At 67.7% G+C, this 54727-nt stretch carries 59 protein-coding genes and 1 pseudogene (1 of these 60 cut by a window edge); 35 read left to right on the top strand and 25 right to left on the bottom strand.

Annotated features, from left to right (window positions below; all coding sequences use genetic code 11):
- Nucleotides 1-236: 236 nt before the first annotated feature.
- The 3 genes from hda to V3B30_RS10845 are packed head-to-tail and all read right to left on the bottom strand — an operon-like array spanning nt 237 to nt 3249.
- A complete protein-coding gene (gene hda, locus V3B30_RS10835; RefSeq protein WP_100471525.1) occupies nt 237-944 on the bottom strand; it encodes a DnaA regulatory inactivator Hda in 708 nt (235 codons plus the stop codon).
- Complete coding sequence (locus V3B30_RS10840; protein WP_100471524.1) at nt 944-2113, bottom strand: AI-2E family transporter; 1170 nt, start codon at nt 2111-2113, stop codon at nt 944-946. Before V3B30_RS10840 ends, hda begins: the two co-directional genes overlap by 1 nt.
- Nucleotides 2110-3249: a DUF2066 domain-containing protein gene (locus V3B30_RS10845; protein WP_100471523.1), complete on the bottom strand. Its 1140-nt coding sequence runs from the start codon at nt 3247-3249 to the stop codon at nt 2110-2112. Before V3B30_RS10845 ends, V3B30_RS10840 begins: the two co-directional genes overlap by 4 nt.
- Before the next feature lie 99 nt (nt 3250-3348).
- Between V3B30_RS10845 and purM the strand changes: the two genes are divergently transcribed.
- The 7 genes from purM to V3B30_RS10880 all read left to right on the top strand — a co-directional run bounded on the left by purM (nt 3349) and on the right by V3B30_RS10880 (nt 8268).
- On the top strand, nt 3349-4407 hold the full coding sequence (purM, locus tag V3B30_RS10850; protein WP_100471522.1) for a phosphoribosylformylglycinamidine cyclo-ligase: 1059 nt from the start codon (nt 3349-3351) through the stop codon (nt 4405-4407).
- Nucleotides 4408-4428: 21 nt separating this feature from the next.
- Complete coding sequence (locus V3B30_RS10855) at nt 4429-4917, top strand: hypothetical protein (RefSeq protein WP_262083248.1); 489 nt, start codon at nt 4429-4431, stop codon at nt 4915-4917.
- Nucleotides 4914-5336 (top strand): hypothetical protein, encoded by a 423-nt coding sequence (locus tag V3B30_RS10860; protein WP_100471520.1) that lies wholly within the window; start codon nt 4914-4916, stop codon nt 5334-5336. Before V3B30_RS10855 ends, V3B30_RS10860 begins: the two co-directional genes overlap by 4 nt.
- 40 nt (nt 5337-5376) lie before the next feature.
- On the top strand, nt 5377-6036 hold the full coding sequence (locus V3B30_RS10865; protein WP_100471519.1) for a DUF2238 domain-containing protein: 660 nt from the start codon (nt 5377-5379) through the stop codon (nt 6034-6036).
- Nucleotides 6033-6692 carry a phosphoribosylglycinamide formyltransferase gene (gene purN / locus V3B30_RS10870; protein ID WP_262083247.1) on the top strand — a complete coding sequence of 220 codons (660 nt, stop codon included), beginning with the start codon at nt 6033-6035 and terminating at the stop codon, nt 6690-6692. The genes V3B30_RS10865 and purN overlap by 4 nt, the downstream gene beginning before the upstream one ends.
- 68 nt (nt 6693-6760) lie before the next feature.
- Nucleotides 6761-7582, top strand: a complete 822-nt coding sequence (locus V3B30_RS10875) for a DUF3108 domain-containing protein (RefSeq protein ID WP_262083246.1) — start codon at nt 6761-6763, stop codon at nt 7580-7582.
- A gap of 2 nt (nt 7583-7584) precedes the next feature.
- The gene (locus V3B30_RS10880; protein WP_100471516.1) at nt 7585-8268 is read left to right on the top strand and encodes a DUF3108 domain-containing protein; all 684 of its coding nucleotides are present in this window, start codon (nt 7585-7587) and stop codon (nt 8266-8268) included.
- 79 nt (nt 8269-8347) lie between these two features.
- On the opposite strand, the gene V3B30_RS10885 is transcribed toward V3B30_RS10880, so the two are convergent.
- From V3B30_RS10885 to V3B30_RS10895, 3 genes are read right to left on the bottom strand one after another with little or no spacing between them, the layout of a single operon-like run.
- Entirely contained in the window at nt 8348-8674 is a 327-nt protein-coding gene (locus tag V3B30_RS10885; RefSeq protein WP_100471515.1) for a hypothetical protein, read from the bottom strand.
- The gene (gene murA, locus V3B30_RS10890; protein ID WP_014646237.1) at nt 8671-9942 is read right to left on the bottom strand and encodes a UDP-N-acetylglucosamine 1-carboxyvinyltransferase; all 1272 of its coding nucleotides are present in this window, start codon (nt 9940-9942) and stop codon (nt 8671-8673) included. Before murA ends, V3B30_RS10885 begins: the two co-directional genes overlap by 4 nt.
- A gap of 21 nt (nt 9943-9963) precedes the next feature.
- Nucleotides 9964-10194, bottom strand: coding sequence for a BolA family protein (locus V3B30_RS10895; protein ID WP_005408396.1), 231 nt, complete (start codon nt 10192-10194; stop codon nt 9964-9966).
- 54 nt (nt 10195-10248) lie between these two features.
- Here V3B30_RS10895 and V3B30_RS10900 point away from each other — a divergent pair, with 54 nt between their 5' ends.
- The 16 genes from V3B30_RS10900 to V3B30_RS10975 all read left to right on the top strand — a co-directional run bounded on the left by V3B30_RS10900 (nt 10249) and on the right by V3B30_RS10975 (nt 23409).
- On the top strand, nt 10249-11250 hold the full coding sequence (locus V3B30_RS10900) for a KpsF/GutQ family sugar-phosphate isomerase (RefSeq protein WP_100471513.1): 1002 nt from the start codon (nt 10249-10251) through the stop codon (nt 11248-11250).
- A gap of 67 nt (nt 11251-11317) precedes the next feature.
- The gene (locus tag V3B30_RS10905; RefSeq protein ID WP_100471512.1) at nt 11318-11866 is read left to right on the top strand and encodes an HAD hydrolase family protein; all 549 of its coding nucleotides are present in this window, start codon (nt 11318-11320) and stop codon (nt 11864-11866) included.
- A complete protein-coding gene (lptC, locus tag V3B30_RS10910) occupies nt 11863-12438 on the top strand; it encodes an LPS export ABC transporter periplasmic protein LptC (RefSeq protein ID WP_100471511.1) in 576 nt (191 codons plus the stop codon). The genes V3B30_RS10905 and lptC overlap by 4 nt, the downstream gene beginning before the upstream one ends.
- A gap of 101 nt (nt 12439-12539) precedes the next feature.
- Entirely contained in the window at nt 12540-13106 is a 567-nt protein-coding gene (gene lptA, locus V3B30_RS10915; protein ID WP_100471510.1) for a lipopolysaccharide transport periplasmic protein LptA, read from the top strand.
- Complete coding sequence (lptB, locus tag V3B30_RS10920) at nt 13106-13825, top strand: LPS export ABC transporter ATP-binding protein (RefSeq protein WP_005415558.1); 720 nt, start codon at nt 13106-13108, stop codon at nt 13823-13825. Before lptA ends, lptB begins: the two co-directional genes overlap by 1 nt.
- Before the next feature lie 40 nt (nt 13826-13865).
- The gene (locus V3B30_RS10925) at nt 13866-15287 is read left to right on the top strand and encodes an RNA polymerase factor sigma-54 (RefSeq protein WP_262083245.1); all 1422 of its coding nucleotides are present in this window, start codon (nt 13866-13868) and stop codon (nt 15285-15287) included.
- A 58-nt stretch (nt 15288-15345) separates the two neighbouring features.
- Complete coding sequence (gene raiA / locus V3B30_RS10930; protein WP_005415556.1) at nt 15346-15663, top strand: ribosome-associated translation inhibitor RaiA; 318 nt, start codon at nt 15346-15348, stop codon at nt 15661-15663.
- Nucleotides 15664-15684: 21 nt separating this feature from the next.
- Entirely contained in the window at nt 15685-16137 is a 453-nt protein-coding gene (locus tag V3B30_RS10935; protein ID WP_100471508.1) for a PTS sugar transporter subunit IIA, read from the top strand.
- Complete coding sequence (gene hprK / locus V3B30_RS10940) at nt 16134-17084, top strand: HPr(Ser) kinase/phosphatase (protein ID WP_005408388.1); 951 nt, start codon at nt 16134-16136, stop codon at nt 17082-17084. The genes V3B30_RS10935 and hprK overlap by 4 nt, the downstream gene beginning before the upstream one ends.
- Before the next feature lie 26 nt (nt 17085-17110).
- Entirely contained in the window at nt 17111-17995 is an 885-nt protein-coding gene (gene rapZ, locus V3B30_RS10945; RefSeq protein WP_262083244.1) for an RNase adapter RapZ, read from the top strand.
- A gap of 296 nt (nt 17996-18291) precedes the next feature.
- Nucleotides 18292-18684, top strand: a complete 393-nt coding sequence (locus tag V3B30_RS10950; protein ID WP_014036239.1) for a PTS fructose subfamily transporter subunit IIA — start codon at nt 18292-18294, stop codon at nt 18682-18684.
- Nucleotides 18677-18946 (top strand): HPr family phosphocarrier protein, encoded by a 270-nt coding sequence (locus V3B30_RS10955; RefSeq protein WP_005408385.1) that lies wholly within the window; start codon nt 18677-18679, stop codon nt 18944-18946. The genes V3B30_RS10950 and V3B30_RS10955 overlap by 8 nt, the downstream gene beginning before the upstream one ends.
- A gap of 2 nt (nt 18947-18948) precedes the next feature.
- The gene (gene ptsP, locus V3B30_RS10960) at nt 18949-20718 is read left to right on the top strand and encodes a phosphoenolpyruvate--protein phosphotransferase (RefSeq protein ID WP_262083243.1); all 1770 of its coding nucleotides are present in this window, start codon (nt 18949-18951) and stop codon (nt 20716-20718) included.
- A 111-nt stretch (nt 20719-20829) separates the two neighbouring features.
- Nucleotides 20830-22191, top strand: a complete 1362-nt coding sequence (gene mgtE, locus V3B30_RS10965) for a magnesium transporter (RefSeq protein WP_008266103.1) — start codon at nt 20830-20832, stop codon at nt 22189-22191.
- Nucleotides 22192-22253: 62 nt separating this feature from the next.
- Nucleotides 22254-22520: a hypothetical protein gene (locus V3B30_RS10970; protein WP_100471505.1), complete on the top strand. Its 267-nt coding sequence runs from the start codon at nt 22254-22256 to the stop codon at nt 22518-22520.
- A 70-nt stretch (nt 22521-22590) separates the two neighbouring features.
- Nucleotides 22591-23409 (top strand): prolyl oligopeptidase family serine peptidase, encoded by an 819-nt coding sequence (locus tag V3B30_RS10975; RefSeq protein WP_262083242.1) that lies wholly within the window; start codon nt 22591-22593, stop codon nt 23407-23409.
- A gap of 87 nt (nt 23410-23496) precedes the next feature.
- On the opposite strand, the gene V3B30_RS10980 is transcribed toward V3B30_RS10975, so the two are convergent.
- From V3B30_RS10980 to V3B30_RS10995, 4 genes are all read right to left on the bottom strand, one after another.
- Nucleotides 23497-23988, bottom strand: a complete 492-nt coding sequence (locus V3B30_RS10980; RefSeq protein ID WP_262083253.1) for a transposase — start codon at nt 23986-23988, stop codon at nt 23497-23499.
- A 224-nt stretch (nt 23989-24212) separates the two neighbouring features.
- Nucleotides 24213-25163 carry an aspartate carbamoyltransferase catalytic subunit gene (locus V3B30_RS10985; RefSeq protein WP_262083241.1) on the bottom strand — a complete coding sequence of 317 codons (951 nt, stop codon included), beginning with the start codon at nt 25161-25163 and terminating at the stop codon, nt 24213-24215.
- A gap of 16 nt (nt 25164-25179) precedes the next feature.
- Complete coding sequence (ruvX, locus tag V3B30_RS10990) at nt 25180-25674, bottom strand: Holliday junction resolvase RuvX (RefSeq protein ID WP_087921744.1); 495 nt, start codon at nt 25672-25674, stop codon at nt 25180-25182.
- Nucleotides 25667-26233, bottom strand: a complete 567-nt coding sequence (locus V3B30_RS10995; RefSeq protein WP_087921743.1) for a YqgE/AlgH family protein — start codon at nt 26231-26233, stop codon at nt 25667-25669. The genes ruvX and V3B30_RS10995 overlap by 8 nt, the downstream gene beginning before the upstream one ends.
- A gap of 91 nt (nt 26234-26324) precedes the next feature.
- On the opposite strand from V3B30_RS10995, the gene V3B30_RS11000 reads away from it, so the two are divergent.
- Nucleotides 26325-28112, top strand: a complete 1788-nt coding sequence (locus V3B30_RS11000; RefSeq protein ID WP_262083240.1) for a DUF4153 domain-containing protein — start codon at nt 26325-26327, stop codon at nt 28110-28112.
- Entirely contained in the window at nt 28109-28651 is a 543-nt protein-coding gene (locus V3B30_RS11005; protein ID WP_262083239.1) for a DNA-3-methyladenine glycosylase I, read from the top strand. Before V3B30_RS11000 ends, V3B30_RS11005 begins: the two co-directional genes overlap by 4 nt.
- A 158-nt stretch (nt 28652-28809) precedes the next feature.
- On the opposite strand, the gene V3B30_RS11010 is transcribed toward V3B30_RS11005, so the two are convergent.
- The 3 genes from V3B30_RS11010 to V3B30_RS11020 all read right to left on the bottom strand — a co-directional run bounded on the left by V3B30_RS11010 (nt 28810) and on the right by V3B30_RS11020 (nt 30365).
- Complete coding sequence (locus tag V3B30_RS11010; protein ID WP_100471500.1) at nt 28810-29517, bottom strand: YitT family protein; 708 nt, start codon at nt 29515-29517, stop codon at nt 28810-28812.
- A gap of 93 nt (nt 29518-29610) precedes the next feature.
- The gene (locus tag V3B30_RS11015) at nt 29611-30060 is read right to left on the bottom strand and encodes a GNAT family N-acetyltransferase (protein ID WP_262083238.1); all 450 of its coding nucleotides are present in this window, start codon (nt 30058-30060) and stop codon (nt 29611-29613) included.
- A gap of 95 nt (nt 30061-30155) precedes the next feature.
- Nucleotides 30156-30365 carry a DUF4287 domain-containing protein gene (locus tag V3B30_RS11020; protein ID WP_154352064.1) on the bottom strand — a complete coding sequence of 70 codons (210 nt, stop codon included), beginning with the start codon at nt 30363-30365 and terminating at the stop codon, nt 30156-30158.
- 93 nt (nt 30366-30458) lie between these two features.
- Between V3B30_RS11020 and V3B30_RS11025 the strand changes: the two genes are divergently transcribed.
- Nucleotides 30459-31355, top strand: a complete 897-nt coding sequence (locus tag V3B30_RS11025) for a LysR family transcriptional regulator (protein WP_100471497.1) — start codon at nt 30459-30461, stop codon at nt 31353-31355.
- 104 nt (nt 31356-31459) lie between these two features.
- On the opposite strand, the gene V3B30_RS11030 is transcribed toward V3B30_RS11025, so the two are convergent.
- From V3B30_RS11030 to V3B30_RS11045, 4 genes are all read right to left on the bottom strand, one after another.
- Nucleotides 31460-32443 (bottom strand): aldo/keto reductase, encoded by a 984-nt coding sequence (locus V3B30_RS11030; RefSeq protein ID WP_262083237.1) that lies wholly within the window; start codon nt 32441-32443, stop codon nt 31460-31462.
- Nucleotides 32444-32554: 111 nt separating this feature from the next.
- On the bottom strand, nt 32555-33283 hold the full coding sequence (locus tag V3B30_RS11035) for a hypothetical protein (protein WP_262083236.1): 729 nt from the start codon (nt 33281-33283) through the stop codon (nt 32555-32557).
- A 35-nt stretch (nt 33284-33318) separates the two neighbouring features.
- Nucleotides 33319-34461, bottom strand: coding sequence for a PilT/PilU family type 4a pilus ATPase (locus V3B30_RS11040; protein ID WP_005408369.1), 1143 nt, complete (start codon nt 34459-34461; stop codon nt 33319-33321).
- A 99-nt stretch (nt 34462-34560) separates the two neighbouring features.
- On the bottom strand, nt 34561-35598 hold the full coding sequence (locus tag V3B30_RS11045; RefSeq protein ID WP_004147099.1) for a type IV pilus twitching motility protein PilT: 1038 nt from the start codon (nt 35596-35598) through the stop codon (nt 34561-34563).
- A gap of 87 nt (nt 35599-35685) precedes the next feature.
- Here V3B30_RS11045 and V3B30_RS11050 point away from each other — a divergent pair, with 87 nt between their 5' ends.
- Complete coding sequence (locus V3B30_RS11050) at nt 35686-36363, top strand: YggS family pyridoxal phosphate-dependent enzyme (RefSeq protein ID WP_088024863.1); 678 nt, start codon at nt 35686-35688, stop codon at nt 36361-36363.
- An 18-nt stretch (nt 36364-36381) separates the two neighbouring features.
- Nucleotides 36382-37203, top strand: a complete 822-nt coding sequence (gene proC, locus V3B30_RS11055; RefSeq protein ID WP_262083235.1) for a pyrroline-5-carboxylate reductase — start codon at nt 36382-36384, stop codon at nt 37201-37203.
- Between the two features lie 59 nt (nt 37204-37262).
- Here the strand turns inward: proC and V3B30_RS11060 are convergent, their stop codons facing one another.
- Nucleotides 37263-38138, bottom strand: a complete 876-nt coding sequence (locus tag V3B30_RS11060; protein WP_262083234.1) for a LysR family transcriptional regulator — start codon at nt 38136-38138, stop codon at nt 37263-37265.
- A 99-nt stretch (nt 38139-38237) separates the two neighbouring features.
- Here V3B30_RS11060 and V3B30_RS11065 point away from each other — a divergent pair, with 99 nt between their 5' ends.
- The gene (locus V3B30_RS11065; protein WP_262083233.1) at nt 38238-38840 is read left to right on the top strand and encodes a short chain dehydrogenase; all 603 of its coding nucleotides are present in this window, start codon (nt 38238-38240) and stop codon (nt 38838-38840) included.
- Between the two features lie 66 nt (nt 38841-38906).
- Here V3B30_RS11065 and soxR read toward each other — a convergent pair whose 3' ends face one another.
- On the bottom strand, nt 38907-39341 hold the full coding sequence (gene soxR, locus V3B30_RS11070; RefSeq protein ID WP_088024856.1) for a redox-sensitive transcriptional activator SoxR: 435 nt from the start codon (nt 39339-39341) through the stop codon (nt 38907-38909).
- 29 nt (nt 39342-39370) lie between these two features.
- On the opposite strand from soxR, the gene V3B30_RS11075 reads away from it, so the two are divergent.
- The gene (locus V3B30_RS11075) at nt 39371-40792 is read left to right on the top strand and encodes an MFS transporter (RefSeq protein WP_262083232.1); all 1422 of its coding nucleotides are present in this window, start codon (nt 39371-39373) and stop codon (nt 40790-40792) included.
- A gap of 48 nt (nt 40793-40840) precedes the next feature.
- On the opposite strand, the gene V3B30_RS11080 is transcribed toward V3B30_RS11075, so the two are convergent.
- Both V3B30_RS11080 and V3B30_RS11085 read right to left on the bottom strand, forming a co-directional pair.
- On the bottom strand, nt 40841-42883 hold the full coding sequence (locus V3B30_RS11080; protein WP_262083231.1) for an alpha/beta hydrolase: 2043 nt from the start codon (nt 42881-42883) through the stop codon (nt 40841-40843).
- The gene (locus V3B30_RS11085; protein WP_262083252.1) at nt 42883-43857 is read right to left on the bottom strand and encodes a DUF4105 domain-containing protein; all 975 of its coding nucleotides are present in this window, start codon (nt 43855-43857) and stop codon (nt 42883-42885) included. Before V3B30_RS11085 ends, V3B30_RS11080 begins: the two co-directional genes overlap by 1 nt.
- A gap of 171 nt (nt 43858-44028) precedes the next feature.
- Here V3B30_RS11085 and V3B30_RS11090 point away from each other — a divergent pair, with 171 nt between their 5' ends.
- The gene (locus V3B30_RS11090) at nt 44029-44433 is read left to right on the top strand and encodes a GFA family protein (RefSeq protein WP_100471489.1); all 405 of its coding nucleotides are present in this window, start codon (nt 44029-44031) and stop codon (nt 44431-44433) included.
- A 270-nt stretch (nt 44434-44703) separates the two neighbouring features.
- Here the strand turns inward: V3B30_RS11090 and V3B30_RS11095 are convergent, their stop codons facing one another.
- A complete protein-coding gene (locus V3B30_RS11095) occupies nt 44704-47805 on the bottom strand; it encodes an efflux RND transporter permease subunit (protein ID WP_262083230.1) in 3102 nt (1033 codons plus the stop codon).
- A 4-nt stretch (nt 47806-47809) separates the two neighbouring features.
- Complete coding sequence (locus V3B30_RS11100) at nt 47810-48988, bottom strand: efflux RND transporter periplasmic adaptor subunit (protein ID WP_262083229.1); 1179 nt, start codon at nt 48986-48988, stop codon at nt 47810-47812.
- 152 nt (nt 48989-49140) lie between these two features.
- On the opposite strand from V3B30_RS11100, the gene V3B30_RS11105 reads away from it, so the two are divergent.
- The 4 genes and pseudogenes from V3B30_RS11105 to V3B30_RS11120 form a co-directional block, all read left to right on the top strand.
- Nucleotides 49141-49824: a response regulator transcription factor gene (locus tag V3B30_RS11105; protein WP_262083228.1), complete on the top strand. Its 684-nt coding sequence runs from the start codon at nt 49141-49143 to the stop codon at nt 49822-49824.
- A complete protein-coding gene (locus V3B30_RS11110; protein ID WP_262083227.1) occupies nt 49802-51187 on the top strand; it encodes an ATP-binding protein in 1386 nt (461 codons plus the stop codon). Before V3B30_RS11105 ends, V3B30_RS11110 begins: the two co-directional genes overlap by 23 nt.
- 99 nt (nt 51188-51286) lie before the next feature.
- Entirely contained in the window at nt 51287-53380 is a 2094-nt protein-coding gene (locus V3B30_RS11115; protein ID WP_329809651.1) for a TonB-dependent siderophore receptor, read from the top strand.
- Nucleotides 53381-53411: 31 nt separating this feature from the next.
- Nucleotides 53412-53543 (top strand): annotated as a pseudogene (locus tag V3B30_RS11120) (LysR family transcriptional regulator); the annotation flags it as partial.
- Between the two features lie 13 nt (nt 53544-53556).
- On the opposite strand, the gene V3B30_RS11125 reads toward V3B30_RS11120, so the two are convergent.
- The gene (locus V3B30_RS11125) at nt 53557-54435 is read right to left on the bottom strand and encodes a LysR substrate-binding domain-containing protein (protein WP_262083225.1); all 879 of its coding nucleotides are present in this window, start codon (nt 54433-54435) and stop codon (nt 53557-53559) included.
- A gap of 38 nt (nt 54436-54473) precedes the next feature.
- Nucleotides 54474-54727, bottom strand: partial view of an SDR family NAD(P)-dependent oxidoreductase gene (locus V3B30_RS11130; protein ID WP_262083224.1) — the final stretch only. Its footprint extends 628 nt past the window's final position; the window shows 254 of its 882 coding nt (coding positions 629-882); its start codon lies beyond the right edge, outside the window; its stop codon occupies nt 54474-54476.

Here is a 54727-nt window from a genome sequence, read left to right on the forward strand (position 1 = left end):
AGGGGGGGGGGGGGGGGGGGGGGGGGGGGGGGGGGGGGGGGGGGGGGGGGGGGGCGGGGGGGGGGGGGGGGGGGCCCGCCCCCCCCCCCCCCCCCGCCCCCCCCCGCCCCCCCCCCCCCCCCCCCCCCCCCCCCCCCCCCACCCCGCCATCCCACGGATAGCCCGCTTTTGACGTTGACGTTGACGTTGCCCTGGCTTCGGCGGGTACAGGGCGCAGCCTGCAAAGAAACCCATCCTCAGTAACGGGGCCGGCCTTCTTCCAGCACCTGGCGCAGGAACGGCACGGTGATCCGCCGCTTCGCCGCCAGCGACTCACGATCCAGCCAGTCCAGCAGGGTGATCAACCCACCCAGTTCACGACCGGTGTGCGACAGCAGCCACTCGATGGCCGCCTCGTCGATCGCCAGGCCGCGGCGCAGCGCGCGCTCGCGCAGCACTGCTGCTCGCCCTTCCTCATCCAGTGGCTGCAGCTGCACGCGCACGCACTGGCCCAGCCGCGAGCGCAGGTCCGGCAGCACCAGGCCCAGTTCGCCCGGCGCCTTCTGTGCCGTGTAGAGCACGGTCACGCCCGCAGCGCGCGCCCGGTTGTGGAAATCGAACAGCGCGATTTCGTCCTCGCGGTTGCCGGCGACCTCGTCCAGGCCGTCCAGCGCCACCAGTTCGCGCGCTTCCAGCCCGTCCAGCGCCGCGCGCACCCGGCCGGCGGCACTGGCCAGCGGCACGTAGGTTGGCAGTCGCCCGGCCTGCTCGGCGCTGGAGCACATCGCCAGCGCCTGGTGGGTCTTGCCCGTGCCCGCCGCACCTTCCAGGTAGACCCAATCGTGGCTGGCGCCGACCGCGATCGCGCGCAACTGCGCCAGCGCGCCGTCCGGCGCGCCGATGAAGGTTTCCAGGCGCTGGTCCCGCGGATAATGCAGGGCCAGCGGCAGTTGCGGCACACCCATCACTTCAGGTCGGGGCCCTTGTCGTCCGGAACGATGATATGGGGAGCGTCGACCACGCCATCAAGCACGATCGCCGGCTTTTCGCCCACGTACAGCTCGCTCTGGCGGTAACGCTGGTGGGCATAGCGCAGCAGCACGTTGGTCACCGCCGCCACCGGCAGCGCCAGCAGCATGCCGAGGAAGCCGAACAGCTGGCCGCCGGCCATCACCGCAAAGATCACCGCTACCGGGTGCAGGCCGATCTTGTCGCCAACGATGCGCGGGGTCAGCACGTAGCTTTCCAGCAGCTGGCCCACGGTGAACACCACGCCGACCAGCAGCAGCAACTTCAGGTCGAAGCCCTGCGCCTGCACCAGCGCGGCCACGATGGCCATCAGGATGCCGGTGGTCGCGCCCAGGTACGGGATGAAGCTGATCAAGCCGGCAATCAGGCCGATCAGCAGGCCCAGCTTGAGGCCGACCAGCGACAGGCCGCCGGCGTAGATCACGCCCAGCGCCAGCATCACCAGGAACTGGCCGCGGATGAACGCCCCCAGCACCTCGTTGGACTCGCGTGCCAGCGCGCTGATGGTGCCGATCTGGTTGCGCGGGATTACCGACGCGACCCGCTCGACCAGCTTGTCCCAGTCGCGCAGGAAGTAGAACGCCAGGATCGGCAGCAGCAGGATGTTGACCACCCAGGTCACCATCGCAAAGCCCGAGCGCGAGACGTAGCCCATGAACGTGGTGGCGAAGCCGCCGGCCTGCTGCCAGTGGCTGCGCACCCATTCGATCAGGCGGTCCGGATCCAGCCACTGCATCACTTCCAGGCCGGTCTTCTGCTCGAACCAGGGAATGCCCTTTTCCATCAGCCACGCCTGTGCCTGCGGCGCGACCGCAATCAGGGTGGTGATCTGGCGCTCGATCATCGGCACCAGCACCAGCAGCAGCGCCACGATCACCAGCACCATCGCCGCGAACACCAGCACCACGCCGGTCATGCGCGAGCGGCCGGTGGCCTCGATGCGGTCCACCAGCGGATCGCCCAGCCAGGCCAGCGCCAGCGCCAGCACGAACGGGGTCAGGATCGGCGCCAGCAGCCACACCACCCAGCCGATCAGGCCGGCGAACAGGATGTACTTCAGGCGGCGCAGGAACTGCGCGATTTCCGCTTCCGGGGTCAGGTTCATCGCAGGCGGTACTCGTTGCTGACCGGCGCAGCGACCGGGGCACCGGTGGTGTCGTCGATCGGCGTCGGCAGAGCCGGCAGCGGTGCGCTCGGCACCAGCACGCCGTTGTCGCCCAGCATGCGATTGAAGCCGGCCAGGCCGGTGGTCATCTCCAGGCTCAGTTCAAGCTGGCCGGCCGAAGCGTGCAGCGGGGTGACGTTGCGCACCACCGGCACCTCACGCAGGCCGGCGGCCAGGCGCAGGTAGTCGTCGGCACTGTTGATGCCGGTGACCACCACCCGGTAGGTCCCGGCCTGGCCGACGGCGGCGCCGGCCTTGGCATAGCGCTTGACCAGCGCATCGGCGGCACCATCGGCACCGGCCGCCATCGCGCGCATGGCGTTGGCGTCCTTGCTGGTCCACTTGTTCAGCTCACGACCGTTGTCGACGAACACCCAGTCCGCCTGCCAGCCGCCATTGGCGCGGTACAGCTTGCCGATCAGCTGCATCGGCGGCGAGTAGCGGGAGGAGGCGCGGGCCACGGCGGCGCTGTCCTGGCGCCAGATGGCACCGGCCAGTGCCTGTTCGGCGGCGCCACCGCTGGGCAGGCCCAGCTTGTAGCCGCGCTCGATGGCGCGGTTCAGCAACGGACGGGCGGCATTGGCCTGCTGCACGCTGACCAGGCGCGGGCCACTGCCGTCGTCGACGGCCAGCCACAGCACCGGCTTCGGTCGCGGCTGCGGCCACAGCGGCAGGCCCAGCGCCGATACCAGCGAATCGACGTCGTCCTCGCGGAAACGGGCCACCAGCAGGGTGCGGAAGCTCGGTGCGCCGCTGGCGCCCACGCTCTGGTCCTGCTTGTAGTCGTAGCTGGCCACGTAGTCCTTGGCATTGCGCAGCGCTTGTACCACGCCGGGGCGTGACATCACGTTGCGGTCGCCGGACAGCTTGCCCAGCACCACGCTCAGGGCACGGGCCAGGGCACCGTTGCGATCGGCTTCGGCCTGGCTGTTGACGGGCACTTCGGCCTCGTAGGCACCCGAGGCGGTGGCAACATCTCCCTCGGTGCGCAGGCCGCTCTGGGCCATCGTGGCCATCGGCAGGCTCAGTGCAAGGAGCAGGGTCAGAATCAGGCTGCGGCGCATCAGGACATCCATTGGCTCGACGAATCCGGGGGAATTGTTGCCCGAATACGGCCTTTGCGCCAATGCGGCCTGTTAAAATCGCTCGTTCAACCCCTGCCAGCGCCGACGCCCGTGACCAACACCCCGTCTTCCGCCCCCTCCCCCCTCACCTACCGTGACGCGGGTGTCGACATCGACGCCGGCAACGAGCTGGTCGAGCGGATCAAGCCCCTGGTCAAGCGCAGCTTCCGCCCGGAAGTGATGGGCGGCCTGGGCGGTTTCGGCGCCCTGTTCGACCTGTCCAACAAGTACCGCGAGCCGGTGCTGGTGTCGGGTACCGATGGCGTGGGTACCAAGCTGAAGCTGGCCCATCAGCTGAACCGCCACGATACGATCGGCATCGACCTGGTCGCCATGTGCGTGAACGACGTGCTGGTGCAGGGCGCCGAGCCGCTGTTCTTCCTGGATTACTTCGCCACCGGCAAGCTGGACATCGACACCGCCGCGGCGGTCGTGGGCGGCATCGCCAACGGCTGCACCGAGGCCGGCTGCGCGCTGATCGGCGGCGAAACCGCTGAAATGCCCGACATGTACGCCCCGGGCGAGTACGACCTGGCCGGCTTCACGGTCGCTGCGGTCGAGAAGAGCGAGCTGAAGGACGGCGCCAGCGTGGCCGCCGGCGACGTGCTGATCGGCATTGCCTCGTCCGGTCCGCATTCCAATGGCTACTCGCTGGTGCGCCGCATCTACGACCGTGCCGGCCGCCCGGCCGAGCTGGAACTGGAAGGCGGCGTGAAGCTGGTCGATGCGCTGATGGCACCGACCCGCCTGTACGTGAAGCCGATCCTGTCGCTGCTGAAGTCGCACGGCGAAGCCATCCACGGCATGGCCCACATCACCGGTGGCGGCCTGACCGAGAACATCATCCGCGTAGTGCCAGACGGCCTCGGCCTGGACATCCAGGCCTCGTCCTGGACCCTGCCGCCGGTGTTCCAGTGGCTGCAGAAGGAAGGCGCCGTGGCCGACAGCGAGATGTGGCGTACCTTCAACTGCGGCATCGGCTTCGTGCTGATCGTGGCAGCGGACCAGGTCGCCGCGGTGAGCGAGGCGGTCAAGGCACAAGGCCTGGAACACTGGACCATCGGCCAGGTGGTCACCGCTGAAGGCGCCGAGCGCGTCCACATCGGCTGAACCCGGCCCCGAGGAGCCCGCATGGACGCAACGCCCCCCCTGACACCCGCCCCCGTGCCGCCGCCAACGACGGTGGCACCGGCGTTCAGCAGCCAGGATGCTGACCATCTGCGCATGCTGTCGATTGCGCACTACGTGGTCGGTGGCCTGATCGCGCTGTTCTCGATGATCTTCATCGTCCACATCGTGCTGGGCATCACCGCCCTCAACGGCAATCTGCCGATGAATTCCGGCGGCCAACCCTCGTCGCCGGCCGAACAGCGCCTGTTCGGCTGGATGTTCACCCTCATCGGCTGCGTCATCGTGTTCGGTGGCGTGACCCTGGGCGCGTTCGTCGCCTATGCCGGCCGCTGCCTGGCGCGCCGCCGCCGCTACCTGCTGTGCCTGATCATGGCTGGCCTGGCCTGCCTGTTCACGCCGATCGGTACCGTGCTGGGGGTGTTCAGCCTGATCACGCTGCTGCGCCCGCAGGTCAAGGCCGCGTTCGACACCGCCGGTACCGCGGCATGACGAGCCCGGGCACGCCTCCGCCGCTGCCGCAGCAGTCGCTTGCGCAGCTGCAGCTGGCCAGCCACCTGCAGACGCTGAAGGTGCTGTTCTACGCGCTGGCGGTTTTCCACTGGGTAGCTGCGCTGGCCTTCCTCGGTTTCATCGGCCTGGTCGCCAGCTCGCGCGGGCTGGACGATGGCGCAGTGCTGGCCACGGTGTACGGCGCCGTTTCAGTGCTGGCTGCCGTGCTGGGCTTCGTGCAGCTGCACACCGCGCGCCTGCTGTCGCGTCGCACCGGGCTGGCCTGGTGCCAGCGCACGGCCTGGCTGGCGGTGCTGGCCGGCCCGTTGGGCATGGCCCTGACCGCCTATGCCTGGGTGTTCCTGTCCAAGCCCGACATGGCCGTGCTGTTTGACCGCGGCGACCACCTCAGTGTCTGAGCCTGCAGGCAGACGACCGCCCCCTTCTGATCGACCCGACATGTCCTCGCCTGCCATCGCCGCCCCCGTTGCTGCCAGCACTCATCGCTTTTCACTACCGAAGAAGCTGGCCTTCGCCGCCGTGCTGGCGGTGTTCGCGATCAGCTGGATCCACCCGCTGTGGCCCACCGAACAGGCCCTGCACAGCACCCTGACCGTGATCGGCCTGGCCGCATTGCTGTGGATCGACCGCCGCGGCTGGATGGGCAACGGCGCCTTCATCGCGATCTGCGGCTTCATCGCGCTGCATTGCGTGGCGGCGCGCTGGCTGTACTCGAACGTGCCTTACGACGCGTGGGCGCAGGCGCTGACCGGCTGGTCGCCCAATGCGGCGTTCGGCTGGCAGCGCAATCATTTCGACCGCCTCATCCACTTCCTGTTCGGCGTCTGTTTCACGCCGGCACTGCTGCAGCTGGCACGCCATGCGTGGCCGGCGCTGCGCCGCGGCCAGGCCTTCAGCCTGGCGGTGATGACGGTGATGTGCGCCAGCCTGGTCTACGAGTGGTTCGAGTGGGCCATCGCGCTTGCCCTGTCGCCGGATGCCGCCGAGGCCTACAACGGGCAGCAGGGCGACATGTGGGATGCACACGCCGACATGCTGATGGCCACCGTGGGCAGCCTGCTGACCTGGCCGCTGGTCCGCCGGAGTACCCAGCAATGACCGCGCCCACCCGCATTGCCGTGCTTGCCTCCGGCCGCGGCAGCAACCTGCAGGCCATCCTCGATGCCATCGCCGACGGCCGCCTGCCCGCCGAGGTGGTCGGCGTGTTCTCCGACCGCCCGTCCGCCGCCGCGCTGCAGCGGGTCGGCGCCAGCCTGCGCTGGGCGCATGCACCGAAAGAATTCGATGACCGCGCCGCCTACGAGCAGGCCTTGGGCGATGCACTGGCCGCGGTCGCGCCGGATTTGATCGTCTGCGCCGGCTACATGCGCATTCTCGGCGCCGCCTTCGTGCAGCGCTTCAATGGCCGGCTGGTCAACATCCACCCCTCCCTGCTACCGCTGCACAAGGGGCTGGACACGCATGCGCGGGCGCTGCACGCCGGCGATGCGGAGCATGGGGCCAGCGTGCACCTGGTGGTGCCCGAGCTGGATGCCGGCGCCGTGCTGGCCCAGGCGCGGGTGCCGGTACTGCCCGGCGATGACGCGAACAGCCTGGCTGCACGCGTGCTGGCGGTGGAGCACCCCCTGCTGATCGCCACCCTGCAGCTGCTGTGCGCCGGCCGCCTGGCTGAACGGGAGGGCCAGCCGCAACTGGATGGTCACCCCCTGTTTAGCCCACTGGTCCTAGATTCCGCCGGGAACCTGAACCGGTAACGCCCACGCACACGCCCCGCTGACTGCGGGGCTGGCATCCTGCCCCCCTCCTGCAGCTCCTGTCCTCCATGAAGACCACGACCCTGCTGTCCACTTCATTGCTGCTGTCGCTTGCCGTGCTTCCCGGCGTGGGTTGGGGCCAGGCACAGGCGCCCGCCGCCCCGCCGGCGCCGGTGCCAGCGGTGCAGCCGCCGGCCGAAACGACGGCCCCGGCCCTGCCGGCATTGGCGTGGGAGCCGCCGCCGCTGCAGCCGTTCAGCGCTACCTACCAGGCCTTCTACAAGGGCAAGGAAGCGGGCGATGCCAGCATGCAGGTCACCCACACCGGCGGCAGCCAGTGGCGGGTGGACATGCAGGTGGTCGGCCGCCGCGGCTTCGCCAGCGTGCTGGGCCTGAACATCGAACAGAGCACGGTGTTCGAAGAGCGCGGTGGCACCTATGCACCGCTCAGCCAGAGCACGGTGCGCAAGGGCCTGTTCCTCGGCAAGAAGGCGGTCGGCACGTACAACTGGCAGGCCGGCACCGCGCAGTGGAGCGGCGACGTCAAGAAGGAACGCGCGCAGCCGATCCCGCTGCAGGCGGGCGACCAGAGCGCACTGCTGATCAACCTGGCGATCATGCGCGATGCCCGCCCCGGTGCCACCATGCACTACCGCTACGTGGACATGGGCAAGGTCCGCCAGCACGACTACCAGGCCGCGCCGCAGACCGAGAACGTCGAGGTCGGCGACCTGTCCTACAACGCGCTGCGGGTCTACCGGACCAACGGCGGCAACAACGAAACCATCCTCTGGATCGCCAACGGTGTCCCCACCCCGGTGCGCATCCTGCAACGCGAAGACGGCGAAGACCGCGTGGATCTGCGCCTGATCGAATACCAAGGAGTCTGAGCATGAGCACCCTGACCCGCCCCCTCACCTGGATCGCCGCGGCCGCGCTGTCCGTGGCCAGCCTGCCGGCCATGGCGCTGCAGCCGTTCAAGGCCGATTACCTGGCCAGCTACATGGGCATGCAGGCCAACGGCACCATGACCCTGGCCAGCGAAGGCAGCAACAAGTGGCGCTACAGCCTGCAGGTGAAGAACCAGCTGGCCGACCTCAGCCAGAGCACCGTGTTCGAGGAAGTGCGTGGCCAGCTGCGCCCGCTCAGCAGCCAGGACCGTTCGGCGCTGCTGGTGAAGAAGCGCAACGTGCAGGCCAACTACAACTGGACCAGCAACCAGGCCACCTGGACCGGCGACATCAAGCCGGACCGCGCCGGCCCGATCGCACTGAAGGCCGGTGACATGGATGCACTGCTGATCAACCTGGCAATCGCCCGTGACCTGGCCGCAGGCAAGCCGCTGACCTACCGCATGGTCGACGAAGGCCGCATCAAGAACATGACCTACCGCGTGATCGGCAAGGAATCGATCACCGTGGGCGGCAAGAGCTATGAAGCCACCAAGGTCTCGCGCGCCGACGGCAACAAGGAACTGATCGCCTGGATCGTGCCGGAGTTCCCGGTGCCGGCGCGCATGCTGCAGCGTGAGAGCGGCCGCGATGCGCTGGACCTGACCATCAAGGCGATGAACTGAGCGCCCGGGGTCAGAGCCCTTTCCGTCGGAAAGGGATCCGACCCCGCGAAAAGGAACGCCCGCTTTCGCGGGCGTTTTCTTATTTCTTCGCTTCGGCCGGTTTCTCTTCGGCCGCCTTGAACTCGGTGCGGCAGTCGACGCGGATCTGTTCACCCGTGCTGCGCCAGACGAAGGTTCGGCAATGGCGGTTGCCGTCCTGGCTGTCGTTCACCGCAACCGCATGGAACGACTCGATGATTTCGTCGCGCGAAACGGTGCCATCGCCGTTCCAGTCCATGTCCTTCTGCTCGATGCCCTGGGTGATGGCGATGTTGGCGTACCAGGCATAGCCCAGCCACGCCAGCACGATCAGCACCAGCGCCAGCAGCGCCTTGCGGCGCGGGCTGAACTTGCCGCGCAGGATCATGGCACGCGCCGGATGGTGGCACCGAGCGAAGACAGCTTCTCTTCGATGTTCTCGTAGCCACGATCAAGGTGGTAGATGCGGTCGATGGTGGTCTCGCCGCTGGCCATCAGGCCGGCCAGGATCAGCGAGGCCGAAGCACGCAGGTCGGTAGCCATTACCGGCGCACCGCTCAGGTGCTCGCTGCCGCGCACGATGGCGGTGTGGCCTTCAACCTGGATGTCCGCGCCCAGGCGCAGCAGTTCGTTGACGTGCATGAAACGGTTCTCGAAGATCGTTTCATTGATCACGCCCACGCCGTCGGCCACGCAGTTGAGCGCCATGAACTGCGCCTGCATGTCGGTCGGAAACGCCGGGTACGGCGCGGTGGTCAGGTTGACCGCCTTCGGCCGCTTGCCCTGCATGTCCAGGGTGATGGTGTCGTCGGTGGTCTCGATCTTCGCACCGGCTTCGACCAGCTTGGACAGCACTGCATCCATGGTGTTCGGGCGCGCACGATTGACCGTAACCTTGCCACCGGTCATCGCCGCGGCCACCAGGAAGGTGCCGGTTTCGATGCGGTCGGGCAGCACTTCGTGGCGCCCACCGGACAGGCGCTCGACGCCTTCGATGACCAGGCGGGCAGTGCCCAGGCCTTCGATCTTCGCACCCAGCGCGATCAGGCAATGCGCCAGATCGGTCACTTCCGGTTCCATCGCGCAGTTGTCGAGGATGGTGGTGCCTTCGGCCAGCACCGCGCCCATCAGCACGTTCTCGGTGCCGGTGACGCTGACCATGTCGAAGGTGAAATGGCCGCCCTTCAGGCGCTTGGCGGTGGCCTTGATGAAGCCGTTCTCGACCACGATCTCGGCGCCCAGGGCCTGCAGGCCCTTGATGTGCTGGTCGACCGGACGCGAACCGATCGCGCAGCCGCCAGGCAGCGACACTTCCGCCGCGCCGAAGCGGGCCAGCAGCGGGCCCAGCACCAGGATCGAGGCGCGCATGGTCTTGACCAGCTCGTACGGTGCCACGTGCTGGTTGACCGGACGCGGGTCGACCACGATCGCGCTGCCGCGCGACAGCGTGCCCTGGTCGATGGTGACCTTGGCGCCCAGTTCGCCCAGCAGCTTCACCGTGGTGACCACGTCGTGCAGGTGCGGCACGTTGGTGATCTCCACCGGCGCATCAGCCAGCAGGGTCGCGCAGAGAATGGGGAGGACGGCGTTCTTGGCGCCGGAGATGCTCACTTCACCGTGCAGCGCAGCGCCGCCGGTCACAACGATCTTGGCCATGTATTCGGGATCTTCTGCGGTTCAGCCGGCTTCGGCCGGGGTCACGGTTTTCAGCGCCAGCGCGTGGATCGCGCCGCCCATCAGGTCGCCCAGGGTGGCATAGACCATCCGGTGGCGGGCCAGCGGCATCTTGCCGGCAAAGGCCTCGCAGACCACGGTCGCTTCGAAATGCACGCCATCATCGCCCTGCACGTCGGCGCGGGCGCCGGGCAGGCCGGTTTCGATCAGGTTGCGGATGGTGTCGGCGTCCAACGGGCTTTCCTAATAAAATGTGCCTCCATTCTACTTCCGCTGCGTGGCGTCCGCATGGCCGAGTCCCTCCTGCCCCCCCGTTCCGTCGACCCTGCCAGCCTGGTCGCCAGTGGCCGCCGCGTCTTCGAGATCGAACAGCAGGCACTGGATGCCGTGGCCGACCGCCTTGGCGAGGCTTTCCAGCAGGCCTGCCAGGCGATACTGGCCAGCCGTGGCCGGGTGGTCGCCACCGGCATGGGGAAGTCCGGGCATATCGCCCGCAAGATCGCCGCCACCCTGGCCTCCACCGGCACGCCGGCGTTCTACGTCCACCCCGGCGAAGCCGGCCACGGCGACCTGGGCATGATCACCGAGGACGACGTGGTGCTGGCTCTGTCCTATTCGGGTGAATCGGATGAGGTGCTGATGCTGCTGCCGGTGCTCAAGCGCCAGGGCAACGTGCTGATTTCCATGACCGGCCGCCCGCAGTCGAGCCTGGCCACCGCCGCCGACATCCACCTGGACGTCAGCGTGCCGGCCGAGGCCTGCCCGCTGGCGCTCGCGCCGACCTCCAGCACCACCGCCTCGCTGGCGATGGGCGATGCGCTGGCCGTGGCCCTGCTCGATGCACGCGGCTTCACCGCCGACGACTTCGCCCGCTCGCACCCGGCCGGCAGCCTCGGCCGCCGCCTGCTGCTGCACATCACCGACGTCATGCACACCGGCGAGGACCTGCCCAGCGTGGGTGCCGATGCCAGCCTCAGCGAGGCCCTGATGGAAATGAGCCGCAAACGCCTGGGCATGACCGCCGTGGTCGACGACGGCGGCGTGCTGATCGGCCTGTTCACCGACGGCGACCTGCGCCGGGCGCTGGACAGTGCGCTGGACGTACGGACCGCGAAGATCGCCGATGTGATGACCCGCAACCCGCGCACCATCGGCGCCGATCAGCTGGCCGTGGAGGCCGCCCGGCTGATGGAAACCCACAAGATCACCGGCCTGATCGTGGTCGACGGCCAGGGCCGCGCGGTCGGCGCCCTGAACATTCATGACCTGTTGCGGGCCCGGGTGGTTTAACCGACAGTCCGTAGACCCCATTCAGTCTGTACCGCCCCAACCCGAACCCATCGAGCCTGCCACCCTGATGCCCTGGTCCCCCCTGCCCGCCTTCCCCGCCCATCTGCATGCCGCCGCGGCCCGTGTCCGCCTGGCCTGCTTCGACGTGGACGGCACCCTCACCGACGGTCAGCTGTACTACGACAAGGACGGCAACGAGAGCAAGGCGTACTTCGTGCAGGATGGCCTGGGCCTGAAACTGCTGCAACAGCACGGCATCCATCCCGTGCTGATCACTGCGCGCAACAGCCAGTCCGCGCTCAGGCGCGGCGCCGACCTCGGCATCGACACCCAGATCGCCGTGGGCGACAAGCTGGCCAGCGTGCAGGCACTGTGCGCGCAGCACGGCGTCGGCCTGGAGCAGGTGGCCTTCATGGGCGACGACCTGCCGGACCTGGCGCCGCTGGGCGCGGTCGGCCTGGCGGTGGCACCGGCCAACGCCCACCCGTGGATCGCCGAGCGCGTGCACTGGCAGACCCGCGCCAATGGCGGGCGTGGCGCCGCGCGCGAGCTGTGCGACATCCTGCTGGCCGCCCAGGGCCACGTGGACGCGGTCCTTGCGAGGTTCGGCGCATGAACCTGCCGACCCTGAACTGGCGCACCCTGCTCGGAATCGGCCTGCTGCTGGCGGCCCTGCTCAGCAGCTGGGCCGCCCTGCGCAACCGCGACAAGGCGCCGGCCAGTGCCGGCCAGGACGCCGGCGTGGACTACATCCTGCACGACTTCCAGATCGTCGCCCTGGATGAGCACGGCAAGGAATCGACCACCCTGCGCGCCCCGTTGCTGGAGCGCCAGCGTGGCGACCAGACCATCAACATCGCCACGCCGCTGTTCGAGATGCCGGACAAGGATGGCAAGCACTGGACCCTGCGCGCCGAGACCGGCTGGCTCAGCGCCAAGGGCGACGAGATGAAGCTGCGCGGCAACGTCGCCGGCGACAGCCCGGCCGACCCGGGCGTAGTGCCGACCACCTTCCGCACCGACCACCTGGACGTGTTCCCGAAAGAGAACCGTGCCCGCACCGATGCACTGGTCACCATGACCCGCCCCGGCATGGAACAGTCCGGCGTTGGCTTCGAGGTGGATTCGAAGAACAACACGTATCATTTCCTCAGCCAGTCCAAGGGCCGCTACACGCCCCGACGCTGATTCCGCCGCCCTCCTGCGACGTCCCCGGACAGGCGCAAGGCAGGCAGCCCACCCACCCGCCCCCGGCTTCCCGGGCGGCCCCACCGGTAGAACGGACCCCGATGAAGATTCCCTTTGCAGCCGTACTCGCGCTCGGCCTGCTTGTTCCCAGCGCTGCCTTTGCCAAGTCCACCGACCGCAACGAGAACATGAACATCGACTCCGGCGCCCAGTCGGGCGTGCTCACCGGCGATGGCAAGACCGTGCTTTCGCAGGGCGTGACCGTCACCCAGGGCTCGCTGGACATCCGCTCGTCCGAAGCCGAGATCTACCTGAAGGATGGCGAGGCCGTGCGAGCGGTGTTCATCGGCAAGCAGGCGACGATGAAGCAGCAGCTCGACGATGGCACCTGGATGGACGCGGTGGCTGATCGCATCGACTACGACATCAAGACCGAAATCATCACCCTGACCGGTAACTACAAGGTCACCAGCGCGCGCGGCACCAATGCCGGCCAGCGCATGGTCTACAACACCCGCAGCGGCGAGATGAACTCCGGCGGCGACGGCAGTCGCGTGCGCACCGTCATCCCGCCGAAAAACAAGAATCCGGCGGCACAGCCGGCTGCCACGCCCAAGGCGGCGGCGCCGGCCAGCACGCCGGCCAAGCCGGCCGGGAGCAAGAAGTAATGCTCGTCGCCAAGGGCCTGCGCAAGCGCTACAAGCAGCGCGAAGTCGTCAAGGACTTCGGGCTGACCCTCGACGCTGGCGAAGTGGTGGGCCTGCTCGGCCCCAACGGCGCCGGCAAGACCACCTGCTTCTACATGATCGTCGGCCTGGTCGCCGCCGATGCCGGCAGCATCGTGCTCGACGGCAAGGACATCACCAGCGACCCGATGTACACCCGTGCCAAACAGGGCGTGGGCTACCTGCCGCAGGAACCGTCGGTGTTCCGCAAGCTGACCGTGGCCGACAACCTGCGCCTGGTACTGGAGCTGCGCGAAGACCTGGATTCGGCCGGCCGCGAACGCGAATTGAACAGCCTGCTCGACGAACTGCAGCTGGGCCATGTTGCCGACCAGCTCGGCGCCAGCCTGTCCGGTGGCGAACGTCGTCGCTGCGAGATCGCCCGCGCACTGGCCGCACAGCCGCGCCTGATCCTGCTCGACGAACCGTTTGCCGGTGTCGATCCGATCTCGGTGGGTGAAATCCAGCGCATCGTCACCCATCTCAAGCAGCGTGGCATCGGCGTGCTGATCACCGACCACAACGTGCGCGAGACCTTGGGAATCTGCGACCGCGCGTATATTCTCGCCGAGGGCACCGTGCTGGCCCAGGGCTCGCCCGAGGCGATCCTGGACAACGCCGACGTACGTCGCGTCTACCTTGGGGATTCCTTCAAGCTGTGACCGCAGGCGCCGGGTCCCTTTCCTTCCGTTCGGCACAGGCATGAAGACTCGGCTGCAGACATCGTTGGGACAGCACCTGGTGCTCACGCCCCAGCTGCAGCAGGCGATCAAGCTGCTGCAGATGTCCACGACCGAGCTGGAGCTTGAAATCGCCCTGGCCGTGGAAAGCAATCCGCTGCTGGACTGGGCCGACAGCAACGACAGCAGTGCCGCCAATGAAGGCAGCGACAGCGCGGATGCCGACGCGCCCGCCGAACGCACCGACAACGGCGACGACTGGGCGCCGGCCGAACTCGATTGGAGTGCCGCCGGCAGTGGCGGCAGCTTCGACGATGACGATGACACCGGCAGTGCCGCCGAGCGCGTGGCCGAAACCGAAACGCTGGCCGACCACCTGCTGTGGCAGCTGCACCTGTCGCACCTTTCCACGCATGACCGCAGCATCGGCGCTGCACTGATCGATGCGCTGGACGACGACGGCTACCTGCGCGAACCGCTGGCCACCATCGCCGATACCCTGCTGCCGGCAGTCCATGCCGATGAGGATGAAATCCTCGCGGTGCTGCACCGTATCCAGCGTTTCGACCCGGTCGGCGTTGCCGCGCGCACGCTTGGCGAATGCCTGCAGCTGCAGCTGGACGTGCTGCCTGACGACACGCCGGGGCTGGCACTGGCGCGACAGATCGCCGCAGGCCCGCTGGAACGGCTGCCGCGCAGTGGCGTCGCCGGGCTGGCCCATGAACTGAAGCAGCCCCTGGACGAGGTCGACACGGCGGTCGCCCTGCTGCGCTCGCTGGACCCGCGCCCGGGTACGCAGATCGCACCGCTTTCGCAGGACACCTACGTGGTGCCCGATGTCGTGGTGTGGCGGCAGAACGGCATCTGGCGCGCGGCGCTGGCCGGCCATGCCGGACCGAAGGTGGTGATCCACCGCGGTTACGAGCAGCTGATCCGCCGCTGTGGCGAGGCCGACGCCGGCTACCTGCGCGCCCAGCTGCAGGAGGCGCGCTGGCTGCTGAAGGGCCTGCAGCAGCGCGGCGAAACCTTGCTGCGGGTGGTGCGCAGCCTGATCCTGCAACAGGCCGGCTTCCTCGAATTCGGTGAACAGGCGCTGCGCCCGTTGACCCTGCGCGAGATCGCCGCCGAGCTGGGCCTGCACGAATCCACGGTGTCGCGTGCGATCGCCCGCAAGCACGTACGTACGCCGCGCGGCACCCTGCCGCTGCGCGCCTTCTTCGCCTCGGGCATCGATACCGACGGCGGTGGCGAGGCGTCCAGCACGGCCATCCAGGCGATGATCCGGCGCCTGATCGACGATGAGAACCCGCGCAAGCCGCTTTCTGACGCCAAGCTGGCTGAGCTGCTCAAATCGTCGGGAATCCCAGTAGCGCGACGCACCGTGGCGAAGTATCGTGAAGCCATGAACATCTCCGCCTCGCACGAAAGGGTCAGAATCGCTTGACGCGCCGCCGCACCCGGCGGAGAGGTTCATTGGCACATCCGAACACAGGAGAAACCCGATGCGCATCGAAACGTTTGGCAAAGACGTCGAAGTCACCCCGGCCCTGCAGTCCTATGTAGAGGAGAAGCTGGCCCGGATCGGAAAACACTTCGACCAGCACTGCGAAGCGCGGGTGACCCTCAAGCTGCAGAAGACCGAACACCACGTCGACGCCAGCCTCAACATTCCGGGGCAGACCCTGCACGCCGAGGCCGGCGGCCAGACCATGTATGCCGCGATCGACCTGCTTGCGGACAAGCTTGACCGCCTGGTGATCAAGCACAAGGAGAAAAAACAGCAGCACGCACCGCTGCCGGTGGGCGACAATGGTGGCTGATTGCCACCGTTCCCCGCAGACATGCCCCTGACTGACCTCCTGGCGGCCGTGCAGACCCAGCTCTGCACGGCCACCGACCGTGACAGCGTCCTGCAGGCCGCCGCCGGGTTGCTGGCCTGCCGCCAGGCCAACGCCGAACAGATCTATCTGAACCTGTGCCAGCGCGAAGCGCTGGGCAGCACCGCGATCGGCCACGGTATCGCCATCCCCCACGGCCGCGCGCCGACCCTGGACCGCCCACGTGGCGCGCTGCTGCGGCTGGCCACCCCGGTCGACTTCGGCGGCGACGAGCCGGTGGACCTGGTGTTCGCGATGGCCGTCCCCGCCCACTACACCCACCAGCACCTGATGCTGCTGTCCGAGTTGGCCGAACTGTTCTCGGCACCGGACATCCGCCTGGCCCTGCGCGAAGCGGGCGACGCCCGGGCCCTGCGCGAGGCGCTGGACATGACCCCGCCTGCGAGTGCCGCATGAATACCAGCATCACCGCCCGTGAACTGTTCGAACAGCAGCGCGAGCGGCTGGGGCTGCGCTGGGCCGCCGGCAAATCCGGCGAGAAGCGCGAGCTGGAGGCCGGCAACACGGTCTCGCGGCGTCCCTCGCTGGCCGGCTACCTCAATGCCATCTATCCCAACAAGGTGCAGATCCTGGGCACCGAGGAACTGTCCTGGCTGGATGCGCTGGAACCGCGCCAGCGGTGGGAGACCATCGAAAAGATCATGCAGTCGCATCCGCTGGCGCTGGTGCTGACCCGCAACCAGGCGTGCCCGGAAGACCTGCGCGCCGCCGCCGATGAATCCGGTACCCCCCTGTGGCTGTCGCCCAAGCGCGGCCACGAACTGCTCAACCACCTGTCCTACCACCTGGCGCGCACGCTGGCGCCGCGGGTGATCCTGCATGGCGTGTTCATGGAGATCTATTCCATCGGCGTGCTGATCACCGGCGAGGCCGGGTCGGGCAAGAGCGAGCTGGCGCTGGAACTGCTCAGCCGCGGCCACCGCCTGGTCGCCGACGACGCCCCCGAATTCACCCAGATCGCCCCGGACGTGCTCGACGGCACCTGCCCGGAACTGCTGCAGGACCTGCTGGAAGTGCGCGGCCTGGGCGTGCTGAACGTGCGCGAGATGTTCGGCGACACGGCTGTAAAGAAGAACAAGTACCTTCGGCTGATCGTCCACCTGACCAAGCCGATGACCGAACCCACCCCGCATGGCTACGAGCGCCTGACCGGCGACTCGGGTACCCGCCATGTGCTGGACCTGGACGTTCCGCTGATCACCCTGCCGGTGATGCCCGGTCGCAACCTGGCCGTGCTGACCGAGGCCGCGACCCGCCTGCACATCCTGCGCACCAAGGGCATTGACCCGGCAGCGATGTTCATCGCCCGCCACAGCAACCTGCTGGAACGGCGAACACCCTGATTCCCCGCCCTTCGAAGAGCTTGTCCATGAGCACCGTCACCCCCTCCGCCCCGACCCTGATCATCGTCAGCGGCCTGTCCGGCTCGGGTAAATCCGTCGCCCTGAAGACCTTCGAGGACCAGGACTACTACTGCTCGGACAACCTGCCGATCCACCTGCTACCGGACTTCGTGCGCAGCCTGCTGGCCAACCACGACGGCAGCGCGCCGCGCCGGCTGGCGGTGGGCATCGACGTGCGCGGCCAGGCCGACCTGAGCCAGCTGGGCGACTGGCGGAAGCTGGCCACCGATGCCGGCGTGCAAGTGAAGGTGCTGTTCTTCGAGGCCAACGACGAAACGGTGCTCAAGCGCTACGCCGATACCCGTCGTCGCCATCCGCTGAGCCAGCTGGGGTTGTCACTGCCCGAAGCGATCGCCCGCGAACGTGAATTGACTGCCCCGCTGCGACGCGAGGCCGATGCGGTGATCGACACCAGTACGCTCAACGTGCACCAGCTGCGGCGGCGGATCATCACCGAGTTCGCGCTGGACCACGCCACTCGTCTGTCGCTCCTGTTCGAATCGTTCGCCTACAAGCGCGGCGTACCGGCCGAGGCGGACTTCGTGTTCGACGCCCGCGTGCTGCCCAATCCGCACTGGGACCCGGACCTGCGCGCACTCAGCGGCCGCGAGCCCGGCGTGCGCGACTACCTGGAAGCGCAGCCGGACGTGCAGCGCTACCTGGCCCAGCTGATGGATTTCCTCGATACCTGGTTGCCGAAACTGGGCGATGGCACCCGCAGCTATGTGACCGTGGCATTCGGCTGCACCGGCGGCAAGCATCGTTCGGTGTTCCTGGCCGAACGCATGGCGCGGCATGCCCGCGAGAAGGGCTGGGAAGACGTGGCCACCTACCACCGCGAACAGGATTGAGGGGGTCGGCCGGGCTGCGCCCGGCACCCGCTGGTAGTGCCGGCCGCTGGTCGGCAACAGCAAAAGCGGCTTCCGTGGGAGGGCAGTGCGGTGTGCTGTTGGTGAGTGTCGACCTTGGTCGACACAGTAGATCCACGCCATGCGTGGATGACTCTCTGCCGGGCATCGAAAAACGGATGGGGTCGGATCCCTTTTCCAGGGGAAAAGGGCTCTGATCCCGGTAACGCTGAATACGGGACACAGTGCCCCTCATCTGCTGCTATCGCCGATTCACCTTGACCTGTTAACGTGCAGTAATGACCTGTGGCATTCTCCTCGTAACACATCCTGGGGTCGGGACCGCCCTGCTTGACGTGGCGACCCGGCTCCTGCGGCAGTTGCCGCTGAAAACCGAAGCTTTCGAAGTACCGTTCGACGCAGACCTGGACGCCCTGCTCCCGCTCGCCTCGGCCGCCCTGCGGCGGGTCGACAGCGGCGAAGGCGTGCTGATCCTGACCGACCTGTACGGCGCCAGCCCCGCCAACCTTGCCGGGCAGCTGGCCCGGCTGGGGACCCCGGTTCGCCGGGTGTCGGCGCTGAGCCTGCCGATGTTGCTGCGGGTGATGAATTATCCGGAACAGGGACTGGATCAACTGCCCGCCACAGCCGCGGCGGGTACCCGTAATGGAGCGATAGTCGACGATGCTTGAACGAGAACTCACCGTCAGCAACCGCCTGGGCCTGCATGCCCGGGCCACCGCCAAGCTGGTGCAGACCCTGGCGCCGTTCCGCTGCAACGTGACCATGGCCGCCAAGGGCCGTGAGATCAACGCCAAGAGCATCATGGGCGTGATGCTGCTGGCCGCCGGCCAGGGCACCCCGGTCACCGTGCGCATCAACGGCGAAGATGAAGCCGCCGCGATGGAAGCGGTGGTCGGCCTGTTCGAACGCCGCTTCGACGAGGACAGCTGAGCGTGCCACGCGCACGCGCCGGCCAGGTCCCTTCCGGCCAGCGGCCGGTACAACTGCTGGCCGGGCACGGTGCTGCCCGCGGCGCGGCAATGGGCCGGGCCCGCGTACGCCTGCCGCATGCCCTGGAAGTGGCCGAGCAACGTATTGCCGTCCACCAGGTCGAGGCCGAGCTGGCCCGCCTGCACCGTGCGGTGGATGCGGCACGTACGGAAATGCACGAACTGCGGCAGCGGCTGCAGGGTGCACTGAACCATGAAGTGGGCGAGTTCCTCGACCTGCATGCCCTGCTGCTTGATGACCCCGAACTGCTGTTGGGGCTGGACGAGCTGATCCGCAGCGGCCCGTACAGCGCCGGCTATGCGCTGCGCCTGCAGCGTGACCGGCTGGCCAAGGTCTTCGATGGCATGGACGATGCCTACCTGAAGAGCCGCATGGACGATCTCGACCATGTGATCAGCCGCATCCACGCCTTCCTGCAACCCGAACGCCCTCAGGTGATGAAGGGCCTGGCCGGTGAAATCCTGGTCTGCGACAACATCGCTCCGTCCGAACTGGCGCAGCTGCAGGCACAGGGGGTGGTCGGCATCGTCACCGCCGCCGGCAGCGCGCTGTCGCACAGCGCGATCCTGGCCCGCAGCCTGCACCTGCCCTTGATCGTCAACGTGCCGCAGCTGCTCAGCCGCATCGCTGACGGCGACGTGCTGATCATCGACGGTGCCGACGGCAGCATCACCGCCAACCCGTTGGCAGACAACCTGCGTGACTACCGCGCGCGCCTGAAGGAACACGCGCGCGAGCAGCGCGAGCTTGGTCGCCTGCGCAGCAAGCCCAGCCGTACCCGCGACCAGGTCGACATCGCCCTGCTGGCCAATGCCGAATCGCTGGAGGACGTCACCCACGCGCATGCGCTGGGTGCTCAAGGGCTGGGCCTGTACCGCACCGAGTTCCTGTTCCTGCAGCGCAACGAACTGCCGGACGAAGAAGAACAGTTCCAGACCTACCGCGATGCCGCGCTGGGCATGACCGGCCGGCCGGTGACCATCCGCACGCTCGACCTGGGTGCGGACAAGGCCGATCGCACCGGCCTGACCCTGAGCAACGAAGAGAACCCGGCATTGGGCCTGCGCGGTGTGCGCCTGTCGCTGGCACGGCCCAAGGTGGCCGACACCCAGCTGCGCGCGATCCTGCGCGCCTCGGCCTACGGCAAGCTGCGCGTGCTGGTGCCGATGGTCAGCACCCGCGAGGAACTGCTGGCGGTGCGCCGGCGCATGCTCAAGCTGGGCGAACAGCTGCGCGGCGAAGGCCACATGGTGTCCGAGCACGTGCCGCTGGGCGCGATGATCGAAGTACCGGCCGCGGCGCTGGCGCTGGAGAGTTTCATCGATCTGGTCGATTTCCTGTCGATCGGCACCAATGACCTGGTGCAGTACCTGCTGGCCGCCGACCGCAACAACGAGGCACTGGGTGAGTTGTATTCACCGTTGCACCCGGCAGTGCTGCGGCTGTTGCAGATGGTGATCGAGACCGGCGCACGCCACCGCGTCCCGGTGGCGGTCTGCGGCGAGATGGCCGGTGATGCGCGGATGACCCCGCTGCTGCTGGCCCTGGGCCTGAGCGAGTTCAGCCTGCATCCCGGTACGTTGCTGGAGGTGCGCCGCGCGATCCGCGAAGCCGACCTGGGTGCGCTGCGCGCCCGTGCGCCGAAGCTGCTGGCCGCGCGCGACCGCCGCGCCATCGAGCGCTGGCTGGCGCTGGTGGCCGATACGCCCTGACCGCGGCCGGGGTATCCGGTGAAACATCCCCTTGCGATAATGACGCGCTGAACACCCCTGTTGCCGCATCCTTGCCGGGATCGCGGCTTTTCTTATCCCGCGGGAGCTGCGATGGCTGAAGCTGTACGCCACGACAAGACTGCGCGCCAACTGCGGATGTTGTCCGATGCACTGGACAGCGGCCGGCTGGGCCCGGTGCGTCGCCTGGTAAACACCCTGGCCCCGGCCGAGATCGGCAACCTGCTTGAATCGCTGCCGCCAGGCAAGCGTGAGGTGGTGTGGGGCCTGGTCGACCCGGAAGATGACGGCGAGGTGCTGGTCCACGTCGGCGAAGACGTGCGCGAGAGCCTGCTCGCGGACATGGACCCGGACGAGATCATCGCCGCGGTCGAAGACCTGGACATCGACGATCTGGCCGACCTGGTCGAAGACCTGCCGGATACGGTCATCGACGAGGTCCTCAAGTCGATGGACCGCGAGAACCGCGAGCGCCTGGAACAGGTGCTGTCCTACCCCGAGGACAGCGCCGGCCGCCTGATGAACCCGGACGTGGTGACCGTGCGCGCCGACGTCAATGTCGACGTGGTGCTGCGCTACCTGCGCCTGCGCGGCGAATTGCCGGACCACACCGACCACCTGTTCGTGGTCAGCCGGCGCCACCAGTATCTCGGCCGGGTGTCGCTGGCGGCACTGGTGACCCACGAGGACACCACCCCGATCAACCGCCTGATCGACGACGAGCAGCCAGCCATCGACGTCGGCGAGAGCGACCAGGAGGTCGCCCGCCAGTTCTCCGACCATGACTGGATCTCCGCGCCGGTGGTGGACGACAACAACATCCTGATCGGCCGCATCACCATCGATGACGTGGTCGACATCATCCGTGGCCAGGCCGAGCACCAGGCGCTGGGCGCCGCCGGCCTGGACGAGGACGAGGATCTGTTCAGCCCGGTCTGGCGCGCCATGCGGCGGCGCCTGATGTGGCTGTCGGTGAACCTGTGCACCGCCTTCCTGGCCTCCAGCGTGGTCGGCCACTTCGAAGGCACCATCGACAAGCTGGTGGCACTGGCCGTGCTGATGCCGATCGTGGCGGGCCTGGGCGGCAATGCCGGTACCCAGGTGCTGGCGCTGATGGTGCGCGGCCTGGCACTGGGCCAGGTGGGCGCGTCCAACGCGCGCACGCTGCTGTGGAAGGAAGTGCGGGTCGCCTTGTTGAACGGCGTGATGCTGGGTTCCGTACTGGGGCTGATCGTGCTGGCCTGGTTCCACTCGCCCGGGCTGTCGGCGGTGATCGCCATCGCGCTGACCTGCAACCTGCTGTTCGCCGCACTGGCCGGCGTGCTGGTGCCACTGACCCTGAAACGCTTCGGCTTCGACCCGGCGCTGGCCAGCGGCATCTTCCTGACCGCCGTGACCGACTCGATGGGCTTTTTCACCTTCCTCGGCCTGGCCACGCTGGTGCTGCTGCACTGATCCCTGCTGGGCCGGATCCCGGCGGTGCAGGGCTCCAACCCGCTTTCCATCCTGGAACATCCATGGCAACAACGATCGAAAACTACTTCCAGCCCGGCTGGCGCGACCAGCAGCACACCTGCCCGGCCTGCGAATGGAAGGGCAGCTCGCGCGCCATGGAGATGGAGCTGGCCGAGGACGCCACCGAGTACGACTGCCCGGTCTGCGAGAACCCGCTGCTGGTGGTGCTGCACCCGGACATCGCGCAGGTGCAGGCGGCCGCCGCCGGCGGCAATGCCGAAGCGCAGGAGCAGCTGGACATCATCGCCAGCTTCCCGCGCCCGGAGTGATGCGGCGCATGATGCCGGACCGAAGGCGGCGGACTACGATGCAGGCGATCTCGCCGCTTCGGGAAACCCCATGGTCCGTTTGCTGTTCCGCTGGCTGCCACTGCTGGCCCTCCTGGTGATGAGCGGTTGCACTTCGCTGCCGGACAGCGCGCGTGGTCGCTTCGAAGCACGCGCGGTGAAGGTGGACGGACACACGGCCTACTACCAGGTATTCATTCCCGCGGGCCTGCAGGCCGGCAGCCCTCGCGGAGAAGCGCCCGCAGCCTCCAGGGTCCCGGTGGTCCTGTTCCTGCACGGTTCGGGCGAACGCGGCGGCGACGGTGTCAAGCAGACTCAGGCCGGGCTCGGGCCCTACCTGCGCGAGCATCCCGACTTCCCCGCCCTGGTGGTGTTCCCGCAGGTACCAGGCCACGAGGAATGGAGCGGCCGCAACAATCGTGCGGCGGTGGCCGGGCTGGACGCGACGATTGCCGAATTCGGCGCAGACCCGGCGCGGCAGTACCTGACCGGCATGTCGATGGGCGGCTACGGCAGCTGGAACATCGCCCTGGACGACCCGCGCCGCTTTGCCGCGATCGTCCCCGTGTGCGGCGCGGTACTTGCGCCACGCGCGAAGCGCCCGACCCTGTTCGTCGAGCAGGTCGCGCGGGAAGCCGATCCGTATGCCGTGATCGCGCAACGCTTGCAGCACACGCCGATCTGGATCTTCCACGGTGCGCTGGACGACGTGGTGCCACCGGACGATGACCGCAGGCTGCACGCCGCATTCCAGAGCACCCACGCACGCGACGTGCGCTACACCGAGTACCCGCAGGGCAACCACAATGCCTGGGACGCCACCTATGCGGACCCGGCGATGTGGGCGTGGCTGTTCGCGCAGAAGCGCTGAGCTGCAGCTTCTGCTGGGAAACATCTGTTGGTGGATACCTACCGTTGGTCGGCTTGGGTATGGGTGGGTGCCGACCGTTGGTCGGCACTATCTCTCCGCTTCGGGGTAATCCATTGCTTGGTACCTCCCATCGATCTCCCATCGGCACCAGGCATACGGATACTCTCCCACGCAGCTCGCCAAGTTCGCCCTGACCGGGTTGGCGACGATGTACATCGCATGACGAAACAGTGATTCTTCAGAACGAATCGCGTGATCGTGATAGCTCGATTGCCAGAATGGTCCTGTCTTGCCCAGCATGCGGTTGATCCGCAATGCACTGCTCGATTTGAAGCGTTGCATGATGTAGTCCAGCGAGAACGCGCGAAGCTCCACAAGCCAATGGATGTGGTCCGGCATGACTACATAGGCAAGTGAGTGTGTCAGGCCCTCATCATCAATGCGACGGAACACCTCCATCACGACCTGCGCCGCAGTGGCGTCTTCGAAGTAGTGTCGACGGCCCTGGGTGACGGTGGTCAGGATGTAGGATTGCCCGATCCGGGAATGGCGGCCAAGGCGTAGGCGTGCGCGATTCATCGGCACAAGCGTGTGCTTGCCAGCAGTCACCTTCTATCGGGCAAACACTCCGATGCAGGTAGGCCTGTAGCCAATCAATGGCTACGCTCGGCACTTCATTGGACTGATGGCTCTGTGCCGACCAACGGTCGGCACCCACCCAAGCAGTTTAAGGTGAATTCCCATTGTGCCGACCAACGGTCGGCACCTCCCCAAGCCGTCAGGGTTGGCACCCACCAGAGCGATCAGCCCAGCAGGGTTTCCAGCACGGCCATGCGCACGGCGACGCCGTTGGCGACCTGGCGCAGCACCCACGACTGCGGGCCGTCGGCCACCTCGTCGGTGACTTCCACGCCGCGGTTGATCGGGCCCGGGTGCAGCACCGCGGCATCCTTGCCCGCGCGCGCCAGGCGTTCGTTGGTCAGGCCGTACTGGGCGTGGTACTGCTCCAGCGAAGGCACCAGGCCTTCTTCCATGCGCTCGCGCTGCAGGCGCAGCATCATCAGCGCGTCGGCGCCTTCCAGCATCGCGTCGAAATCATCGCCGACCACGCAGCCCTTCAGGGTCTCGTCGTCCGGCAGCAGCGACTGCGGGCCGCACACGCGGATCTCGCCCACGCCCAGCGTGCGCAGTGCATGCAGGTCGGTGCGGGCTACGCGCGAATGCTTCACGTCGCCGACGATCACCACCTTCAGCTTTGAGAAGTCCGGGCCCTTGGCCTGGCGCAGGGTCAGCATGTCCAGCAGGCCCTGGGTCGGGTGCGCGCTGCGCCCGTCACCGGCGTTGATCAGCGCGGTGCCCTCGCCCGCCGCTTCGGCCAGCGCGGCCACGGCGCCATCATCGGGGTGGCGCACCACGAAGCCGCGCACGCCCATCGCTTCCAGGTTGCGCAGCGTGTCGCAGGCGGTTTCGCCCTTGCGCGTGGACGAGGTCGAGGCATCGAAGTTGAGCACATCGGCGCCCAGGCGCTGCGCGGCCAGCTGGAACGAGCTGCGGGTGCGGGTGGACGGTTCGAAGAACAGCGTGCATACCGCAGAACCGGCCAGCACGTGGCGCTTGTTGCCGACGCGGCCGACCGCGGCGTCGCGGATCTGCCCCGCCCGGTCGAGCAGCTGCAGCAGGGTTTCGCGTGGCAGGCCCTCCAGGGTCAGCAGGTGGCGCAGGCGTCCGGAGGCATCGATTTGCTGTGCGGTCATGGCGGGAGTCATGCAGTCAGGGAATGGGGGTACCGTCGTCCGGCGACGACAGCCAGCGGTCGATGATCACCGCCGCGGCCACGGCATCGAGGGCGGCCGCATCGCGGCGGCGCTTGCGCCCTTCGGCGCGCTCGACAGCGAAGCGGCGGGCGGCCTCGACCGAGCTGGAACGCTCGTCGATCATCACCACCGGCAGCTTGAAGCGCTCCCGCAGCTGGCGGGCGAAGCCCTGCGCACGCTTGCGGTTGGGCTGGTCCTGGCCATCCAGGGTCAGCGGGTCGCCGACCACCAGGCCGTCGGGCTTCCATTCCTTGAGCAGGCGTTCGATCGCGGCCCAGTCCGGGCCGTTGCCGTGCACATCGACCACGGCCACCGCGCGCGCATGGGCGGCGAAGGCACTGCCGATGGCCACGCCGATCCGCCGCGAGCCGACATCGAAACCCAGAACGGTGCCGTCACGGCGGATGGCCGGAGCTGGAGAAACCGGTGCGGGCGCGGCCGGCTCAGACATGGCCGCTGTAGTCGGTCAGCCGGAACAGGTCCACGCCGATGCGCGAGGCCGCACCCTGCCAGCGCTGCTCCAGCGGCAGCTGGAACACCAGCTCGGCGTCGGCCGGCACGGTCAGCCAGCTGTTCTCGGACAGCTCGCTTTCCAGCTGCCCTGCCCCCCAACCGGCACAGCCCAGGGTAACCACGGCATTGGCCGGGCCTTCGCCGCGCGCCATCGCTTCAAGGATGTCGCGCGAGGTGGTCAGGTACAGGCCTTCGCCCACGGTCAGGCTGGAATCCCACGCCCGCCCGTCGTCGTGGATGACGAAGCCCCGTTCGGGATGCACCGGGCCGCCATTGAGCACCATGCGCGCCTGCAGGTCGCCATCGCCGGTGGTGATGTCCATCTGCGCGAGCACTTCCCCCAGCGTGTACTCGGACGGCTGGTTGACCAGCACGCCCATCGCACCGTTCTCGTCGTGCTGGCAGATCAGCGCGACGCTGCGGGCAAAGGTCGCGTCGAGCAGCGACGGCAGCGCGACGAGCAGGTGATCGGCGAGGGAAGTCGGCGTTACAGGCATGCCCCCATTCTACCTGCTGGGGGCGGGATGGTCGCGCGATGGACGCGCGCGTCGATCGGCTACGATGGCACTTTGCCATGGAAGGTCGTCGATGCAGCCCTCTTTGCCACTGACCCTGCCGGCACGCAGCGCCATCGTCCTGATCGCGCTGCTGCAGGGCCTGATGCTGTATGCCGCGCAGGAGCTGTCCGAAGCGTGGCCGTTCCGCGATATCGGCTGGCGCTACTGCTGGTACGCCTGGGTGCTGGCCATTCCCAGCGCGGTGGCGCTGAGCCTGGTCGAGCTGGGCCAGCGCCGCCTGTGGCTGCAGGCCATGCTCGGCTCAGCGGTGGTGCTGGCGCTGGCCGCCTGGGTCGGCTGGAACCTCAATGGCGAGATCGCGCTGGAATCGGGCCCGCTGCAGTTCCCGCTGACCCTGGGCATGGCCGTGGCGGTGTTCGTGGTACTGCCCTGGTGGCAGTTCCAGCTGCAGCACGGGCATTGGCGCGCCAGCTATCCGGAGCTGTTCGAGCGCGCCTGGCAGAACGGCCTGACCTTGGCGCTGGCGGCGCTGTTCACTGGCCTGACCTGGCTGCTGCTGTGGCTGTGGGCAGCACTGTTCCAGCTGCTGGACGTGACCTTCTTCCGCGACCTGTTCCGGCAGGACGCGTTCATCGCGCTGGCCACCGGCAGCCTGGCCGGATTCGGCGTGCTGATCGGGCGCACCCAGCACCGCGCGATCCAGATCACCCGCCAGGTGCTGTTCGCGATCTGTCGCGGGCTGCTGCCGCTGCTGTCGTTCATCGCCGTGCTGTTCGTGCTGAGCCTGCCGCTCACCGGGCTGGAGCCCCTGTGGAAGACCCGCTCGGCTGCCAGCCTGCTGCTGGTGCTGTCGCTGTTGCTGGTGACCTTCACCAATGCGGTCTACCAGCAGGGCGATGACACCGCCCCCTACCCCGTCGTGCTGCGCCGGCTGGTCGAGGCCAGCCTGCTGGCGTTACCGGTCTACGCGGCGTTGGCGCTGTATGCGCTGGGCCTGCGCGTGATGCAGTACGGCTGGACGGTGGACCGGTTCTGGGCGGTGCTGATCGCACTGGCCGTGGCCGGCTATGCCGTGGGCTATGCACTGGCGGTGCTGCGCCGGCAGGGCCGTTGGCTGCAGGCGCTGGAGCCGGTCAACCGCTGGATGTGCTGGGCGGTGTTGGCACTGGCGCTGCTGGGCAACTCGCCGCTGCTGGACCCGGTACGGCTGGCCCTGTCCAGCCAGCTGGCGCGCCTGCGCGCGGACCCGCCGGCGATCACCAGCACTGACGTCAACGTGCTGCGCTTCGATCTTGGGCGCCGTGGCGTGCAGGCGCTGCGCGAGCTGGAGCGTGATCCGGCGATCACCGCCGATGCCAACGCGCCACAGGTGATCGCTGCCGCACTGGCACGTACTTCACGCTGGGACGACGGACAACGCCTCGACAAGGGCCCGCAGGACGTCGCCGCCCTGCAGCGCGCGCTGAAGCTTGCCAAGGGATCGAGCTCGCCACCGGACGATTGGTGGCAGGCACTGGCCACGCGCTCGATCAATGGCGAATCCTGCGCCCAGAGCGAGCGCGACTGCCTGATCGTGCATCGGGACCTGGATGGCGATGGCAGCGGCGATGTGCTGCTGTGCGAGCTGTACACCCACCGTGGGCCGGACTGCGTGTTGTACGCACGTGGCAGGAATTCCCAGTGGCGCCGGGCCGGTTCGCTGTTCGGCACCGTCAGCGGCCAGGCCGAAGCGATCAACCAGGCCCTGCGTGATGGCGAACTCTCGCTCGAACCGCCGCGCTGGCCGATGCTGTCCATCGGTGGGCGCCCTGCGGTGGCCATCGATCCCGAACCCGAATCCAACGAGTCTTCCCCATGAGCGGCTACTGCCTCATCGCCCCGGGCCATCCGGTGCACGACTACTACCACGCCAACGAGTACGGCTTTCCGCAGCGTGACGAGCGCGAGCTGTTCGAGCGGCTGGTGCTGGAAATCAACCAGGCCGGGTTGAGCTGGGAAACGATCCTGAAGAAGCGCGAGGGTTTCCGCGCGGCCTATGACGGCTTCGATGTGGACCGCGTGGCGGCGTATGCCGAGCAGGACATCGAACGCCTGCTGTCGGACACGGGCATCATCCGCAACCGGCTGAAGGTGCTGGCGGCGATCCACAACGCGCAGGTGATCCAGCAGCTGCGGGCCAGCCATGGCAGCTTCGCGGGCTGGCTGGATGCACATCACCCGCGCAGCAAGGCCGACTGGGTGAAGCTGTTCAAGAAGACCTTCCGCTTCACCGGCGGCGAGATCACCGGTGAGTTCCTGATGAGCCTGGGCTACCTGCCCGGTGCGCACGCCGAAGACTGCCCGGTGCATGCGCGGCTGCTGAAGCTGTCGCCGCCGTGGTTGAACGCGGCCCGGTAGTGGCGGGCGCGGGGCGGGCACCGAGGGGGGGCCCCCGGTGGGGCCGGGCGCGGCGCGGGCCCACCGCGCCCGGGGCGGGGGCGGGGCGGGGGGGGGGGGGGGCCGGGGGGGGGGGGGGGGGGGGGCCCCCCCCCCCCCCCGCCACTACCGTCGAATCGTCACACGCCCATGTAGCGGCCGGGGCGGTGGTTGAACATCAGCACCAGGCTGAGCACCACCGCGCCGATGGCCGAGTACAGCACCTTCGACGGCGACAGCACGAAGAACGCGGCCACCATCAGGCAGGCGTCGTAGGACATCTGCACCTTGCCCGCGCTCCAGCCGCGGGTGCGCTGCAGGTACACCGCCAGGATGCCGATGCCACCGAGGCTGGCGCGGTGGCGGATGAAGAACAGGATGCCCAGGCCGGACAGCGCGCCACCGACGATCGCCGAATACAGCGGATTGATGTGCGAGAAGTCGATCCAGCGCGGCAGCAGGTCGGTCAGCACGCCACAGGCGGTGACCGCGGCGAAGGTCTTCAGGGTGAATTCCCAGCCCATGCGCCGCAACGCCACCCAGTAGAACGGCAGGTTGACCAGCACGAACACCAGGCCGAAGTTCCAGCCCATCGCGTAGTGCAGCAGGAAGGCCATGCCGGCCATGCCGCCGATCATCAGCCCGCCCTTGGCGAAGATGGCCAGGCCCAGCGAGGCCACCATCGTGGCCAGCACCATGCCCTGCACGTCCTCGGTAATCGAGTGACGCAGCGCTTTCTCGTCGGCGGTGGTGCCGGCACTGTCGGGCGGCGGGGTCAGCGGACCGGCGGTGACCAGGTGGCCGTCAGCGTCGTCGCACGGCGCGGGGCCATGGGAGGGAAGGGACATGCGGGTGGGGGAACAGCAGGTGGGGAGCGATATTAGACACGATCTGCATGACAGTTGCAGATGAAATCGTTCAGTCAGGCCCGCCCATTCAGGTTATCCCGGGTCCACGACGGGCAGCACGGCCAGCATGTCCTCACCGTCTTCGTCCATGCCGGTCTCGACGAATCCGAAGCTGCTGTAGAAGGCGCCGGCGACCGGATTGCGCGGGTTGTAGCAGATCTCGATCTCAACCAGGCCGGGCGTTGCCCGGATCTGCACCAGCGCCAGTTCCAGCGCGCGGCGCCCGATGCCACGCCCCTGCCAGCGCTGATCGACCATGAAGCGCCAGATCGACGTCCGCTGCGGCGTTTCCGGCACCCACATGAAGAACCCGACCAGCTCGCCATCGGCCAGGATGGCGCGGGTCTGGTAGCCGGGATTGAATGCGGCCTGCACCAGCGACCAGGTATTGCCAGCCACGAAGTCCTGCTGCGCCTGGCTGACCTCGAGGTCGCACACGGCTTCGTAGTTGTCGACGGTGATCGCGTCCAGCGTGACCTGCATGGGGGCGTCCTGCCTCGGGATGGACGCCCAGTCTGCCCGACCCTGATGCCGTGTGGCGAGGCCCCACACGGCCGTTCAGCCCAGCGTTGCCTGCCTCATCCCTTCCCGGCCAGATGGTGCGCCACCAGCGCGTTGGCATGGCCATGACCCAACCCATGTTCGCTTTTCAGGAAGCTGACCAGCTCCATGTGTTTCAGGCCCTTCCTGCCCGCCAGCAGCCCGAGCCAGTGCGCCACCGGCTGGCCGTAGGTTTTCTCGATGGAGGGGAAGTACGAAGCCGGGCCCTTGGGCTTTTCAGTGCTCATGCGGAAGCTCCTTGCGTTGGATGTACCGTTACAACGAACCGGCGAGCTGTAAATCGACAGATCCGTTCAATCCGGGAGCCGTATCATCCCTGCATGCCCCGTGAAAACCTCAACGACCTGCAGGCCTTCGTCCACGTCGCCCGCGAGGGCAGCTTCACCCGGGCCGCCGCCCAGCTGGGTGTCTCCCAGTCCGCGCTCAGCCATGCCATGCGCGGGCTGGAACAGCGCTTGGGCGTGCGCCTGCTGACCCGCACCACCCGCAGCGTGTCTACCACCGAAGCTGGCGCCCGCCTGCTCGAGACCCTCGCTCCGCGCCTGGCCGAGATCGAGGACGAACTGGCCGCGCTGGCCGAATACCGTGAACGCCCGGCCGGCACCATCCGCATCAATGCCACCGGCCACGCCGCCGAGTACATCGCGTGGCCACGGCTGGCGCCGCTGCTGCAGCAGTATCCGGATTTGAAGGTGGAACTGGCTGCCGACTACGGGCTGGCCGACATCGTCGCCGAGCGCTACGACATCGGCATCCGCCTCGGCGAGCGACTGGCGCGCGACATGGTTGCGGTACCGATCAGCCCGCCGCTGCGCATGCGCGTGGTCGGCGCGCCCAGCTACTTCCGCCAGCACGTGGTGCCGCAGCACCCGGATGACCTGGCCCAGCACAACTGCGTGACCCTGCGCCTGCCCACGCATGGCGGGCTGATGCCGTGGGATTTCGGCCAGGACGGCAACGAACTGAGCGTGCGCGTGAGCGGCCAGTGGACCTTCAACACCATGGGCATGACCCGCGCCGCCGCGCTGGCTGGCAGCGGGCTGGCCTGGCTGCCGGAAGACCAGGTGCAGCCGATGCTGGACGACGGTCGCCTGCAGTCGGTGCTGGACGACTGGTGCCCGCACTTCGATGGCTACTACGCGTATTACCCGTCGCGCCGCCACGTGACGGTGGCGATGCGCACGGTGCTTGATGCGCTGCGCGGGCCGATGGGGTGAGGCTTAAGGAGTGCGGACCAACGGTCCGCACCCACCACCAACGGTCCGCACCCACCACCATCGATCCGCCCCCACCATGATGGGTGTCCGTACCCGGCTGGTGATCAGCCCTTGGCCTGGGCCGCGCGCTGCGCGTTGTAGCGCTCGCCGACGATCGACACTTCATCCAGCGCCTGCGCGATGCGTTGCAGTTCCTCCGGCGCAAGTTGCAGGTCGACCGCGCCCAGGTTTTCTTCTAGGCGATGGACCTTGGTGGTGCCCGGGATCGGCACGATCCACGGCGCCTGCGCCAGCAGCCAGGCCAGCGCCACCTGTGCCGGGGTCGCGCCACGCGCCGCAGCAATCGTGCCGATGCGATCCACCAGCGCCTGGTTGGCACGACGCGCCTCCACTTCGAAGCGCGGCACGGTGTTGCGGAAGTCGTTGGCATCGAAGGTGGTGTCGGCGTTGATCGCGCCGGTCAGGAAGCCACGGCCCAGTGGGCTGAACGGCACGAAGCCGATGCCCAGCTCCTGCAGGGTCGGCAGCAGCTCGTGCTCCGGTTCGCGCCACCACAGCGAGTACTCGCTCTGCACGGCGGCGACCGGCTGCACCGCATGCGCACGACGCACGGTGGCGGCGCTGGCCTCGGACAGGCCAAAGTGGCCGACCTTGCCTTCGGCGACCAGGTCGCGCACGGTACCGGCCACATCTTCGATCGGCACGTTCGGGTCGACGCGGTGCTGGTAGAACAGGTCGATATGGTCGGTGCGCAGGCGCCGGAGGCTGGCTTCGGCCACCGCACGGATGGTCTCCGGGCGGCTGTCCAGGCCGGTATCGACGCGCGCGTCCTTGAAGCCGAACTTGGTGGCGATCACCAGCCTGTCGCGGTATGGCGCCAGCGCCTCGCCGAGCAGATCTTCGTTGGTGTAGGGGCCGTACACTTCGGCGGTGTCGAAGAAGGTCACGCCGCGCTCGACGGCGGCGTGCAGCAGGGCGATGCCCTGGCTGCGCTCCACCGGTTGGCCGTAGCCATGGCTCAGGCCCATGCAGCCCAGGCCGAGGGCGGAAACCTTCAGGCCGCTGCGGCCAAGTTCACGTGTCTGCATCGTCGTGCTCCAGAGGGGGAGCGCTGACGATACGCCTGTCGTGGCGCTGGATTGAGCCAGCCCGGCCGCAGTCGGTCATGACCGGAATTCATCAATCGCCTGTGGTGCCCGTCACTCCACGCCCTGCAGGGTGTCAGTGCAACCCGCCAGTTCCACCATCATCCTGCCGGTGTTGCGGAACGCCGGATCCCGCGGCACCCATCGTGCGAACCAACGCTGCTCGCCGTCCACCACGGACTCGAACATCCACGATGAGCCGTCAAGCCCAGCGCTCGAATCTTCGCCCTGCAACAGCGCAAACGCGGCGGCGATGGCGTTCCATTCCTGCGCACTCAGCGCGCGCGGTGGAGCGCACGTGCCACCCTTGATGACGGTGGCTGGGCTTCCGGGTAACGATCCGGAAATCTCGAAATCGCGCGCACTGCGCCCGACGATCCACGCGTGGCCCGCTGCATTGCGCTGCGCGCGAATGAGCACGCCCGGGAAGAATGCAGGATCCCAGACGAAGCGATATGCCTGTGCCGGTACGCTGCCACAGCGGAACGACGGCTCCGGCAAGCCATCGAGATCCCGTAACTGGGCATCATAGATCGTCCTCGCTGACCCGGTGAAATCGATGAACGGTGGCAGGTCGCCGCCGTGCTTCGTCGCAGGCGGTGGCAGCAGATACCAGGCATGCGCCTGTGGATCGTCGCAGCCCTCGGCCGCGGCTGCCGGTTCGGGGGTACGGGCACAACCGGCCTGCAGCAGCACGGCGATGGCCAGTATCACGCTCGTAGTCACACGCATGCAGGCCTCCCTGGCAGGTTCACGCGGGCGTGCATCCGGCGCCGCGGTCATCCCGGAGCAGCGGGCGCCCGCAGGCGCCCGTCCGGTCAACGGATCTCCGAGATCTCCACGCCATCCAACCCCTGCGACAAGGTGCGCGCGTCGCCGCCCTGGCTGAGCTTGATGCGCAGGCGTACTTCGTTCTGCGAATCGGCGTAGCGCAGCGCGTCCTCGTAGCTGATCTCGCCGGCCTGGTACAGCTCGAACAGGCTCTGGTCGAAGGTCTTCATGCCCAGCTGGACCGAGTCCTTCATCACTTCCTTCAGCTTGTGGATCTCGCCGTCGCGGATGTAGTCCTGCACCAGCGGCGTGCCCAGCAGGATCTCCATCGCCACCTTGCGCGAGCGGCCATCGGGCGACGGCACCAGCTGCTGCGCGACCACGCCCTTGAGGTTCAGCGACAGGTCCATCAGCAGCTGGTTGCGGCGGTCTTCCGGGAAGAAGTTGACGATGCGGTCCATCGCCTGGTTGGCGTTGTTCGCATGCAGGGTGCACAGCACCAGGTGGCCGGTTTCGGCGAACGCGATGGCGTGGTCCATGCCTTCGCGGGTACGCACTTCGCCGATCATGATCACGTCCGGCGCCTGGCGCAGGGTGTTCTTCAGCGCGGCTTCCCAGCTGTCGGTATCGATGCCGACCTCGCGCTGGGTGATGATGCAGCCCTCGTGCTTGTGCACGAATTCGATCGGGTCCTCGATGGTGATGATGTGACCGGTCGAGTTCTGGTTGCGGTAGCCGATCATCGCCGCCAGCGAGGTCGATTTACCGGTACCGGTGGCGCCGACGAACAGGATGATGCCGCGCTTGGTCATCGCCAGCGTCTTGATGATCGGCGGCAGGCTCAGTTCTTCCACGGTCGGAATGCGCGTCTCGATGCGACGCAGCACCATGCCGACCTGGTTGCGCTGGTAGAAGCAGCTGACACGGAAGCGACCGACGCCGGACAGGCCGATGGCGAAGTTGCATTCGTGGGTCTTCTCGAATTCCTCGCGCTGCGCCGGGGTCATCACGTTGAGGACCAGGTCGCGGCTCTGCTGCGGCGTGAGCGGGGTCTGCGTGATCGGCGAGATCTTGCCGTTGACCTTCATCGCCGGCGGCATGCCGGCGGTGATGAACAGGTCCGAGGCGCGCTGGTGCGCCATCAGCTTGAGGAACGAAGTGAAATCGATGGTGGTCGCGGTGGTGTTCACGGCGGGCTCCCAATGGGGCATGTACCAGGAAACGGTCGGTGGAGGAAACGGCGCGGGTACGGCGGCGCACGGCGCACGCCGCCCCGTTGCGGCCCCGCCTTACTCGAACAGGCGCTTGTCCTTGGCGTACTCGCGGGCCTGGTTGCGGGTGATCAGGCTGCGCTTGACCAGGTCCTGCAGGTGCTGGTCCAGGGTCATCATGCCGTACTGCTGGCCGGTCTGGATGGCCGAGTACATCTGCGCCACCTTGTCCTCGCGGATCAGGTTGCGGATGGCCGGGGTGCCGACCATGATTTCCCACGCCGCGGTACGACCGCCGCCGACCTTCTTCAGCAGCGCCTGCGAGATCACCGCGCGCAGCGACTCGGACAACATCGAACGCACCATCGGCTTTTCGCCGGCCGGGAACACGTCGATGATGCGGTCGATGGTCTTGGCCGCCGAGCTGGTGTGCAGGGTGCCGAACACCAGGTGGCCCGTTTCCGCGGCGGTCAGCGCCAGGCGGATGGTTTCCAGGTCGCGCAACTCGCCGACCAGGATGATGTCCGGGTCCTCACGCAGTGCCGAGCGCAGTGCTTCATTGAAGCCATGCGTGTCGCGGTGCACCTCGCGCTGGTTGATCAGGCACTTCTGCGAGGTATGCACGAATTCGATCGGATCCTCGACGGTGAGGATGTGGCCGTATTCGTTCTTGTTGATGTAGTCGATCATCGCCGCCAGCGTGGTCGACTTGCCCGAACCGGTCGGGCCGGTCACCAGGATCAGGCCCTGCGGCTGCTGGATCACCTCGCGGAACAGCGGCGGGCAGGCCAGGTCCTCGAGGGTGAGCACCTCGGACGGAATGGTACGGAACACCGCACCGGCGCCGCGGTTCTGGTTGAACGCATTCACACGGAAGCGCGCCAGCGACGGAATCTCGAAGGAGAAGTCCACTTCGAGGAATTCCTCGTAATCGCGGCGCTGCTTGTCGGACATGATGTCGTACACCAGCGCGTGGACCTGCTTGTGGTCCAGGGCTGGAATGTTGATCCGGCGAACGTCGCCGTCCACGCGGATCATCGGCGGCAGGCCTGCGGACAGATGCAGGTCGGACGCTTTGTTCTTTACGGAAAACGCCAGCAGTTCGGCGATATCCATGAGCGGCTACTCCCCAATAACGGCTTCGACTGGAAGGATCTTTCCCCGGGCGGCAGTATAGCCTCCTGATTCAACGGAACGCGTTACGTGGCCACTCCCCTGCCCCAGATCCTGAGCAACCTGCATGCTGCCGCCGAGGCGGCCGGCCGGCCCGATCCGCGCCTGCTGGCCGTTTCCAAGACCCAACCGGCCGAGGCCGTGGCCGCGCTGGCCGCACAGGGCCAGCATGCCTTCGGCGAGAACTATGTGCAGGAAGCGCTGGCCAAGATGCAGGCGCTGCAGCACCTGGCGCTGGAGTGGCACCTGATCGGCCACCTGCAGTCGAACAAGGCCGACGCCGTGGCCACCCATTTCGACTGGGTGCAGAGCGTGGACCGGCCCAAGCTGGTGACGGCGCTGGCGCGCCATCGCCCGGCCGCGCGCGGCCCGCTGAACGTGCTGATCCAGGTCAACATCGACGATGAGTCCAGCAAGCACGGCTGTGCGCCGGAGGCCGTGGACGCATTGGCCGCCGCGATTGCCGCCGAGCCCCAGCTGCGCCTGCGAGGTCTGATGGCGATTCCCGCGCCATGGCCCGAGGCCGAGCGCCGTCGGGATGCGTTCGTGCGCATGCGCACCCTTTTCCAGTCGCTGGCCGCCCAGCACGCGCAGGTCGACACCCTGTCGATGGGCATGAGCAGCGACTACGCCGAAGCCATCGCCGAGGGCGCAACCTTGGTGCGCATCGGCACCGCCCTGTTCGGCGCGCGCCCGCGTCCGGCCTGATTTTCCAAGGAGACTTCCATGGCAGCTGATTCCATCACCTTCATCGGCGGCGGCAACATGGCGCGCAGCCTGATCGCCGGCCTGATCCGCCAGGGCGTGCCGGCCGCGCACATCCACGTGGCCGAACCGGTGGCCGCACTGCGCGGATCACTGGCCACCGATTTCGGCGTGCAGGTGCACGACAACGCCGCCGATGCCGCCGCACAGGGCAACACCTGGCTGCTGGCAGTAAAGCCGCAGGTACTGCGCGAGGTCTGCCAGTCGCTGCAGGCACTGGCGCAGGCGAACCGGCCGTTGGTGGTATCCATTGCCGCTGGCATCACCAGCGCGCAGCTGGAACACTGGCTGGGTGGCAACCTGCCGGTGGTGCGTGCAATGCCCAACACGCCGGCCCTGCTCGGCGCCGGCGTGACCGGCCTGTTCGCCACGCCGTCGGTGGATGCGCAGCAGCACGTGCAGGCCGAACAGGTATTGGCCAGTGCCGGCCGTACCGTGTGGATCGAGCGCGAGGCGCTGATGGATTCGGTCACTGCCGTGTCCGGCAGTGGGCCGGCGTACGTTTTCCTGCTGGCCGAAGCGATGGAAGCGGCGGGCATTGCCCAGGGCCTGCCGGCCGACGCCGCGCGCACGCTGGTGGTGCAGACCCTGCTGGGTGCATCGCGCATGCTCGACGAGGCCGGTGAAAGCCCGGCCGAGCTTCGCCGGCGCGTGACCTCGCCCAACGGCACCACCCAGGCTGCAATCGAGAGCTTCCAGGCCGGCGGTTTCGAGGCGCTGGTGGATACCGCGCTGCGCGCCGCGCAGGTGCGCGGGCAGGAACTGTCTGCGGCGAATGATTGATCTCCTGGGGTCAGATCCCTTTGCCGAGGCAAAGGGATCTGACCCCATCCACCCGATGATCATTGCCCCAATCTGGCCATGACGAAATCGACGAAGCACTGCAGCCGCGGGCGCGGCCGTCGATCCGGCAGGTAGATCAGGTGCATCGGCCGCGGTTCGGGCAGGTAGTCGCGCAGCAACGGCTTCAACCGCCCGGCCGCGATCTCGCCAGCCAGCAGGGCTGTCGGCTGCAGCACCAGCCCTGCTCCGGCCACGGCAGCCTCACGCAGCGCAAGGCCGTCGTTGCAGGCCAGCCGCGCCTCCCAATCCACCTGTTCCCCGTTGGCCAGCTGCCAGCCATGGCCACCACGCCAGGCCAGATGGCTGAGGCAGTCGTGTCCCGCCAGATCCGCCGGCGTGCGCGGCATGCCGCGCCGACGCAGGTAGGAAGGCGCCGCGCACAGGCTCATCGCGTAGGGCGGCAACGGCCGCGCCACCACTTCCTGTGACGGCAGCGGCCCGACCCGGATCGCCACGTCGAAGCCATCCTCGATCAGGTCCACGCGACGGTTGCTCAGGTCCAGTTCGATGTCCAGCAACGGCTGCTCACGCAATAGCCCGGACAGTACCGGCGCCAGCACGCAGCTGCCCCAGGTGGTCGGCGCGCTGACCCGCAGCAGGCCACGTGGCTGCACCTGCAGGCCGGCGACATCGGCCTCGGCCTGCTGCACCTGCTCCAGCACCTGCCGACAGCCGGCCAGGTAGGCGCTGCCGGCCTCGGTCAGGCGCTGGCGGCGGGTGTTCCGGTGCAGCAACGCAGTCCCCAGGTGGGACTCCAGCTGCTGGATGTACTTGCCCACCATCACCGCCGAAACCTGCAGCTGTTCGGCGGCGCCGGCGAAGCTGCCACGCTCGGCCACGGCAACGAAGGCCCGCATGCATCGAAGGGTATCCATTACTAATCCAGAGTTAGGAATCTGCGAAGCTTACGCGGCTTACCTAACCCAGCTGTGAGGACGCAGACTGTGCGCATCCCCCTCTCGCAAGGAACGGCCATGAAGATCCTCCTCGTCGGTGCCAGCGGCACCCTCGGCCAGGCAGTCGCCCGCCAGCTCGGCCAGCAGCATCAGATCCTCGCCGCCGGCCGCCGCAGCGGCGAGCTGCGCGTGGACCTGACCGATGACGCCAGTGTCGCCGAGCTGTTCGCGCGTACCGGCCCGGTCGATGCCGTGGTCTCCACCGCCGGCAAGCTGCACTTTGGCCCGCTGCAGGAGATGACGCCCGAGCAGTTCAACCTCGGACTACAGGACAAACTGCTGGGCCAGGTGCGGCTGGCACTGGCTGCGCAACACCATCTCAGCGCCGGCGGTTCGATCACCCTGACCAGCGGCATCGTCAGCGCACAGCCCATCCGCGATGGCGCCAGCGCCACCTCGGTGAATGCCGCGCTGGAAGGCTTCGTGCGTGCAGCCGCCTTGGAACTGCTGCCACGCGGCCTGCGCATCAACGTGGTCAGCCCCAACGTGCTGATCGAATCGATGGCCGCCTACGCGCCCTACTTCCCCGGCTTTGAAGCGGTGAGCGCACAGCGCGCGGCACTGGCCTTCCAGCGTGCGGTGGAAGGCATCCAGAGCGGCGAGACGATCACGGTCTGGTAAGAAAAAGGGGACGGAGGGGATTAAGTCGTTTGTGCACTTGCGACTTAATCCCCTCCGTCCCCTTTTTCACTCCCAGCGCATCGGGCCGTCGCCGCGTTCGCCGAGGACGTCGCCCGGGTTGGCCAGGCGGCAGCGCTGCAGCGAAAGGCAGCCACAGCCAATGCAGCCGGTCAGTTCATCGCGCAGCAGCTGCAGCATGTGGATGCGCTCCTCCAGCTCGGTGCGCCAGCGCGCGGAAAGCTTGGCCCAGTCGGCCTTGGTTGGCGCACGGCCTTCGGGCAGGCTCTCGAAGGCACGGCCGACCGCTTCCAGCGGCATGCCGACCCGCTGTGCCACACGAATCACCGCCAGCCGGCGCAGCACATCGCGACTGTAACGGCGCTGGTTGCCCGAGGTGCGCAGGCTGCTGATCAGCCCCTTGCGCTCGTAGAAATGCAGCGCGGAAACCGCCACGCCACTGCGCTCGGCGACTTCGCCCACGCTCAGCTCCTGGGACACCATTGCTTGACCTCAACCGTTGTTGAGGTGTCATGCTGCTATCTTCGCCGCTTGTTGACAAGCGCGGCCCGCACCTGACCCGTATGACCCCGAGCGTACCTCCCGCCGACACCATCGCGCCGGCCGATACTTCGATCCTGTCCCCGCGCTACCGCACCACCACCGCCGGCATGGTGGCGCTGGTCGCGCTGCACGCCTTCGAGGCACTGGCGGTGGCTGCCGCCATGCCCACCGTGGCCGAGGCGCTGGACGGCCTGCGCCTGTATGCACTGGCGTTCGGCGGCACCCTGGCCACCAGCGTGATCGGCATGACCCTGGCCGGTCGCTGGGCCGACCGCCAGGGCCCGGCACGGCCACTGTGGTATGGCCTGGCCTGCTTCGTGCTGGGCCTGTTGCTGGCGGGCTTCGCAATGCGCATGGGCACGCTGGTAGCGGGGCGACTGCTGCAAGGCCTGGGTGCGGGCGCGATTTCGGTCTCGCTGTACGTGATGGTTGGCCGCAGCTATCCCGAGCACCTGCGACCGAAGGTGTTCGCGGCGTTCTCTGCTGGCTGGGTGGTGCCCTCGATGGTCGGCCCGGCACTGAGCGGCCTGATCGTGCAGCACCTCGGTTGGCGCTGGGTGTTCCTGGCGGTGCCGCTGCTGGCCGTCCCGGCCGCACTGCTGCTGCGCCCGGCGCTGGCGCGCATGCAGTCCCCCGTCGCGGCCGGCAACGATGGCGAGCGCAGCAACGTGGTGCGCTGGGCCAGTGGTGCCTCGCTGGCCGCGCTGCTGCTCTACGTCGGCGGCCAGCAACCGGGCATGGCCGCCCTGCCCTGCATCGGTGTGGCGATGCTGGCGCTGCTGTTCTGCGTGCACCGGCTGCTGCCGGCCGGAACACTGGTCCTGCGCCGCGGCCTGCCCAGCGTGATCGCGCTGCGCGGCATCGCTGCAGCGGCCTTCTTCGCCTGCGAGGCCTATCTGCCGCTGTTGCTGCAGCGCGAACGTGGACTCTCGCCCAGCTGGGCCGGCGCGGTGCTCAGCCTCGGTGCGCTGGGCTGGTTCGCGGGCTCCTGGCTGCAGGGCCACCAGCAGCGCGGCTGGTCACGGCAGCAGCTGTTGCGCGTTGGCACGGCGATGATGACGGTCGGCATCGCCGCAACGCTGGCAGTGCTGTTCAAACAGATGCCATTGCCGGTCGCGCTGGTTGGCTGGACCGTGACCGGTTTCGGCATGGGCATGATCTACGCCAGCCTGTCGGTGCTGACCCTGTCGCTGTCAGCGCCGCATGAGCAGGGCGCCAATACCTCTGCCCTGCAGCTGAGCGAGGCGTTGTCGGTGGCCACCGCGCTGGCGGTTTCCGGCGCGCTGTTCGCCATGTTCGTGGAAAGCGCGCCGCACACGGGCTACCTGCTGTGCCTGGCGATCACCTGCGGGCTGGCCGTGCTGGCTACGGTGATCGCACGGCGGGTGTAGGGGCCCAGCATTGCGCTTCCGCCGGGCACGGCCCGGCGAGCGTAGCGGTCAGGGATTCGCAGCGGCACCCATGTCATCGATGTCCCGGTGCAGGATGCGCCGCACTTCCAGCACCGCCTGCGGGGTTTCCTGCACGCTGTGGCCGGAAATGATCACCTTCTCCGACAGCGCGCCCTGCAGGTGCGCGCTCCAGTACGGCACCAGCCCATCATCGGACTTCTCCACTGGCAGCTCCGGCTTGCGCTGGGCGATGATCGAGTGGTACTTCAGGCCTGCTTCGATCGGCAGCTGCGCGGTGGCCTTCACGAACGGATCGCTGGCCTTGAGGTTGTCGATGCTGTTGGGGATCTTCGGCTTGGCGGTACCGTCGACCTGCTGCTCGGCCTGCGCCAGCGCCATGAACACATCCTCGAACTTGCCAAGGATGGTCAGTGGCAGCCGCACCAGGCGACCGATCAGGCGACCGACCTTGTTACCGGCGATATCGGTGCCCTGGTGCGGCGCGGCGATGAAAATCGCGCGCTCCACATTGGGCTGTGCCTTGAAGTGCAGCAGCGGCCCCAGCTTGGTCTGCACGCGCTTCAGGCGCTCGCCCTTCAGATCGTAATTGGCCAGCAGGTCGTTCCACAGTACATCACCGGAGTTGCTCACCAGCAGCCGGGCCAGCACACCGCCCATGCTGTGGCCGATGTAGACCATGTCCTTCGACGCACGCGTGCTGCCGTTGGGGTCGAAATGCTTGAGCGTATCGTTGAACGCGTTGGCGATCTCGTAGCGGTTCAACGCGATCGGGGCATTGGTGGGGTAGTAGACCTGCCACACCTGGAACTGCTGGCGCAGCTCGGGATCGCCCATGATCTCGTTGGCCAGGTTCACCCACGCTTCCGGGCTGCTGGCCAGGCCATGCAGCATGAAGATGATGCGGCGGTTCGGGTCCCACGGCTGCATCAGGTAGATGTGGGGTTCGCCGATGCCTTCGCTCATGCCGAACAGCGTGCGCAGTGACTGCCGGGCGAAGCCACTCTGCGCCAGCCACAGGCCGTAAGCCGCGGTGAAGTTGCCGGCCAGCGGCACCTGTTCGCCATGCAGGGTGATGCGCTCGGTGGCTTCCGGCGAATAGGCATCGAGCTCGACCCGGCGCGTGCGCATCACGTCTTCGAGGCTGCTGCCCTCGAACCGCAACAGCGCTGTGACGTTGATCGAGGACATCTCACTGAACTCGGGCACCGAATCATCATGGCGATGGCGGCGGCCACGGCGCTCGTCGCGCTCGTCGCCCTCGTCGCCCTCGTCGTCCTGCGTGGTTTCGGCCTTCGGGCCATCCGGTGCGATCACCGGCGCCACCAGCTTGGGCGGATCCATCACCATCACCAGCTCGGCACCGAAGCCATCGCGGCGATAGGTACTGCGCAGGCCGACGAAGCTGACCGTGCCGGCCGGCACCAGCTGCGCAGGAATGCTCTTCAGGTTCAACTGCTGGTAGTTGGAGGCCAGCGACCAGCTGCCGACCGTGAGCGGTTTCGTATAGTCCTCGCCGGCCAGCGCAGCGGCGCGTGCGCGCACGAACAGCACCACTGCCGCCTTCTCGGCCGCGTAGTTGTAGTAGTCGCGCACCTGCGTCTGCCGGTCTTCGAAGGCGCGGTCGGACGGCGAACGCCCGCTGTAGAACAGGTAGGCATAGGCATAGCGCGCGGCTTCCAGCCAGGCGTCCAGCGCTGCATCGCTCATCGGCGGATCGCCGGCGGCGGTCTTCTTCGGCGTCAGCGCCAATGCAGCCTTCACCCACAGCTCGGACAGCGCCGACAGCCGCTGCTCGACATTGAGGTCATCAGTCATCAGCAGCGTGCTGCGGCAGACCAGGAAGTCCTTCTCGCACTGCGATTCGTCCAGGCCCGCCGCGCTGAGCGTTTCACGCGCGGCCGGGCTGAGCTTGCCAGTGTTGAGCACGTCGGCACGCTTGTTGACCAGCGAATCGCTGGACGTGACCTGCTTGACGGTCACCATCGCGCAGCCGCTGCTGCCCAGCAGCAGGAAGGCGGCGAACAACACCGGCAGCGCGCGCTGCCAGCGGATCAGGAAGAGTCGAGTCATTACTGCGGGTCCTGCTCGGTACCAGGCACGCCCTGGCGGATCACGGTGGAAAAGTGGTCGCCGCTACCCTGGTCCAGCGCACGCTGGGTGATGCGGCCCTTGTCATGCAGCTCGGCGTACGGCACACCCGGAGCGAGCGCACCGACCTCCTGCGCGTACTCGGCCAGGTAGCCGGACAGCAGCAGGCGGTAGTCCAGCGGCAGGCGCGGCGCAATGTGCCGGGCCAGGTCGAAGACGATGGTGGTGCAGTTGCTGGTGAGCGTGTTGTAGAAGCCCGGCTTCGCATCCAGCTCACGCGCCTGCGCGATGTAGGCGGTGAACAGTTCCTTCAGCTGCGCGCGGTCCATGCCATGCAGGCGGTACAGGTACACATCCTCGCCGCGCGCGTTGGTACGGGTGCGGATGATGTCAGTCTCTTCCGAGGCCACCAGGGTCATCTCGAACTTGCGGAAGAAGCCACCCAGCGCCGAGAACGATTCGCCACGCTCCTTGCGGATCTCCAGCGAGAACACCACGTGGCGGCCATCCTCGAAACCGAATGAGATGAGGGTGTGGGCAATCGCCGGCCCCATCCAGTACGACAGCACCAGGTCGGCCGAGCGCAGCTGGTCCAGATCGTACTCGCGGCGTACCCAGCGCGCGTCGTAGTCGGTTTCGCTGCGCCAGCTGAAGTCGCGCACGTTGTCCAGCACCACATGGCGGCCATCGAAGGACACCACATGCAGGCGCTGGGCCACGTCATCGGCCCATACGCGGTCCTGGCGAGGGGTCAGCAGCAGCCACCACAGGCCGGCCAGTGCCAGCGATGCACCGAACGCCAGGCCCAGGCGGCGCGAGGCGCGGCCCCGCGCGACCCGCCATGACGCCCACAGCGCAACCAGCAGCCACAGCCCGGCGACGCCGTTGGCCAGCCAACCCGGCCCCGGCATCTGATAGGCCAACAGCCCGGTCACCCACAGCGCTGCCAGCGCCATGGCACTTCCTGTCATCCAACGTCCTGCGGCTTTCACTGGCATCCTGTTGCGGTCCCGAAGCCGCATAGTTAGCCACAAGCCGGTTCACGGTGGCATCTACGGCCCGTTCAGGCACGCCGGCGCACCGTCGGCGGCGGCCCATGCGGCCGGATTCACCTCACAGGAGCAACGATGGGCATTACTTCCGTGGCCGGCGTTCCGGTCCAACCCCAGCACCGCGCCACCTGTCATTGCGGCACGGTCGAACTGCTGCTGGACCTGCCGGACGGCATCGTCGACCCGCGCCGCTGCGACTGCTCGATGTGCCGCCGCCGGGGGGCCATTGCCGCCAGCGTCAGCCGCGCGGGCCTGCAGGTGGTGCGCGGACAGAACCACCTGCAGCTGTACCAGTTCAACACCCATGTGGCCGAGCACTACTTCTGCGGCGTGTGCGGCATCTACACCCATCACCGGCGCCGCTCCAACCCGGAACAGTACGGTTACAACGTGGCCTGCCTGGAGGGTATCGACCCGTTCGCGCTGGGTGTGATCCCGGTCAACGACGGGGTCAACCACCCCGCCGACCGCACTGGCTAGTGGCGCGTGCGCCGTAGCGGCGTGGCGACCTTCTGCCAGGGCGCCATGCCGCTGCGCCCTGCCCGCGCCGGACGCTTCAGCCAGGGACGGCGTGGCGGCCCCTGCGGTGCGTCCGCAACCGGGGGAGGAAGCGGTCTACGGCTGGGCCAGAGATGGTCAAGCAGCCACATGGCGGGTCTCCGTGGGGGACGGGGACGACCTACGTTAGCGACGCCTGGGCAAAGAACGGGTGAGGGTGCCGCGGCAGCCAGATGACAGCCGCGCCCCCACTCAGTCCTGCGGCCGCGACCGGCCCAGGCGGCGTACCAGCACGAAGAACAGCGGCACCAGCACCACCGCCAGCACGGTGCCGGAGACCATGCCGCCGATCACGCTCATGCCGATTTCGCGGCGGCTGACCGCACCCGCACCGGTGGCCAGCGCCAATGGAATCACACCGGCCACGAAGGCCAGAGATGTCATCACGATCGGGCGCAGGCGCAGGCGCGCGCCCTGCAGCGCCGCCTCCACCGCCGAACTGCCAGCGCGATAGCGGGCTTCGGCGAACTCCACGATCAGGATCGCATTCTTGGCCGACAGGCCGATGGTGGTCAGCAGACCGACCTGGAAATAGATGTCATTGACGAACCCGGCCACGGTGGTCGCCAGCACGGTACCAATGACACCCAGGGGGATCACCAGCACCACTGCCACCGGCACCGTCCAGCTCTCATAGAGCGCTGCCAGGCACAGGAAGATGAAGGCAATGGAGGCGGTGTACAGCCACAATGTCTGGTTGCTGGCCAGTTGTTCCTGGTAGGACAGGCCGCTCCACTGCAGGTCGAACCCGGGTTGATCGGCAACCAGCGCCTGCATGCGCTGCATCGCCTCGCCCGAGCTGCGCCCTTCGGCGGCACTGCCCTGGATCTGCATCGCCGGCAGGCCGTTGAAGCGCTGCTGCAGCTGCGGGCCGCGCGCCCAGTGGCTGCTGGCGAAACTGGCGAACGACGCCATCTGGCCGTTGCCACCGCGCACATACCACTGGCCGATGTCGTCGGGCACACTGCGGTAGGGCTGATCACCCTGCATGTAGACCCGCTTGACCCGGCCACGGTCGAGGAAGTCGTTGATGTAGCTGCCGCCCCAGGCCGCCGACAGCGTGGAATTGATGTCGGCCTGCGCAAGGCCCAGCGCGCTGGCCTGCGCATGGTCGATGTCCAGCCGCAGCTCGGCCTTGTCGCCCAGGCCGTTCAGGCGCACCGAGGTGAGCCCGTCGTCTTCGCCGGCCGCACGCACCACCTGCTCCTGCGCCGCCTGCAACGCCACGCGCCCGGCCGCGCTGGTGTCCTGCAACCACAGTTCAAAGCCACTGGACTGGCCCAGTCCACGCACCGCCGGCGGTGCCAGTACGTTGACCCTGGCATCGGGCAGGCTGCGGAAGTAGGCATTGGCCCGCGTGATGATCGCCGCAGCGGTGTTGTCACCCGTGCGCTCATTCCAGGGTTTCAGTGCGAGAAAGCCCTGCCCGGCGTTCTGGCCGGTGCCGGCATTGTTGCGGCCGACCACCACGAACACCACATCCAGGTTCTGCTTCTCGTGCTCCATGAAGTAGCGGCTGATCTGCTCGCCCAGCGCTTCGGTGCGCGCCATCGGCGTGCCTTCCGGCGTAGAAAACTGGAAGGTCACCTGGCCCTGGTCCTCCACCGGCAGGAAGCCGGTGGGCATGCGCGCGTACAGCGCGACCATGGCGACCACCAGCAGCAGGTACAACGCCATCCAGCGCCGCGGCCGGGTAACGACGCCACCGAGCTTTCCCTGGTAGGCCAACTGGCTGCGCTCGACGCCCCGGTTGAACGCCCGGAAGAAGCGGCCCTGCGGTTTCTGCGCCGAAGACGGCTTGAGCAGGGTCGCGCACAGCGCCGGGGTCAGCGTCAGCGCCACCAGCGCCGACAATGCCATGGCAGATGCAATCGTGATCGAGAACTGCCGGTAGATGATGCCGGTGGAACCACCGAACAAGGCCATCGGCAGGAACACCGCGCCCAGCACCACGGTGATGCCGATCAGCGCGCCGGTGATCTCGCCCATCGATTTTTCGGTGGCCTCGCGAGGCGACAGATGCTCGTCGTGGATGATGCGCTCCACGTTCTCCACCACCACGATCGCATCATCGACCAGCAGGCCGATCGCCAGCACCATCGCGAACAGGGTCAGCGTATTGATGGTGAATCCGGCGACCGCCAGCACGCCGAAGGTGCCCAGCAGCACCACCGGCACCGTGATTGCCGGGATCAACGTGGCACGCAGGTTCTGCAGGAACAGGAACATCACCACGACCACCAGCACGATGGCTTCGACCAAGGTATGGATGACCCCCTCGATCGAGACCCGCACGAACGGTGTGCTGTCGCGCGGATAAGCCACCTGCAGCCCCGGCGGGAAGGTCGGCCGCAGCCGTTCGATCTCCGCGCGCACCGCGTCGGCAGTGGCCAATGCGTTGGCACCGGAGGCCAGGGTGACCGAGAAACCGGCCGCCGGATAGCCATTGAGATAACTGCTGGTCTGGTAGTTCTCCGCGCCGATCTCGACCCGTGCGACGTCGCCCAGCAACACCGCCGCGCCATTGGGCAGGGTGCGCAGGATGATCGCGCGGAACTGTTCGGGGGTCTGCAGGCGCGACTGCGCGGTGACCGTGGCGTTGAGGCTCTGCGCCGGGCTGGATGGCATTGCGCCCAGCTCGCCGGCTGTCACCTGGGTGTTCTGTGCCTGGATCGCGGCGCGCACGTCCGACGGCATCAGGTCGTAGGCGCGCAGCTTGTGCGGGTCCAGCCAGACGCGCATCGCATAGGCAGAGCCGAACACGTTGATCTCGCCCACGCCGGGAATACGGCTGATCGGGTCCTGTACGTTGCTGACCAGGAAGTCGGAGACGTCCACGCGTTCCATGCGCCGGCTGGTGTCGTACAGCGAGACCACCATCAGCGAATCGCCCTGGGATTTGGCGACCGTCACGCCCTGCTGCTGCACTTCCTGCGGCAGCCGGTTGATGGCCTGGTTGACGCTGTTCTGCACCTGCACCTGGGCGATATCCGGATTGGCGCTCTGGTCGAAAGTGACTGTGATGCGCGCCTGCCCCGATGACGAGCTGGTGGATGAGAAATACAGCAGATGGTCGATGCCCTTGATCTGCTGCTCGATTACCTGGGTGACGCTGTCCTCCACCGTCTGCGCCGAGGCACCGGTGTAGTTCGCGGTGATGTTGACCTGCGGCGGCGCGATGTCCGGATACTGCTCCACCGGCAGCTGGGTCACTGCAATGGTGCCGAAGGCCATGATGCAGATCGCCAGGACCCAGGCGAATACCGGGCGATGGATGAAAAAGCGCGGCAGCATCTGCTCAGTCCTTCCCGGCCGGCGCCGGCGCAGGCTTCACCCGCACCGCCATGCCATCGGCCAGGCCCTGCGCGCCGGCCACCACCACCCGCTCACCGGCGGAAAGGCCATCGAGCACCAGCCACTGATCGCCCACCGCACGCGCGGTGCGGAACAGGCGCAGCCGGGCCTTCCCTTCCTTGTCCACCAGCCACGCCTGCGCCTCGCCCTTGGGGCTGCGATCGACCGCAGCCTGTGGCACCAGCAGCGCCTGCTGGCGGGTACCCTGCCCCACCAGCGCGCGCACGTACATGCCCGGCAGCAGCTGCCCGTCCGGATTGGGGAAACGCGCGCGCAGGGTGATGCTGCCGGTTTCCTGCTGAACGTCCACGTCGGCGAATTCCAGCGTGCCCGGCAACGGGTAGTCGGTGCCATCGGACAGGCGCAGCCGCACCGGCGCTGTATCGGCCTGCACGCCACCGTCGGCGATGGCGCGGCGCAGTGCCAGGTACTCATTGCTGGACTGGGTGATGTCCACGTTCATCGGGTCCATCTGCTGCACCCGTGCCAGTGGATCGGCCTGGCCGGAGGTGACCAGCGCCCCGGGCGTGAACAGCGCGCGGCCGATGCGCCCGGCGATCGGCGAGGTCACCGTGGCAAACCCCAGCCGTGTGCTGGCCGTGTCACGTGCCGCCTGTGCGGCCTGCGCGGCGGCGGCGGCCTGCTGGTCGCTGGCCACCGCATCATCCACGTCCTGGCGCGCGGCCAACTGGTCCTTGCCCAGCGCCTGCATGCGCTGCGCCCGCAGGCGCGCGGTCACCGCAGCGGCCTCGGCCGTCTTCAGGTTGGCCTGTGCCTCGTTCAGCGCTGCCTGGTACAGCGCGGGCTCGATCTGGAACAACGGCTGCCCGGCCTTCACCCACTGGCCCTGCTCGAACAACCGCTTCACCAGCACGCCATCCACCTGCGGGCGCACATCCGATTCCTGCGAGGCGACGCTGCGCCCAGGCAATTCCTGCTGCAGTGCCAGCGGCTGGCTGCGCAGGGTCAGCACCGTCACCTCAGGCGTCGTGGCGGCAGGCTTGGGCGTGTCCTTGCCGCAGGCGCTGAGCAGGCCGGCCAGGGCAAGCGCCAGCAGCGGCAGGCCCGCGGTACGCGGCCGCCGCCAGGCGCGGCAAGCACGGGAGGAATTCGGAAGGATCATCGGCTGCAGGTTCCACGCGTGGGGGAGCGTTCGGCGCCGAATATAGAAGACGCGGCGGCACGATCCTGCTAAATGGCGCATGAAACATTTTTCATTTGCAGTCGCTGCCCGCGATTGCGACGATGCCCCTGTCCCACTCTGCACACTGGCCCATGCCGCGCGTACTCACCATCGAGGACGATCTTGTCACCGCAGAGGAAATCGCCACCGAACTGCGCAGCCACGGTTTCGACGTGGACGTTGCCAGCGACGGCAGCAACGGCCTGGCGATGGCACGTACAGGCGACTACGCGGTGATCACCCTGGACCGCATGCTGCCCGGCATCGACGGGCTGGCCCTGGTCACCCGGTTGCGCCGTGAAGGCATCACCACGCCGGTGTTGATGATCAGTGCACTGTCTGACGTGGATGAGCGCGTGCGCGGCCTGCGTGCGGGAGGGGATGACTACCTGACCAAGCCGTTCGCCTCCGACGAGATGGCTGCACGCGTGGAAGTGCTGGTCCGGCGCCAGGGCCAGGCCGCTGCCATCGACAACGTACTGCGCGCCGGCGACCTGGAACTGGACCTGATGACCCGCTCGGCGCGACGCGGTGGCCATGAGATTGCACTGCTGCCGACCGAGTTCAAGCTGCTCGAGTTCCTGGTCCGCAACGCCGGCCAGGTGGTCACCCGCAGCATGCTGTTCCAGGAAGTCTGGGGCTACCACTTCGATCCGGGCACCAACCTGATCGACGTGCATATCGGCCGCGTGCGCAAGCGCATCGAACAACCTGGCCGGCCGCAGCCGATCATGACCGTACGTGGAACCGGCTATGTCTTCGACGCGCAATCCTGACCACTGGCGTTCCTCCAGCAGCCGACTGCTGGGCCTGTACTGCATCCTGTTCGTGGCGTGGTCGAGCCTGCTGCTGGGCGTGATGTACTGGCGCATCTCGGATTACCTGAGTGACCTGACCGAATCGGGACTGCAGCAGCGCGCCCACCTGTTCATGAGCTTCGACGGGCCGGCACTGGATGAAGCTTTGCGCGACAGCCAACGCTTCGACCTGCACCAGGTCTATACGTACGGGTTGTTCGACAACACCGGCATGCCGATGGCTGGCGCACTGGTCGCCATTCCCGAGGGGCTGCCGCTGGATGGCAATTCGCATCCGGTGGACGGCTGGACGTTGGCCGATGGTCCCCACGAGAGCGGTGGCAGCGCACTCGGCGTGGTGACCCGCGATGGGCGGACGCTGGTGTTCGTGCGCCAGAATGGCAAGCTCATGGCGGTCAACAGCATCATTCTCGATGCACTGCTGTGGGGCGTGTCGTTGACCGTCATTCCCGGCCTGGTGGGCTGGCATCTGCTGCGCCGGCGCCCGCTGAAGCGGATCCAGCAGATCGAAGCGGCCACCAACCGCATCGTGGCCGGTGACCTTGGCCAGCGCTTGCCGGTCTCCAGCCGCCGCGACGAGATCGACCGGCTGTCCAGCATTGTCAATGCAATGCTGGAACGCATCGAACAGCTGATGACCGAGGTCAAGGGCGTGTGCGACAGCATCGCCCACGATCTGCGTACGCCCCTGACCCGCCTGCGTGCCCACCTGTACCGCATGCGCGTGGGCCTGGAAGAACGGGACCCGCACGCTGTTCCACTGGACAAAGCGCTGGCCGAGACCGACATGCTGATGGCGCGCTTCGCCGCGCTGCTGCGGGTATCCGAACTGGAGAGCCACCAGCGGCGTTCGGCCTTCGACGCGGTCGACATCACCGAGCTGCTGCAGGAACTGCACCAGTTCTATCTGCCGCTGGCCGAGGAAAAGCAGCAGTTGCTGGAGCTGCAGGTGGACCCGAAGCTGGGCCCGCTGCGTGGCGACCGCGAGCTGCTGTTCGAAGCATTGGCCAACCTGCTGTCCAACGCCCTGCAGTTCACCCCGGCACACGGCCGCATCCTGCTGCGTGCAGTCGATGATCACGGCGCCCCGAGGATCGATGTGATCGACAACGGGCCAGGCATTCCGCCACAGGACCGCACGCTGATCTACCAGCGCTTCTTCCGCGGCAGCAGCAGCGCCAGCCAGGGACCAGGATTCGGCCTGGGCCTGTCGATCGTGGCCGCCATCGCCGGCCTTCACGGCTTCCGTGTCCGTGCCGGCAGCGCCCCCGGCGGCGGCGCCTGGATGAGCATCCGCGGCGCGACCGACGGCCTGCCCTGACACAGCGCCCGGACGACACAATCGCACTTGGGAATCATTTGTATTTGTGAGCGTGCATCCGGATAATCCGCCGTCACCGCCCTTCCCGGATTCCTGACAATGCCCGCCCTGTCGCCGCGCCGCCCGCTGCTGTACACGCTTGCCCTGCCCCCCCTGCTGGCCTCGGCCATCACCCAGGCCCAGGACAACCCGGCGGCGCGCACCCTGGACAAGGTGACCGTGGTGGCCGAGCGGGCCAGTACCGCGACCAAGACCGACACCGCCCTGACCGAAACGCCGCAGGCGATCAGCGTGGTCACCCAGCAGCTGTTCACCGACCGTGGCGCGCACAACCTGCAGGAAGTGCTGCGCTACAGCGCCGGCGTCACCGCCGATGCCTGGGGCCTGGATACCCGCAACGATGCCACCTCGGTGCGCGGGCTGGACCCGGTGCAGTACCAGGATGGCCTGCGCCGCAGCTACGGGTTCAGCCCCCTCGCCCGCCCGGAAATCTATGGCCTGGAACGTGTGGAAGTCCTGCGCGGCCCGTCCTCGGTGCTGTACGGTGCCGGCGCCACCGGCGGCATCATCAATGCGATGAGCAAGCGCCCGACCTTCGGCGCCCCCAACGGCGAGGTCGGCGTGCAGCTCGGCAGTTTTGACCGCAGGCAGCTGCAGGGTGACATCGGCGGCGCCTTGAACGATGCCGGTACGCTTGCCGGCCGCTTCGTCGGGCTGGTGCGCGAATCGAACATGCAGACCGATGTATTGAAGGATGACCGCGTCTATCTGGCACCGTCGATCAGCTGGCGCGGCGAACGCAGCACCTTGACCCTGCTGGCCAGCTACCAGCACGACAGGACCGGCTCCAGCCAGCAGTTCCTGCCGCTGGCCGCGACCCTGCTGGCCCCGCCCGGACGCCGCCTCGACCCGTCCACCTTCATCGGCGCTCCTGGTTTCGACCGCATCGACTCGCGCGTGTACAGCCTGACCGCGCTGTTCGATCACAGCTTCAGCGACACGCTCAGCCTGCGCTCGGCGGTGCGTTACATCGATGGCAGGACCACGCTGCAGCAGATGTACGTGGACAGCTACAGCAACCCGGCCGATCCCTTCATCGACGCCGAGCGGCGCGTGGTCAACCGCACGGCCTACGGCACCCGCCCCGACGTGCAGATCCTCAGCGCCGACAATGCGCTGCAGTTCGACTTCGCCACCGGTGCCTTCCAGCATCTGTTGCTGGCCGGCGTGGACTACAGCCAGTACAAGGAGCAGCTGCAGCGGCTGGACGCCACCGGCACGCCGATCGACATCTACGCCCCGGTATCAGTGGCGCCGACGGTGCGTGGCTGGGACCGCCAACCCGACCAGACCTCCACCCAGCTGGGTTTGTACGTGCAGGATCAGATCCGCTGGGCCGACCGCGTCTCGCTGGTACTGGGCGCGCGCCGCGACCATGCACGCTCGAAGACAGAGGGGCAGCCCAGCCAGACCGACAACGCCACCACCTATCGCGCCGGCCTGATTGGCGAACTGGGTGCAGGGGTGTCGCCCTACCTGAGCTACAGCGAGTCGTTCCTGCCGGTCACTGGCCAGGACCTGTTCGGCCAGGCTTTCAAGCCGATGCGTGGCCGCCAGAGCGAGGCAGGCATCAAGTGGCAACCCGCACGCAACCTGCTGCTGACGATGGCAGCGTATCGCATCATCGAAACCAACCGGCAGACCAACGACCCGGACAACGTGTTGAACGTGGTGCAGACCGGGCAGATCCGCTCCAAGGGCATCGAGCTGGAAGGCCAGTTCCAGTTCGCCAACGACCTCACGATCACCGCTGCCGTTGCGCGCAACGAGGCCGAGGTCAGCCGCAGCAACTTCGCATTGGAAGTGGGCCAGCGCCTCAACGACACCCCGCAGGACCTGGCCTCGGCGTGGGTTTCGAAGGGCTTCCAGCTGGACGATGCCGCACGCCTGCGCCTGGGCCTGGGTGTGCGCCACGTCGGCAATACCGTGTCGCTGGGCAATGGCGGGCGCATCATCACCCCCAGCTACACGCTGGCAGACGCATTGGTGGAAGTACAGGTGACTGACTGGACGATGGCGTTGAACATCACCAACCTCACCGACAAGCGCTACTACGCACCGTGCCGTACCTTCGGCGACTGCTTCGCCGGCTACCCGCGCGTAGTGACCGGCACCATCAGCTATCGGTTCTGATCACAGTCAACGCTGGCCGCCGCAGCAGCAGGTGCTGCCTGCCCTGCCCACGCACCAAGGGCAGTTCTCGTTGCTATGGCCCGGTGGGCGCCATCCCAGTGCACGCCTGCGGGTGTTCATCGACTATGCCGTTGCGAACCTGTTCCGCGGCGACCCCGCATAGCGGATCCACAGGATCAGTTCGCACCCGCCATCTGCAGGAAATTGCCCAGCACCGGCGACGGTTGTTCCGGGCGCATGCAGAACTGCAGGCTGAAGCGCGCTGCTTCGCCCTGCAGCACGCGATAGACGATCTCCTGCGGACGGAAGCTGGCCATGCTGGCCGGCACGATCGCCACGCCGGCGTCGACCGCCACCAGCGATAGCACGGCATGCATGCCCTGCGCTTCCTGCACCACGCGCGGGGTGAAGCCCGCAACGGTGCACAAACCCAGCACCTGTGCATGGAAGCCGATGCCCTCGCCCGCCGGCCACGACACGAACGGTTCGTCTGCCAGCATCGCCACACTGGCCTGCGGCGCATTGGCCAGCGCGTGTGCACGCGGCAGCGCAATCGCCAGGCGATCGTGGTCGAAGTCGTGCAGCAGCAGCTCGGCGGCGGGAATCGGTGGGATCAGCACACCGACGTCGATGCGCTGCTCGCGTAGCCATAGCTGCTGCTGGCGCGACGTCGCCTCCTGCAGATGCAGTTGCACCTGCGGGTACTGCTGGCGGAAGCGGCGGATCAAGCCCGGCAACCGGCCATACAGCGCACTGCCGACATAACCCACGCGCAGGCTGCCAGACTGCCCGGCGGCGGCTTCACGGATGCGCTGTAGTGCCTGCTCCGCCTGCTGCAGTGTTGCCCGCGCCTCCACCAGCAGCGTCTGCCCGGCCACGGTCAGGCCCAGGGTACGGTTGCCACGCACGATCAGTTCACTTCCAAGCGCGTCTTCCAGCCGTCGTATCGCCGCCGTCAGCGGCGGCTGTGACATGTGCAGGCGGGCGGCGGCGCGGTGGAAATGCAGCTCTTCGGCCACGGCCACGAACTGGCGGAGCAGGCGCAGGTCGATCATCTCGGTGCAGGCAGTGGGAACCTGCCTAGGGTACGCGCTCAGCTGCGCGCGTCCATGCTGGCGCGCGCGATGGCCGGCCACTGCAGCGCGACCGATTCAATACTGTCGGCCGGCACCGCGCGCAGATCCCGTGGGTAGGCCACATGCTCCGCTTCCTGCAGGCGCAGTGCATGGAACTGCCCGTTGCTCGCGCGCAGCACCCACCCTCCCTCCTGGCAGCGCGTGGATGCCAGATAGGCCACGCCTTGCGCAACAGCTTCCGGATGCAGTTCGTCGGGCTCGCCTTCGATGC

Source organism: Stenotrophomonas sp. SMYL41 (assembly GCF_036319965.1).
GTDB classification, from domain to species: Bacteria; Pseudomonadota; Gammaproteobacteria; order Xanthomonadales; family Xanthomonadaceae; genus Stenotrophomonas; species Stenotrophomonas maltophilia_R.

Coding starts and splice junctions, on each gene's coding strand:
- hda (WP_100471525.1), bottom strand. CDS start 944: ATGGGTGTGCCGCAACTGCCGCTGGCCCTGCATTATCCGCGGGACCAG.
- V3B30_RS10840 (WP_100471524.1), bottom strand. CDS start 2,113: ATGAACCTGACCCCGGAAGCGGAAATCGCGCAGTTCCTGCGCCGCCTG.
- V3B30_RS10845 (WP_100471523.1), bottom strand. CDS start 3,249: ATGGATGTCCTGATGCGCCGCAGCCTGATTCTGACCCTGCTCCTTGCA.
- V3B30_RS10855 (WP_262083248.1), top strand. CDS start 4,429: ATGGACGCAACGCCCCCCCTGACACCCGCCCCCGTGCCGCCGCCAACG.
- V3B30_RS10860 (WP_100471520.1), top strand. CDS start 4,914: ATGACGAGCCCGGGCACGCCTCCGCCGCTGCCGCAGCAGTCGCTTGCG.
- V3B30_RS10865 (WP_100471519.1), top strand. CDS start 5,377: ATGTCCTCGCCTGCCATCGCCGCCCCCGTTGCTGCCAGCACTCATCGC.
- purN (WP_262083247.1), top strand. CDS start 6,033: ATGACCGCGCCCACCCGCATTGCCGTGCTTGCCTCCGGCCGCGGCAGC.
- V3B30_RS10875 (WP_262083246.1), top strand. CDS start 6,761: ATGAAGACCACGACCCTGCTGTCCACTTCATTGCTGCTGTCGCTTGCC.
- V3B30_RS10880 (WP_100471516.1), top strand. CDS start 7,585: ATGAGCACCCTGACCCGCCCCCTCACCTGGATCGCCGCGGCCGCGCTG.
- V3B30_RS10885 (WP_100471515.1), bottom strand. CDS start 8,674: ATGATCCTGCGCGGCAAGTTCAGCCCGCGCCGCAAGGCGCTGCTGGCG.
- murA (WP_014646237.1), bottom strand. CDS start 9,942: ATGGCCAAGATCGTTGTGACCGGCGGCGCTGCGCTGCACGGTGAAGTG.
- V3B30_RS10900 (WP_100471513.1), top strand. CDS start 10,249: ATGGCCGAGTCCCTCCTGCCCCCCCGTTCCGTCGACCCTGCCAGCCTG.
- V3B30_RS10905 (WP_100471512.1), top strand. CDS start 11,318: ATGCCCTGGTCCCCCCTGCCCGCCTTCCCCGCCCATCTGCATGCCGCC.
- lptC (WP_100471511.1), top strand. CDS start 11,863: ATGAACCTGCCGACCCTGAACTGGCGCACCCTGCTCGGAATCGGCCTG.
- lptA (WP_100471510.1), top strand. CDS start 12,540: ATGAAGATTCCCTTTGCAGCCGTACTCGCGCTCGGCCTGCTTGTTCCC.
- lptB (WP_005415558.1), top strand. CDS start 13,106: ATGCTCGTCGCCAAGGGCCTGCGCAAGCGCTACAAGCAGCGCGAAGTC.
- V3B30_RS10925 (WP_262083245.1), top strand. CDS start 13,866: ATGAAGACTCGGCTGCAGACATCGTTGGGACAGCACCTGGTGCTCACG.
- raiA (WP_005415556.1), top strand. CDS start 15,346: ATGCGCATCGAAACGTTTGGCAAAGACGTCGAAGTCACCCCGGCCCTG.
- V3B30_RS10935 (WP_100471508.1), top strand. CDS start 15,685: ATGCCCCTGACTGACCTCCTGGCGGCCGTGCAGACCCAGCTCTGCACG.
- hprK (WP_005408388.1), top strand. CDS start 16,134: ATGAATACCAGCATCACCGCCCGTGAACTGTTCGAACAGCAGCGCGAG.
- rapZ (WP_262083244.1), top strand. CDS start 17,111: ATGAGCACCGTCACCCCCTCCGCCCCGACCCTGATCATCGTCAGCGGC.
- V3B30_RS10950 (WP_014036239.1), top strand. CDS start 18,292: ATGACCTGTGGCATTCTCCTCGTAACACATCCTGGGGTCGGGACCGCC.
- V3B30_RS10955 (WP_005408385.1), top strand. CDS start 18,677: ATGCTTGAACGAGAACTCACCGTCAGCAACCGCCTGGGCCTGCATGCC.
- mgtE (WP_008266103.1), top strand. CDS start 20,830: ATGGCTGAAGCTGTACGCCACGACAAGACTGCGCGCCAACTGCGGATG.
- V3B30_RS10970 (WP_100471505.1), top strand. CDS start 22,254: ATGGCAACAACGATCGAAAACTACTTCCAGCCCGGCTGGCGCGACCAG.
- V3B30_RS10975 (WP_262083242.1), top strand. CDS start 22,591: ATGGTCCGTTTGCTGTTCCGCTGGCTGCCACTGCTGGCCCTCCTGGTG.
- V3B30_RS10980 (WP_262083253.1), bottom strand. CDS start 23,988: ATGAATCGCGCACGCCTACGCCTTGGCCGCCATTCCCGGATCGGGCAA.
- V3B30_RS10985 (WP_262083241.1), bottom strand. CDS start 25,163: ATGACCGCACAGCAAATCGATGCCTCCGGACGCCTGCGCCACCTGCTG.
- ruvX (WP_087921744.1), bottom strand. CDS start 25,674: ATGTCTGAGCCGGCCGCGCCCGCACCGGTTTCTCCAGCTCCGGCCATC.
- V3B30_RS10995 (WP_087921743.1), bottom strand. CDS start 26,233: ATGCCTGTAACGCCGACTTCCCTCGCCGATCACCTGCTCGTCGCGCTG.
- V3B30_RS11000 (WP_262083240.1), top strand. CDS start 26,325: ATGCAGCCCTCTTTGCCACTGACCCTGCCGGCACGCAGCGCCATCGTC.
- V3B30_RS11005 (WP_262083239.1), top strand. CDS start 28,109: ATGAGCGGCTACTGCCTCATCGCCCCGGGCCATCCGGTGCACGACTAC.
- V3B30_RS11010 (WP_100471500.1), bottom strand. CDS start 29,517: ATGTCCCTTCCCTCCCATGGCCCCGCGCCGTGCGACGACGCTGACGGC.
- V3B30_RS11015 (WP_262083238.1), bottom strand. CDS start 30,060: ATGCAGGTCACGCTGGACGCGATCACCGTCGACAACTACGAAGCCGTG.
- V3B30_RS11020 (WP_154352064.1), bottom strand. CDS start 30,365: ATGAGCACTGAAAAGCCCAAGGGCCCGGCTTCGTACTTCCCCTCCATC.
- V3B30_RS11025 (WP_100471497.1), top strand. CDS start 30,459: ATGCCCCGTGAAAACCTCAACGACCTGCAGGCCTTCGTCCACGTCGCC.
- V3B30_RS11030 (WP_262083237.1), bottom strand. CDS start 32,443: ATGCAGACACGTGAACTTGGCCGCAGCGGCCTGAAGGTTTCCGCCCTC.
- V3B30_RS11035 (WP_262083236.1), bottom strand. CDS start 33,283: ATGACCGCGGCGCCGGATGCACGCCCGCGTGAACCTGCCAGGGAGGCC.
- V3B30_RS11045 (WP_004147099.1), bottom strand. CDS start 35,598: ATGGATATCGCCGAACTGCTGGCGTTTTCCGTAAAGAACAAAGCGTCC.
- proC (WP_262083235.1), top strand. CDS start 36,382: ATGGCAGCTGATTCCATCACCTTCATCGGCGGCGGCAACATGGCGCGC.
- V3B30_RS11060 (WP_262083234.1), bottom strand. CDS start 38,138: ATGGATACCCTTCGATGCATGCGGGCCTTCGTTGCCGTGGCCGAGCGT.
- V3B30_RS11065 (WP_262083233.1), top strand. CDS start 38,238: ATGAAGATCCTCCTCGTCGGTGCCAGCGGCACCCTCGGCCAGGCAGTC.
- soxR (WP_088024856.1), bottom strand. CDS start 39,341: ATGGTGTCCCAGGAGCTGAGCGTGGGCGAAGTCGCCGAGCGCAGTGGC.
- V3B30_RS11075 (WP_262083232.1), top strand. CDS start 39,371: ATGCTGCTATCTTCGCCGCTTGTTGACAAGCGCGGCCCGCACCTGACC.
- V3B30_RS11080 (WP_262083231.1), bottom strand. CDS start 42,883: ATGACTCGACTCTTCCTGATCCGCTGGCAGCGCGCGCTGCCGGTGTTG.
- V3B30_RS11085 (WP_262083252.1), bottom strand. CDS start 43,857: ATGGCGCTGGCAGCGCTGTGGGTGACCGGGCTGTTGGCCTATCAGATG.
- V3B30_RS11090 (WP_100471489.1), top strand. CDS start 44,029: ATGGGCATTACTTCCGTGGCCGGCGTTCCGGTCCAACCCCAGCACCGC.
- V3B30_RS11095 (WP_262083230.1), bottom strand. CDS start 47,805: ATGCTGCCGCGCTTTTTCATCCATCGCCCGGTATTCGCCTGGGTCCTG.
- V3B30_RS11100 (WP_262083229.1), bottom strand. CDS start 48,988: ATGATCCTTCCGAATTCCTCCCGTGCTTGCCGCGCCTGGCGGCGGCCG.
- V3B30_RS11105 (WP_262083228.1), top strand. CDS start 49,141: ATGCCGCGCGTACTCACCATCGAGGACGATCTTGTCACCGCAGAGGAA.
- V3B30_RS11110 (WP_262083227.1), top strand. CDS start 49,802: ATGTCTTCGACGCGCAATCCTGACCACTGGCGTTCCTCCAGCAGCCGA.
- V3B30_RS11115 (WP_329809651.1), top strand. CDS start 51,287: ATGCCCGCCCTGTCGCCGCGCCGCCCGCTGCTGTACACGCTTGCCCTG.
- V3B30_RS11125 (WP_262083225.1), bottom strand. CDS start 54,435: ATGATCGACCTGCGCCTGCTCCGCCAGTTCGTGGCCGTGGCCGAAGAG.